We start from the raw sequence: 57,671 nt of genomic DNA, 5'->3' as shown, positions 1-57,671 counted from the left end.
CCCATGTTAAGCTTAGTAGTCTTTATTACAGGCTTATTCATTTACTTTCTAATGACCTCAAAAGGTCGGTTTTTGCTCAAATCTGTGGTGACAAAAATAAAGCGCCAAGAGTGGAGATTCGGATATAGCAAGCTTAACTACCTGAGATCGAGATTTTCAAAGACTATAACAATTGCTGCTCTTATTATGGCAGCAGTAATAGCTGGAAATACTGTATCAGCCCAGGTTACGCCGCCGCCTCTAGCCTCGCTCAAAAGCGTATCGGTTCCACAGCCTGACAATCTTGGAGACTTCGTAAAAAACAAACCAGCTGCCATACAGTTAGGAAAGGCTCTTTTCTGGGATATGCAAGTAGGTAGCGACGGAAAGACCTCCTGTGCTACTTGTCACTTCCATGCTGGAGCCGACAGTAGATCCAAAAATCAGATTAATCCTGGGCTTTTGCAGATTAACGCTAATGGTACGGCGAATCCCGACACGATTTTTGATGTCGGTGGACTAGCAAACTACCAGCTCAAACCGGAAGATTTTCCCTTCCACAAACTGTCAGACCCGAATGATGCGAAGACTGTTGTCTCTGACCGTAACGATGTCAGTTCTTCTCACGGGGTCTTCAATACTAAGTTTGTTGATGTCACACCTGGTAATGCCCAAGACCAAGTAACAAACGAACCAGATCCGGTGTTTAATGTGGGAGGCATTAATGTGCGCCGCGTCGAACCGCGTAACACAGCAACCGTGATTAATGCAGCATTCAACTTCCGCAACTTCTGGGACGGAAGGGCACAAAACATCTTTAATGGGGTGAATCCCTTTGGTTTAAGAGATCCTAACGCTGCGATCGCCAAAGCAGCAACCCTAAATCAACTAGAATTTGTCAATGTCAGCCTGAATAATTCGTCTTTGGCATCCCAAGCAGTCGGCCCGCCACTCAGTTCTTTTGAGTCGTCTGCTAATGGCAGGACTTTTCAAGAAATTGGTGATAAGTTCGGGTCAATTGACAAAAGATCCCTCAGCGTTGGTAAGGGTAAAAAGCTACCCCGAAAACTTGCTAAAAAGTTATTTCCCCTGAGACCGCTAGGTGAGCAGATAGTGCATCCGCAAGACAGCGTTTTAGGTCGAGATAGTAGATGGCCCAAACTTGGACTTAAAGATAAAACCTATGAGCAGATGATTCAAGATGCCTTCAAGCCAGAGTGGTGGAAGTCTAATCGACTCATTCAAGTTGATGCTCAAGGTCAAAGGACTTTTGTCAAAAAGCCCGATCGCTCCTTGGAGACTAATGAGTATACATTGACTGAGTACAATTTCTCGCTATTCTTTGGGCTAGCAATTCAGTTGTACGAGTCTACACTCATTGCTAATGATACGCCCTTCGATCGCTTTTTAGAAGGAAACACTACTGCCCTAACTCCTCAGCAGCAACTAGGTAAACAAATATTTGAGGGCAAAGGTCTGTGTATTGGTTGTCACGTTGGCTCGGAATTAACAGCTGCTTCAGTTAGCAGTGTGAAAAAAGACGGACGAATCAAACGTGCGCCGTTTCCTCCAAACAGCCCTGAAGACAATGGTTTCTTCAACATTGGTGTCAGACCTGTTACCGATGACCCAGGTTTGGGTGGTAATGACGGCTTGTTTGGTAACGGCCAAGGTAATCCGCTTTCAGAGGTACGATTAGCTCAGTTGGGGAAATTTCAAGTTCTCCTCGGCGAAAATCCTCCCATCCTCACTCCACCGTTGAGTTCTAGTGAAACTGTGTTTGCAGACGGAGCCTTCAAAGCACCTGGACTTCGCAATGTCGAACTCACTGCTCCCTACTTCCACAATGGAGGTCAGGCGACGTTAGAGCAAGTGGTTGATTTTTACAATCGCGGTGGTGACTTTGGAGTTCTTCCCCCCCTAAATCTCTCACCAGATGAAAAGCAGCAATTGGTCGCTTTTTTAAAGGGATTGACTGATGACCGAGTTCGGTATGAGAAAGCGCCTTTTGACCATCCGCAACTGTTCGTCCCCAATGGACATCCAGGTGGCCCCACATCTGTTATCAACGATGGTACTGGTCAAGCCACAGACGATCTACTGGAAATACCTGCTGTTGGTAAAAATGGCGGTAGTGGTACTCCAAATTTCTTGAATTAATATTAGGACTAGTATTTGATTTTTGAAATACACGTAGGGTGTGTTATAGCGTTTCCTAAGCAAGTGAGGTACACCCAAATCTTTTTTACCAAGGTTAGTAGCTTTGAAAACGTACCTCACCAGACCGGGAACTGCTATAGCAAAGCGTAACGCTCCAACAGCTTAGGATGGTGCGTTACGCTATCGCTAACACACCCTACAAGACTGCGGTCTTCATGATAAGTCCTTAAACGGACATGATATTATTCCCCATTCCCAATTCTTTAAAAAAAGTCAGCCATCCAAGGTGAAGCACCTGCAAATATTTGCGTGGCTGCTAAGATAGCCGTTTCTGTACCACTTAGTTTTCCGGCTTGTTGCAAATGGTAGGGGGTGAATAAACCTGTATACAATGGTGCCAATTCCCGAATATCTAGCTGCAACTCACCCTTTCCACCTTTGGTAACTTCACCGCGTCCGTTGGCAACCGAAAGAATGAATTTACCATTATTTCCAGTTAGCAAATTATCTTGAATTTCTAAGTGCAATTGGGTCTGGATTCCTGGTGGATAACCCCGCAATTCTAGCGCTTTGACTACATCTACTACCCGCAGCATCCAGCGAAACTGACGGTATATCTTGGCAGTTTGCTCTGGTAGTAGCAATGTCAGGGAATCAATTGCAGAACTCTTCCATCGCACGTGTTGAATTTGGGAGCGATGATTTGCTAGAAAAGACCAGAAAGTTTGGGCAGCAGCAACTGTACTCAGTACCCAATCTTTCACCCAGAGGATTTCCCCATCTTCTGTTCGCTCTTGAGTAAAGATGATGTAACCTTGGGGTCGATCTTTAGTACCAATAAAATAGGCGTAGACTGTTTCCTGTTTATCTGGTTGGATTATTCGCTCCCAGATTGCTGAATGTCGGTCTAAGTAGCCATGCGTTTGTCTCGCCTGTTGCTGATATAGCTCATGAAAGTCTTCATGATTGATGCTCGCTACTGGTTGCAGAGGTAGAGGTTGCTCCCGCACCTGGATATTCCTGGTAGCCACTTCCCAAATACACCAGCTACCCCCCTGCTCATAACCTACTTTTCGGTACAAAGTTTGAACGGCTGGATAAAGAGCGGAGATTGCTATACCTCTATCGTAAAGTTCTTTGAGGGTGTGCTGCATGAGAGCGATCGCAGCTCCCGAACCGCGATATTCTGGAGCAATGCCCACTGCGGCAATTCCTGTCATGGGTACACGTTGACCACCCCACCACTGGCCCATATCCAAAGTTGCTAATCCACCAGCTAATTGTTCCAATCCCCGAATAATGCGGAAGTTTTCTACGCCAATCAGATTGATGTAAACTTCCTCGCCACCAAGGGCGCTGATGAAACATTGCTCAAGGATATACGCCAACGGCTGGATATCCTGTGGATAGGCGAGAGTACTGTATTCAAATTGAGCCGTCATCTCTTATACCATTAGTATTACAAAACCAGAATCATACTACAAAGGATGTTTTTTGAGTGTTTCACCAACTTAATACACAACAAAAAGATTAATGCGGTTTGTATTTGCAGATATGGGATACTTAGTAAAGTTACTTAATCTTCATATTAATTTACATAATAAAGCTGTACAAATGTCACAAGCTTTGAATACCTAAAGTTTTAACTTCACTATTTACAATATCCAAGCAAAAAGCCTCGACGTTGACCTTCTGAGGCTCAATGTTGACCTTCTGAGGCTCGATGTTGACCTTCTGAGGCTCGATGTTGACCTTCTGAAGCTCGATGTTGACCTTCTGAAGCTCGATGTTGACCTTCTGAAGCTCGATGTTGACCTTCTGAGGCTCGATGTTGACTTCTGATCTGGCTGACATTCAAATTTCGATTATAATTCCAAATAATTATTTCTAACTCAATAAAATACTAATGAAAGTTGTAACCAATTTATTCCTTTTTTTGCTGCCAATTCTGAGTAGCTTTTGGATTGCCCAAACTTGTAACTCTTTATCTTCTTATCAGCCTCTTCAGTCTATAGATGGGGCGGCTTTATATAAAAAAGAACTAACTAATGGGAATGAAGCCTATTTACAAGTTATCAATGTGGGCAAAATGCACATAGACCAAATTATCGGAGAAGTAGATAATATGGGTCTAAATGAGGGTAAATATTATCAGGGAGAAGGTAAATATTACAGCCCATTTTTCCAAAGAAAGTTGTTTTCTGAAGTTGCAAATGAATATAAAGAACTTTACGCAAATAACGTTTTCTCGATGATTAATTGTTCTTTTTTTGAGCAATACGAATCTAGTACTCAATTATCCTTTCCAATCAAACTAAATGGTGTAGTCATCAGTGGTGGCACTAGTCCTTATGGCCCCATCAAGGAACCAAAAGATAAATACTATAGTAATATTCACCTCAAAGCCCTAGTCTGGGATAATAAGCAGGCATACATTACCGATTACAACCAGGTTAGCGGTGCGCCTCTCAATCAAAACGCAGTGAAAAATGCGATCGTTACTTACCGATACAGCGATCATCCCGCAAAAGTATTAGCCCAAAACCAAGCAAATAAGTATCAACTCATTGGGACTCTAGACAAAGATGGTGTTAAAGGTGACGAGTTATTGTTAATAATGACGGTGAAGCAAGCAACTCTGGATGAGGCAGCAGATTTATTACGTAAATTAGGAGTTAAAGGCGACATCATTACTGTTGACGGCGGTACGTCTACTTATTTATTCAACTCCCAGAATGGAAATATTATTGTTCCCCAACTGGCTAATCCGCAAGAAAATCCTACTTTCCGAAACCTCCCTCATTATCTGGGATTCCGTAAGAAAACCAAAAATCAGGTTACGCCAAAAATCTCGATCTCTCAGCCAGTTGCAAAAGTACTTCCAAAGAAGGATCAGCCTTATTTAATATTGTGGCGGGATAATTTTGATGGCGATGTCTCGATTAAGCTGTACGATGGAGACAAACTTATCCAAAACATTTCTTCTCGTACCGCTAGCGATGGTGTTTATGAGTGGACACCACATATTTCTGTAAAAGAAGGCTATTTTATTCGTATTTCTAGCTGGAAAGACCGGAATATTTTCGGGGAGTTGCAATTGTAATCGAGATCGACGCTGTTTTTAGCGGTGCGGAATGGAAAATTGGAATGGATAACTAGCTAAACGCAAACCTTTCAACAAGTTTGGCGGTATGGCAGCGATCGCAATTGTTATTGTTTCTCACAGTAAACAACTAGCTTTAGGTGTGCGGGAACTCGCCGCGCAAATGGTTCAAGGCCAAGTTTCTATTGCTGTTGCAGCAGGGATTGAAGATCCTGAAAATCCATTGGGTACAGATCCCATTCAGGTTTACGAAGCGATCGCTTCTGTTTTCTCTGATGATGGTGTCTTGGTATTAATGGATTTGGGTAGTGCTTTGCTAAGTGCAGAAATGGCTATCGAATTTTTGCCAGAAGCACAGCAGCAAAAGGTGTATTTGTGTGAAGCACCTCTAGTAGAAGGTGCGATCGCTGCTGTTGTTGCTGCGGCGGCTGGGAGAAACATTCACCAAGTCATGGCGGAAGCACGCGGCGCACTCCTGGCAAAAGCGACTCAATTGGGTGTAAGTCCGTTGTCAGTTGTTACTGACAACATCGAAGCAATAAATCCCGAATTTCCAACCAAAGAAATCCGGCTAATTGTCAGCAATCGCTTAGGATTACACGCCCGTCCCGCAGCCCAATTTGTGGGAACCGCAGCCCGGTTTCAATCTCAAATTCTAGTGCAGAATTTAACCAGGAATACTGGGCTAGTTCGGGGTGACAGTATTAACCAAGTCACAACTTTAGGGGTGCGCCAAGGACACGAACTGGTAATTACTGCTACCGGTTCTGATGCAGATGAAGCACTGGCAGCATTACAGGCATTATTCGCAAATAATTTTGGTGAAGATAATCTTGCCTTGAATTCTCCACCAGCATTTCACCATCAAGTTACTCCAGCAACTCACGGCGAACTTTCGGGAATTGCTGCTTCTGCGGGAGTTGCGATCGCACCTGTTGTTCATTATCAACCCACTCACATTACCATTACGGAATATCACGTAGACGATCCTGAATCAGAGTGGCAACGAGTACAAGCAGCAATTCACACCGCCAGACAAGAAATTCAAGCAGTTTTTTCCCAAGCATCTCTGCAAATTGGTGACACTGAAGCCGCTATATTTGATGCCCAATTACTATTTTTAGAAGATCCAGTATTGTTGGAAGCGGCTCATCAGCGTATTTTAGACCACCATATAAATGCTGAGGCAGCTTGGCAAGCCGTAGTAGATGAAGTGGCGACTTCTTACCGAACACTTGAAGATTCTTATCTACAAGAGCGAGTTGACGATGTTATAGATGTCGGGCAAAGAGTGCTGCGATTATTAGCTGGAAATCTCCCTGCTAACTTGCATTTTGATGAACCGGCGATTTTAGTAGCGACTGATTTAACCCCCTCAGATACCGCTAGATTAGATCCGACAAAGGTATTGGGTATTTGTACAACTTCTGGTAGCGCCACGTCCCACAGCGCAATTATCGCCCGGACATTGGGTATTCCGGCAGTTTTGGGAGTGGATGCCCAAGTGTTGCATTTGGCAGATGGTACGCTGATGGCACTTGATGGTGAAAGTGGCAAAGCTTGGGTAGAACCAGAATCACATATCCTGGATTTATTGGAGGCAAAGCGAGAAGCTTGGCAAACTGCCCAACAGGAAGCACGAGCTACGGCACACCAGCCAGCAATTACTCGTGATGGTCGGCAAATTAGCGTTTTTGCCAATATTGGTAGTATAAATGATGTCCAAGTTGCTGTAGCTAATGGTGCAGAAGGGGTGGGATTACTCCGCACAGAGTTTCTTTATTTAGATCGGACAAGCGCCCCCACAGAAGAAGAACAACTTGAAGTTTATCAGGCGATCGCCCAAGTTTTAGATAATCGTCCCCTAATTATTCGTACCTTAGATGTTGGTGGTGATAAGCCACTTCCTTATCTCAGGGTAGGGTTTCCAGAAGCTAATCCTTTCTTAGGTTGGCGGGGAATTCGTTTCTGTTTAGATCGTCCAGAACTTTTAAAAACTCAGTTACGAGCAATTTTGAGAGCTAGTGTCGGACACCAAATTAAGATTATGTTGCCAATGATTGCCACTTTAACTGAGGTGCGTGCAGCTAAGGTAATTTTGGGTGAAGTGCAGGCTGAATTAAATCAAGCTGGTATCCCCTTTGATGCAGCGATGAAAGTAGGGATTATGGTAGAGGTTCCATCAGCAGTTGCGATCGCAGATCAATTAGCTGCTGAAGTAGACTTCTTTAGTATAGGGACTAACGACCTGAGTCAATACATCATGGCTAGCGATCGCACTAACCCCCGCGTGGCAAACTTAGCTGATGCGTTACATCCAGCCGTGTTGCGAATGGTGCAGCAAACTATCCAAGCTGCTCATGCTGCCGGAATTTCGGTAGGATTATGTGGAGAATTGGCAGCAGATACTTTAGCAACACCAATTTTATTAGGTTTAGGGCTGGATGAGTTGAGCGTGAATCCTCAAAGTATACCTGGAGTCAAGCAAGCGATCGCTCGGTTGAGTATAGTTGAGAGTGAAGCGATCGTGGCATCAGCATTGCAACAAGATTCCGCAGTTCATGTCAGAGAACTAATCTCAACTTCAGTTATTCCCCCTGCATAATTCGTAATTCGTAATTCGTAATTCGTAATTCGTAATTCGTAATTCGTAATTCGTAATTCGTAATTCGTAATTCGTAATTACGAATTAGTTAAAATCTTATTCCCAGTTGCCCGTTAAAACCACGAATAGAATTGTAACCAGCACCAACAAAAACGTTATTAGTAGCACCTACCTGAACGCCACCTGAAACCGCAACACCTTTATCTTCTGAATAAAGTCCAACTCCTACATAGGGTGAAATGACAGGTAGACTGATAAATTTCAAAACATCTACTCCCGTAGCACCATCAGGGCCAACTCCTAGCTCAACCCCGAAATTCAAAGCTCTAGCGCCTACAGCATAAGTTATGTCACCATCTTTTCCACCAACTTCAACCCAAGGTTGCGGTATAAGTTGAGCCGATGCTTGACTTGGGGCAAATAAAGCTAACAAACATATAGATGTAAGTAATGTTTTAGTAATAATCGCTATTTTCACATTATTCTCCTCCACTAACTGGTGTATCTTAATTGTCTTCTTAGGGAACTCCAAAAAATAAATTATTCAATTTGTCTACTCAACTAGACTTCTTTCTTCCTTGTCTCCCTTGTCCCCCTTGTCCCTCTGCGACGGAATATTTTTTTACTTGGAAATCCCTTACAACTACCCTTGCTTCAGCACTACTGTTAACTAGGGTTTGTCTATGATGGCTAATCGTGACGGATTGAAAGTCATTTGAGTGCCCGATGAGTGCAAGTTGTTTACTAAGTGCTACAAAAGTATAATTAGCCGCAATATTATTTACGTTATTAAGTAGGAAAAGTAGGATCTTTTATAAGAACCCTTGATTAACCTGTTGATAAGCTGTAAATTAGTGCGTAGTAGATAGTCAATATAAAACTATACAAAGAATTGAGAAAACGCAAGGGTTTGGGATTGCTTCTCTGCGAGATGCGATCGCCGAAATAGCAAATGTAGTCGCCGAAATAGCAAATGTAGTCGCCGAAATAGCAAATGTAGTCGCCAATATAGCAAATGTAGTCGCCAATATAGCAAATGCGATCGCCAAAATCACAACAAAGTAATACCAATTTAGGAAAATAATGCAACAGATAAACCATTTGTAGAGACGCGATGAATCGCGTCTTCACCCAAGGATGTGTTGCAATCATTAATTGAATTGGTATGCCCAATGCCCAATGCCAGGAATAATGGCATTTGTCGAATCGTTAAACAAAGAAAAAACTTGAGGTAAAATCTATGACACTGTATCAAGTAACTCAAACCACCGACAACGGAAACGGCGACACGGTAGGCAGCCTCAGCTATGCTATCCTCCAAGCCAACCGGAATGCAGGAACTGATGCGATCGAGTTCAAATCGAACATCAGAATTACGAGCGTGATGAAGACCCTGCTCAACAGTGATATCGTGGTCATCGGCAACGGCAAAACAGTCAGTGGCGATGCCAACAACAATGGGCAAACCGACAATGGAGATTTGCGTCCCTTCTTCATCAAGTCAGGAAACGTGAGTTTCTACGACCTGACGATTACCAATAGCACTGCTAAAGGAGGGGATAGCTTCGGAAGAGGAGGAGGCGGTGCGGGAATGGGAGGAGGGATGTTCATCTACGATGGGAACGTCTCTTTGAGCAATGTGACTTTTGATAGCAACCTAGCACAAGGTGGCAATGTCTCAAAACTCAACGTTATCGGCAGCGGCGGTGGTATGTTCGGCAACGGTGGCATAGGCATCGAAAAGGGTGGCGGCGGATTATTTGCTTCTAGTACTGGTAGTGGTACTGATGGCGGCTATGGTGGCAATGGTAACTACGGTGGCTTTGGTGGCGGCTTTGGCGGCTTTGGCGGCGGCGGTGGCGGCAAGAGCGGCTTTGGCGGCTTTGGCGGTGGCGGTGGCGCTGGTGGCGGCAGGGGCGGCTTTGGCGGCGGCGGTGGCGGCGACGCCAGCGGCTTTAGCAGCCAGGCCGGCTACGGCGGCGGCGACAGCAACAATACCTACGGCAATGGCGGCGCAGGTCTAGGAGGTGCTATTTTTATGCGTACTGGCAAACTCACCCTCAATTCCATTACCTTGAATAACAACCAAGCTAGGGGCGGCAGTGGAGGCGAGAACGGTCTAGGCGTGGGAGGGGCATTGTTCATTATGCGGGAGACTGCCATTACCTATCCCGTCTTTAGCGACGACAACATCCAAGGGATGCCCGACTCTTTGCCTACTGTTGTCTCTGAGGGAACGGAGCCAACTTACTCAGGTAATTCCGCCAGCGATGATACAGGAGCCACCGATAATAACGACAACGTATTTGGCACTCTCAACACCGTGGCTGACCCCAACTCCCTCGGTCAGTTATTCACTGGCACCAGCAGCAGCGAAACCTTTGATGGTGGTGGCGGCAACGACACCATAAATGGCGGTGGCGGCAATGACATCTTGCTTGGAGGTCAGGGCAACGACAACCTCAACGGTGATGCTGGCAATGACATCCTCTACGGCGGACTTGGCAATGACAATCTTAACGGTGGTGCAGGCAATGATACCCTGATTGGCGGTGCTGGGAGCGATCGCTTTACTTTCAATTCTGGACAAGCGTTCACCTCTTCTGATGTCGGACTAGATACCATCACCGATTTCACATCAGGGACTGACAAGATCGTTCTATCCAAATCCACCTTCACCAGCGTTGGTAGTGCCGTGGGCAATGGATTCAGTCAGACTGGTGAGTTTGATGTTGTCGATAATCTGAATCTCGTCACCGATCTTTTCGAGGGACTGGGAGCCGCCAATATCATTTACAATCGCCAAGATCGAGGTTTGTACTACATACCTGACGGTCTGGTGACGGGTCTTTTTGGAAGTCTGCAACCGGTTCAATTTGCCACGCTTCAAGGCGACTTCACACCAAATGCCAGCGATTTTCAGATTATCGCCTAGCTAGGGCAAACCCATCTAATTAGTATTGACAAAACGCTGTTTTTATGAGTTTTGTTATCGGTCAGCGCGATCGCCTTTCTTGCCCTGGGGTGCTTTGTACAAACACCGTTGAGGACTACATAAACTAAGGCTGGCGATCGCTCTTGGGCTGAAGGCACGAAACAGGAGGTTGAACTGGGAAGTTGTTGAACCACTTCGATTTTCCCAGTGCAAAACTCATCTTCTCTTTAGCCAGATCAGCCCAAGGGAAAATCCGATCTGGCAGTTATTGAATCGTTAAACAAAGAACAAACTAGAGGTAAAATCTATGACACTGTATCAAGTAACTCAAAGCACTGACAACGGAAACGGCGACACGGTAGGCACCCTCAGCTATGCCATCCTCCAAGCCAACCGGAATGCAGGAACTGATGCGATCGAGTTTAAATCGAACATCAGAATTACGAGCGTGATGAAGACCCTGCTCAACAGTGATATTGTGGTCATCGGCAACGGCAAGACCGTCAGTGGCGATGCCAACAACGATGGGATAACTGACAATCAAGATTTGCGTCCCTTCTTCATCAAGTCGGGAAACGTGAAATTCTCCGACCTGACGATTACCAATAGCACCGCTAAAGGAGGGTATGGCGGCAACACTGGAGGAGGTGGTGCAGGAATGGGAGGAGGGATGTTCATCTACGATGGCAATGTCTCTTTGAGTAATGTGACTTTTAGTAACAACCGAGCAGAAGGTGGCGTGGCCACCTCGGGAAGCTCCAACTTAAATACCGGCGGTGGCGGTGGTATGTTTGGCGGCGGCCAAGCCGGCGGCGGGGGATTGTTTGGTTCTAGCTTGACTGAGAATGGTGATCCGTATAGTGTAGGTACTGACGGTGGCTATGGTGGCAATGGGAACTACGGCGGCTACCGCGGCAATAGCTTCGACGGTAGCAATGGCGGCTTCGGTGGCGGTGGCGGCAACAACGGAGGTGCCGGCGGCTTTGGCGGAGGCGGCGGCATCAGCGTCAGAGGCACTGGCGGTAACGGCGGGTTCGGCGGTGGTGGTGGCGGTGGAAAGCCCAACAGCAATGGCCCGGGCGACACCTTTAGCAACGGTGGCGACGGCGGCTACGGTGGCGGCTTCGGCAGAGGCGGGACGGAGGGTAGCAGCGGCAAGAACGGGTTCGGCGCCGGCTACGGCGACACAAACCCAAACGACGGCGCAGGTATGGGAGGTGCTATTTTTATCCGTAGTGGCACCCTCACCCTCAATTCCGTCAAACTGAATAACAACGTAGCTCATGGTGGTAATGAATTCGTTAGCGATGGAACTCTAGATGAGGCTAAAGGCTTTGGAGGGGCATTGTTCATCATGAAGTCCACTACCAATACCAACGGCAACAACCAAGGGATGCCTACCACTTTGCCGACTGTTGTCTCTGAGGGGACGGAGCCAACTTACTCAGGTAATTCCGACACCGATGATAGCAACAATAATGATAGCGATAATAGCGACTATTTGGCACTCTCAACACCGTGGCTGACCCCAACGCCAGTAATCAGCTATTCACCGGCACCAGCAGCAGCGAAACCATTGATAAAGGTGCTGGCGACGACACCATAAACGGCGGTGGCGGCAACGACATCTTACTTGGAGGTCAGGGCAACGACAGCCTCAACGGTGGTACAGGCAATGACATCCTCTACGGCGGACTCGGCAATGACTTTCTCAACGGTGGTGCTGGCAATGATACCCTGATTGGCGGTGCTGGGAGCGATCGCTTTACTTTCAATTCTGGACAACAGTTCACCCAAGCTAACGCCGAACTAGTGGGACTAGATACCATCACCGATTTCGTGCGAGGTACTGACAAAATCGTTCTATCTAAAACCACTTTCACTGGCATTGGTAGTGCGGTGGGCAATGGATTCAGTCAAACTGGTGAGTTTCGAGTTGTCCAGAATAGCAATGCCCTGAGCAACCTTCTTGGGAGTCTCGGCCCAGTCAATATTGTTTACAACTTAGAGACGGGAGGCTTGAACTACATCTCTGACAATCCTTTGTCACTGAGGTTCACTCGATTTGCCACCATTCAAGGCAGCCCCGGACTGACTGCAAGCGATTTTCAGATTATCGCCTAGCTAGGACAAACTCATCTAATTAGAGGGGAAAGGGAAAAGGTTAAAGGGAAAGGGTTTTTTCTTAGCCCTTTCGCCTTTACCCCTTACCCCACTTCTGCAAGAAGTCTATTATTTTAATGACTGATTTATGGATTGAATTTGATTGGATAGCATACGGCTCAACTCTATGGCTTGATTATAAAGTTGTGTATAAGTTGGTTGGTCTAAATAGCCCACTTCTAACGCTACTCTTAAAAGACTGCGAACTTCCCCGGCAGACCCTTTAGCAATATTTAGAAAGTTTAAGTATTCTTTGCGAGAATATCGTTCAAATCCCTCAGCAATATTTGTAGGTATTGATACGCTTGCGCGTCTTAATTGATCCCTTAAACCAAAGTCTCTACTCAGTTCGCCTTCCTTAGTCCTTAAGTATATTTCCTTAACTAAGTCAATACCTTTTTGCCATACTCTTAAATCCTCAAAACTTTCAATTCTCTTCTTTTCCATTCCTTTCCCCTTTCCCCTTTCCCCTTATCTTAAAAAATGACACAACCAAAATTACACTTTATCTCTGGATTACCCCGTTCTGGTTCCACCTTACTCGGAGCTTTGCTGCGGCAAAATCCCCGATTTCACGCCAACATGAGCAGTCCTGTTGGGGGTCTGGTCAACAGTATGCTAGAAGCCATGAGTGAGAATAATGAGTTTTCAGTCTTTATTACACCAGAACAAAAACAAGCTCTAACTTTAACGATTTTTTCAACTTTCTATCAGCCCCAAGCAGATAAAGCAGTTATCTTCGATACCAATCGCCTTTGGTGTAGCAAATTGCCTTTAATCCACCAGCTATTTCCCGACGCGAAAGTGATTTGCTGCGTGCGGAATGTCGCTTGGATAATGGATAGTGTCGAACGGTTGATTAGGAAAAATGCTTTTGATGTGTCGCGTTTATTCAATAATTCTGGCGAACGTTCTACCGTTTACACGCGCACCGAAGCTTTAAGTCAGTCGGGAAGATTAGTCGGGTTTGCTTATAACGCTCTCAAAGAAGCTTTCTATAGCGAATATAGTAAATCTTTACTCTTGGTGGACTACGACATATTAAGCCAAGCCCCCGATAAAACCTTATCGCTGATTTATCAATTTCTGGGAGAGGAACCCTTTGAGCATGATTTTAGCAACGTGGAGTACCAAGCCAACGAATTCGATCGCCGCCTGAATACAGATGGACTGCATCACGTGCGCTCAAAAGTCGAGTTTCAACCTCGGATGACTGTTTTACCCCCTGATTTATTTGCTCAATATGAGGGTTTATCTTTCTGGGAGACTCCCACCAGCAGTAGTCTAGCCAATGTGATTGTCGCCCAGCAGCCACAGATTCCCCTAGCGCCCCCGCTAGAGGTGGGAAACAAGGCAAACGGATCTAGTGTTTTTTCAAACTTGAGATGATTTTAACCCTTAGCGATCGCTAATAACTAAAGGTTCGAGACTGTTGTTAAATATTAAATAAAACATGAAACAACAAGGTATAATTCTGTGGCTGACAGGCTTAAGTGGTGCAGGAAAAACAACTATCGCCCACCGTGTAGCCCAAGAACTCCAAAGGAGAAATCATCGCTTAGAAGTGCTAGATGGTGATGTCGTTCGCACCCATCTTTCACAAGAATTGGGTTTTAGCAAAAAAGACCGAGATACAAATGTGCGTCGCATTGGCTTTGTTGCAGAATTACTTAGTCGCAATGGCATAATAGCGATCGTTGCAGCAATCAGCCCCTACCGTGATGTTCGAGATCAACTCAAACAGACAACTACTAATTTTGTCGAAGTTTATGTAAATGCTCCACTTGCAGTTTGTGAATTCCGTGACGTGAAGGGACTTTATGCCAAAGCCAAGGCAGAACAAATCAAACATTTTACTGGGATTTCTGACCCTTATGAAGAACCATTAAATCCAGAAATTATCTGTCAAACGGATAAATTCACTATCGATCAATGTGTTAACCAAGTACTTTACTATTTAGAACACCAAAATTTGATTGTTGCTGATAAAAATCTTATGCCAACTTCCTCACAATACATGAGAAAGGGATGATTTAATTATGAAAAATTGATGGTTTATAATTTAAGCTAAAACTTTAATTAATCAAGGTATAGGACTCCTATTTGATTTTTGAATAAAATTAGGTATGTAGGGTGTGTTAGAACGAAGTTCGTAACGCACCATTCTCAAGGGTTTGGTGCCGTACTCTCCGCGATAACACCCTACGGATCTTTTCAGAAATAAAACCGGATTCCTATAGATTAAAACTATGATTACCTAACTATAGGACTAGTACCGCAAGGCGGAATTCAAAATTCAAAATTCAAAATTCAAAATGAATACAGCGTAAGCCTTTCGTTGATTTGAAATGGTAGCTTTATTTACGCCGTGGTGTACTAGTAGCCTACTTTGAGACTTTGCGTCCCTTACTCACAGCAGCAACTCTACTCAAAAGTGGACACATCTCGTAGCAAACTAGGAATTTCCCCTTGAGAGAAAGAAAACTCCAGCAAAGTTTCTCTAAGACCTAAATATCCAGATTCAGCAAAAGACAAAAGCATTCGTGAAAGTGCTAGCCACACCTCCGGCTCATATTCCCAATCACGATAACGCGAAGCTTTCCCAGCAATTGAACGTAGCGCCCAGAAATAAGAGTTCCGCACCACCGAACCACCCTTTTTAAACTCTGGCAAATCTTCGTGGTTGATAAAAAGTATTTGATTTTCAATTTTGGCTCTCATCGCAATTTTAGATTTTAGATTAAAAGTAAATTTTAAGTAGTGGGTTACGGCTTTAGCCTAACGCACCATATTTATCCTAATAATGTAGAGATTTGGTTATTGCAAAATCTCTACATTTAACACCTAAAAATTGGCACTTAAACCCACGCGAAAAGTAAATCCAGGGCTATAAATGCGATTAACTCGCTCATATTGCTCGCCGAGTAAATTTTCTAGGTAAACTCTCAATCCTAAATTACTAAGTAGGTGGGTGAGAAAATTTATAACTATGTCATTGCGAACGCAACGAAGTGGAGTGAAGCAATCACAAGGTTTTCACCGCTTTTACTTTTCGTTACATAGTTATATTTATTTGTGCCTGCCTACTTAGATAAATATCTGCATCATCGCTTGGAGTTTGCTCTGTTTCTGGATTAACTTCACTCGGTACAGATTGTTGAGTTAATAATTCGGCATTTATGACGGGTAGCCCAATTTCACTCAAACTTGGAATATCTGAAATGGCTTCGGTTGATTTATCAGTATTTATTTCCTTAATTTCACTATCAGCAGCCAAGCCAGGAAACGCTATGAGCAAACTTGGTAAAGTCACTGTTAGCCACAAAAAATCCTTTTTCACGTTCTCTTTCACACCAACGAAAACAGTCACCACGTAGTATTGTTGCTGTAATATTGACACTCTCAGGTCTAAAGACACTGAGATTCTTTAATCAAAGACATGACTTGCTCATCCAAGATTACTCCAGCATGAGTAGTGGTCGCATCTCCTAAAGCGTTGCTTGCGTCTAGCGCAAAGGTTCCGGTATGCCCTACCGTACCCAATCCTCGACTAAGGATAATTCTAGCTGCGTTCTCATCCCTGTCCATCACACATCCGCATGAACATACGTGCGTTCTAGTGGATAGTGTTTTTTTGACAATTTCACCACAGCTAGAGCATTCTTGACTCGTGTATTGCGGATTAACCGCAAGAGTCGCTTATATCTCAGGGCTGAAGCCACTGAGCTTTACGCTTACCGGCTAATTTGTAAAATTGTGTCAAAAGACACGCCGTCATATTTCCCCAGTTCAGATGAGACTGTTAGTCAATTCACTGACTATGGGTTTAACTCCAAAGCAGCCGCATTTAAATAAGCTAGGAGCCATGTAAAGAGCCATTTAGGGGGGGATATTTAACCCCTTGCTCCCTCCAGCTATTTGTTGCCGTGTGCTTAAATTTTTACTACTTAAGGAATAGAGATTTTTATTACTAATGATAGAGTAATAAATTTGATATATGGAGTTAAAGTGAAATGTTAGTGCATTTAAGAGAGTTATTAGTAACTATAAAATTCAACTAATTATTCAAAATAATCGAAGTTGATTAATTGCCAAAAAAGTAATTATTGAAAATTAACTTATGTATGTAGCAGTATGGCCAGGGAATGTATATCCTTTAGGTGCAACTTGGGATGGTAAGGGGACAAACTTCGCTTTATTTTCAGAAAATGCAACTGGGGTAGAGCTTTGTTTATTTGATAACGATGACGAAGAGATTCGCGTGCCTTTGACAGAAAAAAACAATTTTGTTTGGCATGGTTACTTACCAGGAATCGGGCCCGGTCAAAAATATGGGTTTAGAGTGCATGGGATGTGGGCACCAGAAGCAGGTCATCGATTTAATGCAAACAAACTATTAATTGACCCCTACGCTAAAGCAATTGATGGTCAGTTTAGTAACGATCCATCTGTCTTTGCCTATTCTCTAGATGCTGAGGAAAAAGACTTAGTTTTTTCTGAACTAGATGATGCCAAAATAATGCCTAAATGTGTTGTCGTCGATCAATCTTTTGATTGGGAAGATGACAAACTGCTTGGTACACCTTGGCATACAACTGTTATTTATGAAACTCATGTCAAAGGTTTTACAAAGCTACATCCAGCTATTCCAGAAGAGTTGCGTGGTACTTATGCAGGGTTGGCACACCCAGCTGCAATTCAACATTTACTGCAATTAGGAATTACAGCAGTTGAATTGATGCCAGTGCATCACTTTCTATCCCATCCGGGACATTTAGAAGATAAAGGATTAAACAATTACTGGGGCTACGATTCCATCAACTATTTTGCCCCCTATTCTAGTTACAGTGCTAGTGGAACTGCGGGTCAACAAGTCACCGAATTCAAGCAAATGGTTAAGGCACTACATTTTGCCGGAATTGAAGTGATTTTAGATGTCGTCTACAACCATACTGGTGAAGGAAATCATTTCGGTCCAACGCTATCTTTGCGAGGTATTGATAATTCTGTATATTATCGCTTGGTAAAAGACGATCCTCGCTACTACATGGATTTTACAGGCTGTGGTAACTCTCTGAATGTGCGTCATGCTCAAGTTCTGAAGTTAATTATGGATAGCCTGCGCTATTGGGTAATAGAAATGCATGTAGATGGCTTCCGATTTGATTTAGCCTCGGCACTAGCACGAGAATTATATGAAGTAGATAATCTATCAGCTTTCTTTGACATTATTCATCAAGACCCAATCCTAGCAGATGTGAAGCTAATTGCTGAACCTTGGGACTTAGGAGAAGGAGGCTATCAAGTCGGGAACTTTCCACTGCGTTGGTCTGAGTGGAATGGGAGATATAGGGATACAGTCAGAGATTTTTGGCGTGGTGTAGATGATAGTTTAGGACAATTTGCTTACTGTTTTACGGGTAGCCCTGACCTGTATCAAACAAACGGGCGCAATCCAAATGCAAGTATTAATTTCATAACTGCTCATGATGGTTTCACGTTAAATGATTTAGTCAGTTACAACGAAAAACATAACCACGCAAACGGGGAAGATAATAGAGATGGTGAAAGCCATAATAGATCCTGGAATTGTGGTGCTGAAGGCGAAACCGATGATGCAGAAGTGATGCGTTTGCGCGAACGGCAACGACGAAACTTTTTAGCAACTCTAATGCTATCTCAAGGTGTGCCAATGCTATTAGAGGGAGATGAAATTGGCTGTAGTCAAAAAGGTAATAATAATGTCTACTGCCAAGATAATGAGATTTCCTGGCGGCATTGGGATTTGCATAAAGCGAACTCAGATTTACTTGACTTCACACGCGAACTAATTGATTTTCGCCATCAGCATCCAGTATTTCGCCGGCGTAAGTGGTTTCAAGGTCGCCCCATCCACGGTTTAGGGATTAATGATATTGCTTGGTTTAATGCTGATGGTAGTGGAATGACTGAGAAGCAATGGCTAATTAGTTATGCCAAAGTAATGGAGATTTTCTTGAATGGGCAAGGAATTCTTACTCCAGGAGATCGTGGTGAGCGAATTATTGATGAAAGTTTTCTACTATTTTTTAATGCTCACTATGAGTTACTTGAGTTTGCTTTACCCAATGACTTTAAAGACAAGGTATGGGAGATAGTAATTGACACTAATGAACCTCGCTTTTTACATCGAGGAAAATTAGTTTCAGGTTCTCAAAGTGTACCAGTTACAGATCGCTCTCTGATGCTGTTACGTCTTATTAGTTAGAAGATGTTTGAAAAATCCTAGAGTATAAGCTGTTCCACATTTGAATTGCATAATTAGGGCGGGCAAGATGCCCACCCTACAAGAGTTATAAAAATTGAGGGAGAATATCAAGTCAGTCAGTTTCAAGGTAGCGATGCCTGCGGCAACCCCTTTGGGGAACGCATTATCTCACCTACTTTCCCCGAATTAAATTTAACCGCCGAACAAGTTTTTCAAGCTGGTGGATACCCTGTATAGCTTTTACAGTCTTATAAAAAAGCGATTTCAGTTACAGAAGAAATTTTTTGTCGCAAATTCTTCAGCAAATCGAGAGTTTTTTCGTAGGCGACTCTCTTTCCTTGATTGTCAAAGTACTCAGATGCTTTTTGTAAATCAGACATTGCATCTAAATGATATCCTAAGCGATAACGAGCTATTCCCCGATTAATGTAAGCCTGAGCATTACTGGGGTTGAGTCTGATGACTTGAGAAAAATCACGCACTGCACCAAAGTCATCTCTATTTCGTCCGCAAGCGCAACCCCGGTTAAAATAAGCTCGATAATCGTTAGCGTTGAGACGAATTGCTAGATTAAAGTCGAGCATAGCTGCTTGGGTATCTTGCAAGATAAAATGCGCCAAACCTCGGTCATTGTAGATATCTGCAAGCAGTAAACTAGTGATTTGGGGAATTTGAGTTAGGGCTAAATTAAAGTCAAGAATTGCCTCCGAGTCTTTCCCATCCCCAGCACGGGCTAATGCTCGGTTGTAGTAAGCTCGAAAATCGTAGGGTTTAAGTGCGATCGCTCGATTATGATCGACAATGGCAGCAAGATAATCTCCTTGTCTGTAGTGTGCTACTCCCCGGTTCAGATAAGCCTCAGAGTCATCAGGTGCAAAATTTATGGCTTGGGTACAATCTGCGATCGCTTGATGGTAATCTTGTAATTGGAGATAAGCAAGACAGCGATCGCTATAAGCAAAAGCCAAATCTTTCTCAAGTTCAATCGCCTGATTAAAATTCTCTATTGCTTCCTGGTAATTACTTCGCCGCATCTTATCTACACCCAACTGCAAGAAATCACTCGCTGTAATTTGGGTAATTAAAACGGGTGCTGAATTTGCGGATAAAGTCAAAAAAGTCAGAGTTAAAGCAATAATTACACTGATAAATAATCGCCAGAAATTATCCATAGTACCAACTTAGGATAGGTAGTATTGTTTGATGTTCTTGCAACAGTCTTTTTATCAAGACTCTTAGGGGTTGAATGAACAAGTATTTGACTGTGATTTTAGGCAGTTGTTGATCCCCCCTAACCCCCCGATAAATTGGGGGATTTAGGGGGATCTAGAACGTTTTGATACCTATAATAAGACTTTTCAAACAGCCTCTTAATCCAAAATTGGTATAAGCATCCTAATTTGAAAATTTCGGCAACCCTAAAATTCGCGGGACAAAAGCCCCGCAAATTGTTAATTTTTGAAGTTAGATGTTAGTTTACTTCCAGTCCTTATCTGCTTGTGAAAGCACATAAGCCGCTACATCTTCAATCTGGCTATCTTTTAAACGTTTGCCGAAGGCGGGCATGGCATTTTTACCTTTTGTAACCTGGGAAATAATCGCCTCTGCTGAGTACATATCATACTTTTCCAAAGCGTCTTTCTTCAGACTTTTGGCAGCTTGAACCAGATTCTTACCACCAGCATGACAAGAAGCACAATTAGCACTAAATACTTTAGCTCCACCAACAGCATCCCCTGCCAAAGCTGGACTGCTGAAGGCAAAGGTGAAGATTGCTATGCCTAACAGCATGACTGTAATCAATTTTTTCATTTCGTGTTCTCTCTGCAATAACGGCTTATTGGGTGCAATATCCTCCATAATTGTCAGTTGAGCCGCTCCTATAGTCAAACGACAAGCTGTCAAACTTCCCTTTAAAATTTTTGAATTTTTTGGTTTTTAGATACAGAGTCATATCTAGCGACAAACTGCTTTTCATTTACGCTGATAATGAAAATGCAAATTTATATAAATATTTAATATTTTATAACCGAAAAATGATAGGCGTTTAAGGATGAAATATTCAAAATATTCATCTTTTATACTTCATCCTTTGTTTTTTATTTAACAGTTCCTAACTGAGTAAGCGCATCTTCTGTAACACGGCAAATTCGCCAATCATCTAATATAGATGCTCCCATACTGCGGTAGAATGCTTTAGCTGGTTCGTTCCAATCCAACACACTCCACTCTAAACGCCCATAGTCACGTTCTACAGTTATCTGGGCTAATTTAGTAATGAGAGCCTTACCAATACCTTGCCTACGATATTCTGGTAAAACAAATAAGTCTTCCAGATAAATTCCTGGCTTGGTCAAAAATGTTGAATAATTATGAAAAAATAGGGCAAAACCAACAGTTTGACCGGCAGATTCTGCTAAAATCGCTTCTATATATCTGTGCGAGCCAAATAAATGCTCTTTCAATGCCAGAGCATTGCCAGTGACAGCGTGAGATAATTTTTCATACTCAGCAAGCCCCTGAATTAATTGAAATAGTACGCTGTAATCAGTTGGTTCAGCAAAACGCAAAATCAAATTGCTACACGAAGTCATTAGTCTATAGTCCATAGTTCATAGTCCATAGTCTATAGGCAACTGGGCAATTTTTTTTGAGTAATGACTAAATAAAAGCCGAAAAAAGGTACAGAATGCCTGGTTTTTGTAGATGTTGATAGATGAAGCTCAAGGAATATACAGATACAAGCTCGCCTTCATTCGTTAGGAATGTGGATTTAATAAAGAGCAAGTTTTGTAGGGTGTGTTATGAACATTTATCCTAACGCACCTAAAATTGATGATGGTGCGTTACGCTACGCGATAACACATCCTACGAAATTGAAAGTTTTGCACTTTATTCGATCCATATTCGTTAGTTAAGCTAATTAGGTCAGGTATTACATCTGTATCTTTGTAAATGTAACTAAATCAACCAACCTTTTAAGCGTTTAGCTATATGGGGACGGCGCAATTTCCGCATGGCTTTGCTTTGAATTTGACGCACTCGCTCACGAGAAAGATTGAACATATTGCCAACTTCTTCTAAGGTACAGGGTTCGCTGGTTGTCAAACCATAGCGCAGAGAAATTACATCTTTCTCCCGTGGAGTTAACACGTCACCCAATACTTCCCAAATCTCCTGACGCATCATGTTTTCATTCATTTTTGCTTCTGGAGACAGATTATCTTCATCTTCTAGCAAATCCATCAATTCCGTGTCTTCTTCTTTACCAACGCGGTGGTTAAGAGAAAGTGCTTGACGGCGTAATTGTTGTAGTTGGCGTAGTTGTTGGACACTAATTTCCAAAGTTTCTGCCATTTCACCTTCGGTAGGATTACGACAGAGTTTTTGTTTGAGTTCTCGTTGAGCTTTTTTCAGCTTGTTAAGCTTTTCAACAATATGAATAGGTAGCCGAATTGTCCGCGCATCGTTAGCTATAGCCCTAGTAATCGCTTGTCTAATCCACCAATAGGCGTAAGTAGAAAACTTGTATCCCTTGTCTGGATCGAACTTTTCTGTAGCGCGATTTAAACCCATTGCTCCTTCCTGAATTAAATCCAGAAAAGGCACTCCCCGATTTAGATATCGCTTGGCAATAGAAACTACTAATCTCAAGTTAGAGCGAATCATTTTGCGTTTCGCTACTCTACCTTGATACAAGCGACTTTCGAGTTGCTTTTCCGTCATTTCTAGCTCGGAAGCTACTTCTAGTTTGCTCGGTTCGTGTCCCAGTTTTAAGTTTAAAGCAGCTTGTAATTCCCTAATTTCCTCTAGAAACCTAACTCGCCGCGCTAACTCCACCTCTTCATCAGCTTTTAGAAGCGGATAACGCGCCATCTCTTTAAAAAACGCGCCGACAGCATCATCATGCTCGGTTTTATTGTATCCCGAAGGACGGGCCGCGGCCATATCATCCCCGTCGCGTTCATCTGATTCCAGATTTTCTACTACAATTGGAGTCTCTTCATCTGCTACTACATCTAAACTATCGAGTGATGGTTCTTCAATATCAGCAACATTCTCCAGTATTTCCATTTTTCCCAATTCAACAATATTCATAGTTTCCTTTAGGGATTGTTGTTTTGTTTGGTACATAATTTAGTTTCAGCTACTCCTTTGAGGCTTGGTAGTTTTCCCTAATGGACGAATGCACCTGTTTATATGGCAAATAGAAGCTTCTGCTAATTTCTATTCAGGAATAAAAATATGTATCTACCTACAACCTACGGGTTACAGTTAGATACAACCTATAACGAAACTAACCTTAGCACCCAACAAAACTTTCTTCTCAGGCTTCCAACAGATTATATTCTTCATTTTTTTCTTAATTATCAAATATGTCAAACCCCCTCAAACTTTCTCAACTTAAACAAACATAAAATTTTCAGCTAACTATCCAAATTTCTTAAACTTTCATATATTTTTCTAAATAAATATTTTTATGTTTATGTATTGGAAGTCACTAGATAAACTCAAAACCTGGTGATGGGGTTATGAATTACCAATTTCAAGTAACCAAGATGATACAAATTACAATAATGGCAGCTTAATTTGGGACGATCTTACTTGTATAAAAGCATCTCATATACAGAAAGGGTTGAATATCTATCGATAGGCGGAAAAAGGCTACTCCCTATTTAGTAGATAGAGCAACTGTTGCAGCAAGTGCCGACATGCTTTTATTTGTATAGTGGGTACCAAATATTTATTGCATGTATAGTTGATACGAATTTGTCTAGTAGATTACATAAGAGGAAACTTATCAAGTATTATGAATGATAACAGTATTGAGAAATACTATTTAAATTTAAGAAAGCAAAAAATTAGAGTTTATCTAGCTAGGTTAATTTTGACCAGCTATGTGAGGAAAACATCTAACTATAAAGTCAGCAACTATGTATATTAATGATGTAATTTTATCTCCTTTAGTGGTGGCTCAAGCTAGTGAATCGTACCATTCAGGTACAACTCTTAATAGGTGGGTTGAAGTATTGGTAGACTGTCCAGGAAGTACAGGATTATTTACTTATCGATTGCCAGCCCAGTTAGAAATAAAACCAGGAGATATTTTGAGCGTGCCATTTGGGGCACAACAATTAGGAGCGATCGCAATTCGGTTACTGGCACAACCAAATATCGATTTAGCACCAGAAAAAATCCGGGAGGTAGAAGATATAGTCAGCGTTGGATTTTTCCCAAGTGCTTATTGGGAATTACTCAATCGAGTTGCTGCATATTACTATACGCCCCTGATTCAAGTAATCCGGGTTGCTCTACCACCAGGGTTGCTGGGGCGATCGCAACGTCGCCTCCGTCTGGTTAGAGGAGGGCGGGCAGGGGGGAGTAGTTATTTACTGGCATCTCCTAATCCTTCAGCTTTTTTGACTCCAACCGCGCGGCAAGTTTGGGAACTTTTGCAAGGGCAGCCGGCGGGGGATTATAGTTTCGCTTACCTTCAACAAAAAGTCAAATCTGCCTATCGGGGAATTCGGGAGTTGCTGCGATTCGGTTTAGTAGAAAGCTACTTAGAACCGCCACGGCTGACTCGACCAAAGCTGCAAAAAGCAGTTACGCTTACAGGTGCAATCGATAGCGACTTAACTAGCCGCCAACGAGAGATTTTGGAAGTGCTGCGGCGGCATAATGGGGAGTTGTGGCAAAATGAATTACTGCAAATTTGCAATGCTAGTTCTTCTATCCTCAAAACGTTGACACAAAAGGGTTACATCGTTATTGAAGAACGGGAAGTATTGCGAACCGAACAGGGGCCAGCATTGGCAGGTGATGGCGCTAAATCTTTAACTACCGCCCAAGCTAGCGCTTTAGAGACAATCCAGACATTAGATGGATTTGCTGAAGTTTTATTGCATGGGGTGACAGGTTCAGGAAAAACCGAAGTATATTTGCAAGCGATCGCACCTCTCATCAACCAAGGCAAATCCGCCCTCGTTTTAGTCCCAGAAATTGGACTTACACCCCAGCTAACCGATCGTTTTCGCGCCCGTTTTGGCAATAAAGTTAGCGTGTATCACAGCGCCCTCTCCGATGGCGAACGTTATGACACTTGGCGGCTTATGCTCACAGGAGAACCGCAAGTTGTCATTGGTACGCGCAGCGCCGTTTTCGCCCCTTTGCCCAATTTGGGTTTAATTATTTTAGATGAAGAACACGACAGCAGCTTTAAGCAAGACTCACCCATACCCACCTACCACGCCCGCACCGTTGCCCAATGGCGAGCCGAATTAGAAAATTGTCCCTTGATGTTGGGTTCCGCTACGCCTTCATTAGAGAGTTGGATAAGCGTTAGGAGGCAGGAGTTATTACTTAAGTTTGCCCGAACGTGTCAACTCCCGCCCTTTACCACCCGTGGAAATCGTTGATATGCGGCAAGAGTTGCAGCAGGGAAATCGTTCTATATTTAGTAGATCCCTACAAGAAGCTTTGCAACAGTTGCAAGAGAGAAAACAACAGGGAATTTTATTTATTCATCGTCGGGGACACAGTACCTTTGTATCTTGCCGCAGTTGTGGATATGTGTTGGAATGTCCGCACTGTGATGTTTCGCTGGCGTACCACCACACCGAAGAAAAAGCGCCGGAATTATTGCGGTGTCATTATTGTAATTATGCGCGATCGCATCCCAAATTCTGCCCCGATTGTAGTTCCCCTTACCTGAAATTTTTCGGTAGCGGTACTCAGCGAGTCACGCAAGAATTAGCGCGACAGTTCCCAGAGTTGCGCTTGATTCGTTTTGATAGCGATACCACCCGCAACAAAGGCTCACACCGAACTCTACTCACCCAGTTTGCTAACGGCGAAGCAGATTTATTAGTGGGTACGCAAATGCTTACCAAAGGTTTGGATTTACCACAGGTGACACTTGTGGGCGTTGTCGCCGCCGATGGATTGCTAAATTTATCAGATTATCGCGCCAGTGAACGGGCATTTCAAACCTTGACTCAAGTCGCTGGACGGGCTGGTAGAGGCGACGATCCAGGGAGGGTGATTGTACAAACTTACACTACAGAGCATCAGGTAATTGCAGCAGTGCGATCGCACGATTATCACTCTTTCTCCCAAGCTGAGTTAGAACAACGGCAAGCCCTCAATTATCCCCCTTATGGGCGGTTAATTTTGTTGCGCTTAAGTAGTCTCGATCCCATTCAAGTGCAAAATACCGCGCAAATCATCGCCACAGCCTTGAGTACAGAAGAAGAATTCGAGATATTAGGCCCAGCACCAGCGAGTATTTTACGGGTAGCTAATCGTTATCGCTGGCAAATCTTGATAAAATTTGCCCCCGATGCCTTGCCACAATTGCCAGATTGGGAAGAAGTGCGATCGCTTTGTCCGCCCTCTGTTAGCCTAACTATTGATGTAGACCCATTAAATATTATGTGAATTAAAAGAAAGAATCCCGGTCATCATTGATGATAGTACCGACTCCTTGGTTATTAGCAAACCTAGCATTTGCCGCACCAGAGAGATTGACAAAAAATGTTTCGTTGCTTTCAACTTTATTATCACCTGTGACACCAATACTAATAGTTTTGCTGGTTTCCCCAGGATTAAAAACGACCGTCCCTAAAGCCGAATTGTAATCATAGTCAGAAGTTTTAGCAGTACCATCGCTCGTGCTGTAACTTACAACTATTGGTTGATAGAATTCACTGGAAAGAGTGACGACAAATTTAGCATTAGTTGTCATCCCTGTGGTGCCTTCATTCAGTGAGACATCTCCAATGCTAATGGCCGGAGGTTCGTCATCATTTATGATAGTAGCCACTCCCAAGCTATCAGTAATTGTGGCATTTGTCGCACCAAAGAGATTGACAGAAAATGTCTCATTGGCTTCAAATTTGTTATCGCCGATGACACCAATACCAAGAGTTTTGCTGGTTTCGCCAGGAGCAAAAATAATCGTCCCGGAAGCAGAGTTGTAATCAGAGTCAGCAACTTGAGCAGTGCCATCACTCGTGTTGTAATTTACAGTAACCTGCTGCAAACTGGGTGCAGAGAGAGTGACAGTAAATTTAGCATTATTTGTTGTTCCTGCGTTACCTTCAAGAAGGGAGATATCCGAGATGCTGATAGTTGATTGGTTGTCATCATCAATGATAGTACCAACTCCTAAACTATCAGTAAATGTGGCATTTGTTGCACCAGAAAGATTCACACAAAATGTCTCGTTGGCTTCAGTTTTATTATCGCCAGTGATACCAACACCAAGAGTTTTACTGGTTTCGCCAGGAGCAAAAATAATCGTCCCGGAAGCAGAGTTGTAATCAGAGTCAGCAACTTGAGCAGTACCATCACTCGTGTTGTAATTTACAGTAACTTGCTCAGAACTGGCATTAGAGAGACTAATCGTAAAGTTAGCATTAGTTGTTGTTCCTGTGTTGCCTTCTGTAACAGAGACATCCGAGATACTGATAGTTGGTCGGCTGTCATCGTTGATAATGTTAGCAACTCCTAAACTGTCAGTAATTGTGGCATTTGTCGCACCCAAAAGATTGACAGCAAATGCCTCATTTGTTTCAAATTTGTTATCGCCAATGACACCAATACTAAGAGTTTTACTAGTTTCCCCTGGATTAAAAGTAATTGTCCCTAAAGCAGAGTTGTAATCAGAGTCAGCAGCTTGAGCAGTACCATCACTCGTGTTGTAATTTACAGTAATCTGCTGATAACTGGTATTAGAGAGACTAATCGTAAAGTTAGCATTAGTTGTTGTGCCTGTATTGCCTTCGGTAACAGAGACATCCGAAATACTGATAAGTGGTTGGTTATCATCATTGATGATAGTACCAACTCCTAAATTATCTGCGATCGCGGCATTTGTCGCACCTAAAAGATTGACAGCAAATGTCTCGTCAGTTTCAGTTTGATTATCACCGATGACACCAATGCTAAGAGTTTTACTGGTTTCCCCAGGAGCGAAAGTAATTGTTCCTAAAGCAGAATTGTAATCAGAATCAGCAATTTGGGCACTACCATCACTCGTGTTGTAATTTACAGTAACTTGCTGATAACTAGGATTAGAGAGACTAATAGTAAAGTTAGCATTAGTTGTTGCCCCTGTGTTGCCTTCAGTAACAGAGACATCCGAGATGCTGATAGTTGGTTGGCTGTCATCGTTGATAATGCTAGCAATTCCTAAACTATCAGTAATTGTGGCATTTGTCGCACCCAAAAGGTTAACAGAAAACGCCTCGTTAGTTTCAAACTTGTTATCACCGATGACACCAATACTAAGAGTTTTGCTAGTTTCCCCAGGAGCGAAATTAATCGTTCCTAAAGCAGAATTGTAATCAGAATCAGCAATTTGGGCACTACCATCACTCGTGTTGTAATTTACAGTAACTTGCTGATAACTAGGATTAGAGAGACTGATAGTAAAGTTAGCATTAGTTGTTGTGCCTGTATTGCCTTCAGTAACAGAGAGATCCGAAATGCTGATAGTTGGTTGGCTGTCATCATTGATAATGCTAGCCACTCCTAAACTATCAGTAATGGTCGCATTTGTCGCACTCGAAAGGTTAACAGAAAACGCCTCGTTGGTTTCAAACTTGTTATCGCCGATGACACCAATGCTAAGAGTTTTACTGGTTTCCCCAGGAGCGAAAGTAATTGTTCCTAAAGCAGAGTTGTAATCAGAGTCAGTAGCTTCGGCTGTACCATCACTCGTGTTGTAATTTACGGTAATCTGCTGATAACTAGGATTAGAGAGACTAATAGTAAAGTTAGCATTAGTTGTTGTCCCTGTATTGCCTTCAGTAACAGAGACATCCGAGATACTGATAGTTGGTTGGCTGTCATCATTGATGATATTAACTGTAGCTGAACTGTTAGTAATTGTGGAATTTGCTGGTGCAGCTGTGAGGTTGGGGTTACTTAGGTTAACAGTCATATCTTCATTGAGTTCAAAGATGTTGTCACCCAAAACATCGGCTGTAATTGTCTTTGTCTTTTCCCCAACAGCAAAGCTTAAAGTCCCAGATGCAGCAGTTCCTCCACCTGTAACTTGAATATTGTTATAGTCACTACCAAAAGTTGCCGTACCGATAAAAGCATAATCTACAGTGCTAGCCACGCCAATACCACCACTGCGAGTAACCGTGAAGGTAACAGCTTGAGTACCGCTATTACCTTCAGTTAAATTTGAAGTGGCGCTGGAAATTGCATATTGAATCGAATCATTAGCAGCAATACTCAGAGTAGTTTCAGTTATTGTCCCTAAATCAGCCCCTATTAGCGTGCCGAAGTTGAGTACAACTGTTTCTGCATTCTCAGGTAAGTCGTCTGGGTTAATAGTAAAAGTAATTAGCTTTGTTAAATTTGAACCTGTCGCCCCAGCAGCAAAGGAAATAGTCGTAGGAGAAAAAGTATAATCGTTGCCATTAGTAGCCGTACTACTATTTTTGACGATAATAGGAACTGTGACCGCCGTTTCTGGAGAGGCATTTAAGGTAACAGGAATAGTTACTATAGTGGCGGTACTATCTTCCGTTGTATTGTACGTAGCAGCACCAAAGCTAACTTTTGGAAGTAGGGATTCAAATGCCCCAATGTCAATTCTGCCGCTTTCAATCCGGTTAAAACCTGTGCCGCGTTGGTCGGTAGTTAAGCCACCATTGTAAGCCGGATCGCCAGCATTCCTGGCAGGACTGGAAGAGCTTAGGGCGTGAGTTTGTGTAGAACCACCATAATCTCCCAAAGGTTTGAGTCCGGGGTTGGGGTTAATAATATCTGTACCCGTGCCCAGAGTCCCGGATGATTTACCAGCAAGACTGCCAATCAGGTTGTAAGCATTACCATTGAAGTTGATACCAGAGATATCTGGCGCTTGATTACCTGTGTCAATATTGCCCGCAATGATGCTATTGCTAATGCTTACCGTGCCACCAGACCTAAAAATGCCGCCACCATTACCTGTGCCATTGTTATCACTATCAGCGCTATTCCCAAAAATAGTGCTATTACTCACTGTGGCATTGTTGGTGTAGATGCCACCACCAGAAGATTTAGATGTATTGCTAGAAATAGTGCTATTGCTGATGCTAAGACTAGTACTGCTGTAAATGCCGCCGCCGTTGTTGTTCGCGGTGTTGCCAAAAATAGTACTATTGCTGAGTGTAACACTACTGCTGTAGATGCCCCCGCCGCTAATGTTCGTGGTGTTGCTGGAAATGATGCTATTGCTGAGTGTGACACTACTGGTGCTGTAGATGCCGCCCCCATTGTTATTTCCTGCATTTCCCCCAGTTATGTTCAACCCATCAATTGAGAGGGAGGCACTAGCATTAAAAACACGGGAAGCATTGTTACCACTGATGGTGAGTTTATTAGCTCCAGTTCCTTGAATTATCACTCCTTCAGTAACATTCAATTCCCCAGAAGTCAGGGTAATAGTATCAGGGGTAGCATCACCAAATATCCCAGTCGGATCAAAGATAATTGTCTCAATCCCCGGATCGTTATTGGCATTGATAATAGCTTGTCTCAACGAGCCAGCACCGCTGTCATTAGTGTTAGTTACTATATAGGTGGTGTTATCGACTTTGACAGATACATCGTCGATCGCTAAACCGTGATCGTTGCCTCCATCATCTATATCTTCCCAACGCAATATAATCTCTTCACCGTTAGCTATTGGGGTAGCTAGGGTAATTGTTACAGGTGTGATAACAACTTTATTGGCAAGTTGATTGCCATTTAAGGCTGCTGCGGTTCCAGTTGCAATTGGGCTGGTGAAATCTAACGATGTGGCAGAATTCCATGTTCCTGTTGTCAAATTTGTCAGAGTTGACCCAGTTTGATAACTAAATTTCAGCTGTTGCAGCGATGTATTACCACCATTACGCCATTGTTCGCCCGTATAACCTACTTGCAACTGAGTAATTGATGAACCTGTATTGTTTTGGAGGCGCAACCCATAATAAATAGTTCCCGTACTACCAGAAGCGACAGAACCAAGTGCCCGATCTCCGGTCGTACCAAAACTATACAATCCACCTGTATTATTACTGCCACTACCAACGTTGTAATTTGTTCTCGTGGCATACCACCCGGAAATGGTTGAATCATCAACCCAAGAAATAGATGTTCCAGAATTAGCTAATGTGTTGAAGTTTTGAGAGTATGTGCCAGTAAAACTAGCTGGCAAAATAGACTGGTAAGCCTGCATTACTTCAGGTTTAAATGCCAGGGATGCCTCAATTTTTCCAGTCTTTACCTCTAAATCCCAGTCGCCACCTAAAGCTGCACTTCCTGTTTTGTCAGTGGAAGCAGCAACATCTGCCCCAGTAATTCGGCTCAGAAACTGCACAAATTTTGTGCCTTGACCACTGGCTACATCACAGCCATAAAGTAGAATGTCAGCTTTATCAGTTAAAACATTTGCCCACTTTTGTAACTGATTGGCATAGCTATTAAGGTTGGTGAGGTTAAGATAAGTTGACCCCAATTGCAAACTCCCCTCACCACCGTGGGAGACAATGTGAACTGATTCAACTGAGTCAGGTTTACACCCTGCTAAAAACTCGCTGATTTGCGTTAAACCGTCTCGATTATGGTCAAGGATAACGACTTCACTACCCAGTGTTATCCCAGCTACCAAGCTTTGGTAATCGAGAACTGCTGTATCTATAAAAACAATATTTCTGCCTGCTTCTAATAACTTTTTGGTGGAATTACTTTGGGCTTCAGAGTGATTATTTTCTGTCATCATAGTTATTGTCCTCTAATAAAAATTTTGATTGAATAAAAGACTTGTTAGTTCTAAAGATTTACGTTAATAGCATTTATCACACAACATCAAATAGGAAGCGAATGACTCAACATCCGCTTCCATGCTCAACTGGAATTGGTAACAAAATCTCTTGTTTTTTTGAAAGAAAACCGCAATATTTCTAATCGTTATACGAACCCTAGAAAAACTAAGTTATGTTCTATCTATATTTCTTCTAGTACAATAAAATTTATACTGTATAAAAAATACAAGCAACTGTAATTATACTTAAATAGAGCGGAGCTACCCCAATACGATTTAGAAATTTCGCGTCTTTACGATTTATTTTGAGGATTTTGCGATCGCTCTTATCTAGAAAAAGCTATACTCTGTAACTAAAAAACCACTGTATTTACACTTAAATCTGGTCTAGCACCTAGCTCGATGTGAATGAATCTAGTTAATCAACAATTCTGGTGCTACCAATCCTTTTTGGATCGCTAAGACTGCGGCTTGAGTGCGATCGCGTACTTCTAGTTTCTGTAAAATAGCATGGACATGAACCCGCACTGTACCAGGGGCAATGTAGAGAATTTCAGCAATTTCTTGATTGCTTTTACCTGCTGCTACCAGTGCCAAAATTTCTTGCTCTCGCTTCGTTAGGGGATTTTCTAGGGTTCCCTCAGTTTTTGCAGGCAGCACCACAGTAGAATTACCCTCAAAAGCTGCTCTAATCTCTGTTGTTGCCGTTTGATCCCACCAAGAAGCCCCGGCTGCAACCGATCGCACTGCCAATATTAGAGACTCAGCAGGAATACCTTTCAGGCAGTAACCTTGTGCCCCGGCAGCAATTAACCGTGAAATCAGGGGTTTTTCAGAACGAGACGTTAACACAAGAATTGGTAAATTTGGGTGCTTCTGCTTAATTTGCCGACAAGCCTCAATTCCACCAATGCCCGGTAAACCTATATCCATCAATACCAAATCCAGAGGATAGCGATTTGCTAATTCTAAAGCTTGTTCTCCATCTTCTGCCTCTGCGACAATCTCCAAAGTAGTTTCTTGTTGCAAACGCATCCGCAGACCAAGCCGAAACAATTCATCGTCTTCAACAAGTAAGATTTTTGTCATTGGTCATTTGTCATTGGTCATTTGTCATTGGTCATTTGTCATTTGTCATTTGTCATTGGTCATTTGTCATTTGTCATTTGTCATTGGGGACTGGTTATTAATTCATCTCCCCGGTGGTGGACAAGCTGGGAGTCGAAAACCAAAGAGTGCGCCTTTTGGTGAGCGATTCTCTGCCCAAATTGTACCCCCATGAGCAGCGATAATTTGCCTTGTTAAATAAAGCCCTAGTCCAGAGCCTGAGACGTGGCGATCGCTATGTCCTTGATAAAACCTCTCAAATAAGTGCGGTAACTCTTCTTCGGTAAAGCCGGAACCAGTATCGAGTATTTTTACTACTTGATCGCTAGAATAACCTTCAAGTACTACTTCCACTTTACCGCCACGCGGGGTATGGTTAATGCCATTACTCAGGAGATTGGTGAAGACTCGCCCCAGTTGCAAAGGATCGCCATCTACCCAGAGAAAGCTCCGAAAATCTGATTCACCATAGTGCAGAGAAATATAAACCTGACGTGTTCTCGCTAATTCAGTCAGGGTAGCTATTACCTCCTCTGCTACAGTTGCCAAGTTAACGGGTGATATCTGTAATTTCAACCCTTCGGCATCATTGCGGTATACATCTAAAAGAGTTTGGACTAATTGCAGTGTACTCCGATGACTACGAGCCATTGTTTGAAGGACTTTTGCTTGCATTGGCGTGATTTCACCAAATTGCTCGTTTTGAAAATATTTCAGTGTTTCAATTGCTCCTAATAGGGGTGTTTTCAAATCATGCGTTAGGGTAGAAACAAAATCTTCACGCATGATCGCTAGTTGTTCTTGGGAGCGTAATTGTGCTTGGGTATAAGCGATCGCTTCTTCATTGCGGTGGTTGCGATCGCTTAACCAACCCGTCACCACCAACGCCAATACTGCAATCAACCTATTTGCCAACGTTGGGGCATTAATTATTTCTCCTCCTGGGACAAACAAATTTAACAATGTTAATCCTGTAGCTGCCAGAGTGATCCCCAATACTGCTCTCCGATTCAATCGAGAATCTGCTACCAAAATCGTCCCTGTGTAAAGGTAGCCAAATACGTACTCAGGTGGTGTTAAATATTCCAAACCGATTACGATCGCAAAGGCGATCGCAATTAGCCCATAAGTCTCCCGACGCTCATTGATAGCTTCTTTTATAGCCACTAATCGACTTAACATTGTCATTTATGATTTACTAAAAATTTTTATCTTACAATCTTTACAACTATTTAATTCAACGATTATGATTTATCTGCAATCTATATCTGCAAATATTCACTTGAGCATTAACTCGGAAATTACGATTTTGTCCAGATGTAAAAATGGGTGCTGGATACTGAGGATTGGGGACTGGGTAGTTGCCCACAAGGGTCAGAGTATCTAACACAACCTTCTCAAACCGTAATCCCTTTTAGAAAACCCTCTGAAATATTTATATTCTTTGAAAGTAGCAAACTTCGATAATGTATTGTATAAACAAATAATCCTAACTAATAATATAGATGAATTAAGAGTAAAAATTAAATATTCTTAACAAGAACTTTAACAAAAATCTGGAAAATAGTAATAACTGAAAATAGTAAATCCAGATTAAAAAATGGCGTTGATATCTCAAGATCGCCAAATCCATCCAAATCAAATACCTAAACAGCTAATCTGTTATTTCTAAGAATTGGCTTGCTAGCACTTAAATTTAATTGAGCGGGAAATATATGGGACAAGGTTTTTTGCAAATTGGCTTAACGCTATGTATTGTCATAGCAATCACTCCGCTACTCGGTAGATACATAGCCCGTGTCTTCTTGGGAGAAAGAACACTGCTTGATTTTTTAATGAACCCCATAGAGCGAAGTATGTTCGTACTAGCAGGTGTCCGCAGAAAAGATGATATGACGGGTTTGCAGTATATCCGGGCTGTCTTGTACAGCAATCTTATTATGGGTATTTCAGTGTATTTGCTGATATATTTCCAGAGACACTTGCCCTGGAACCCTAACGGCTTTGGTGCGCCCAGTTGGGATGTATTATTGCACACAACCATTTCCTTTGTAACCAATACCGACCAGCAACACTATGCTGGCGAGATAACCTTAAGCTATTTTAGCCAGGTAGCTGCTTTAGGCTTTTTGATGTTCACCTCCGCAGCCACCGGCTTATCTGTGGGAATTGCCTTTATTCGCGGGTTGACGGGGAGAAAAATGGGAAACTTTTATGTCGATCTCGTCCGTGGAATTACGCGAATATTGCTGCCGATTTCAATTATTGGAGCGATCGCTTTACTTGTCGCAGGTGTACCACAAACATTAGCTAAGACTCTGGATTTGAGAACCTTAGAAGGTGGGACGCAATATCTTGCCAGAGGCCCAGTGGCATCCTTTGAAACGATCAAACTTTTGGGCGAAAACGGCGGTGGCTTTTTTGGCGTAAACTCAGCGCATCCTTTTGAAAATCCCAATGGCGCTTCTAACTTGATAGAAATGATCGCCATGATTTCTATCCCAGCCGCCTTGATTTACACCTACGGTATATTTGCCAACAACATCAAACAAGCTTGGCTACTTTTTTGGATGGTGTTTGTGATTTTTGTTGTTCTGGTGGGAGTGACAGCCGTGGGAGAATTGCAAGGCAATCCCCTGGTTAATAACGCCTTTGGATTAGAACAGCCCAATTTAGAGGGTAAAGAAGTTCGATTTGGCTGGTTACAAACGGCATTTTGGGCAGTTATGACTACTGCTACTATGTCTGGCGCTGTGAATGGGATGCACGATTCTTTGATGCCGCAAGGAATATTCTCGACACTCTTCAACTTGTTTATCCAGGTTATCTGGGGTGGGCAGGGAACTGGAACAGCTTACTTATTTATTTACTTAATTCTCACAGTGTTCCTCACTGGACTAATGGCGGGACGCACCCCAGAGTTTTTAGGACGCAAAATTGAAAAGCGGGAAATCGTCCTCGCCAGCGTGGTGTTGTTGATTCACCCAATTCTAGTTTTGATTCCCAGTGCGATCGCCCTAGCTTATCCCATCTCCCTGTCTGGAATTAGCAACCCTGGCTATCACGGTATTTCTCAAGTAGTTTATGAATACGCCTCAGCCGCAGCAAATAATGGCTCCGGCTTAGAAGGGTTGAAGGATAACACCCTGTGGTGGAACTTGAGTAGTTTAGTTAGCTTAATAGGAGGACGCTACATTCCGATAATTGCCATCCTGCTGTTAGCTGAGGGGATGTCTCGCAAACAACCAGTGCCTGAAACCCCTGGTACCCTAAGAACCGATTCTCTAGTATTTACTAGTATTACAGCTGGAGTAACACTGGTTTTGGGAGTGTTGACTTTCTTTCCCGTTTTAGCTTTAGGCCCCATAGCTGAGGGTTTGAAACTAGCATCTGGCAATTAGAAAATTTATGAGTTATAAGTCTGGAATTAAGAGAATACCAAAAAATAAATAAATTATCCGGTTTCGTAGGAGAGCCATTGCGTTGCGGTGAATCCAGCGCTGTAGGCGACTGGTGTTAGCGAGTCAGACGCTAACGCTACGCTATCCGTTGTAGCAACTGGCGTTGCGTTAGCGTTAGCGTAACGCACCCTACAGGTTGGATCTGTTTTTTATGGGAAACTCCTAATTCCTAACTCCTAACTCTTGTACAGACGCGATTAATCGCGTCTCTCCTAGCTTCTAATACCATTTCTTTATGAGGTTGCGCCAAACCCTTTTAACTTCTTTCTTTGCGTCCTTTGCGTCCTTTGCGGTTCGTTTTTCTTTCTTGTAATCATGGTTTAGCGCATCCTCATACAGAATTGGTATAACTTTTAACTCCTAACTTTATTAATTAATCAAGTGGCAACTAACTTCAAAGCTAGACGGCCAAATCCTCGTTCTGGCGATCGTCGCCAAGGACGTAAGAAGGCGAAAAGAATTACTAAGTGGCTGTACTTAAGAGCAATTAGAGATGCTTTTGTCAAGCTCAATCCTAAGTATGCAATCAAAAATCCCGTGATATTTGTGGTTTGGGTGGGGACAATCATCATCCTATTGCTAACGATTGATCCCAACCTATTTGGCCCGTCCCTGCAAAAGAACCCGCAAATTTTCAACGCCTTGCTGTCGGGAATTTTATTCTTTACAGTTTGGTTTGCCAATTTTGCCGAAGCAGTGGCAGAAGGGCGGGGTAAAGCTCAAGCTGATGCCTTGCGATTAACGAAATCAGAGGCGATCGCTAAAAAACTCGCTCCCGACGGCATAATTAGTGAAGTTTCATCCACCAGCCTGAAACAGGGCGATAACATCTACGTCGTTGCTGGCGATATCATCCCCGCCGATGGCGAAGTAATTATGGGTGTCGCCTCTGTAGATGAATCGGCAATTACTGGAGAATCTGCACCAGTATTAAAAGAATCAGGCTCCGATGTTTCTAGTTCTGTCACTGGTGGGACGAGGATTATCTCCGATGAACTAATTATCCGCATTACTACTGACCCAGGCAAAGGCTTTATTGACCGGATGATTGCCTTGGTGGAAGGGGCAGAACGCAGCAAAACACCCAATGAAATTGCCCTGACAGTATTGCTGGCAGTTCTCAGCTTAGTATTTTTGTTAGTCGTAGTAACTTTGCCGGCACTTGCTTACTATGTCAACAGTCCAGTCAGCGTGCCAATTTTAATTGCTCTATTAGTGGCATTAATTCCTACAACCATTGGCGGCTTACTCAGTACCATCGGCATTGCTGGTATGGATCGAGTTGCCCAATTTAACGTCATTGCCACTTCAGGACGAGCAGTCGAAGCCTGTGGTGATGTCAACACTTTAGTTCTCGATAAGACAGGTACAATTACCCTCGGCAACCGTTTGGCGGAAGAGTTTATCCCTATCGACGGTCATTCAATGTCAGAAATTGCTAATGTTGCCTGGGCGGCTAGTGTCTTTGACAATACACCAGAAGGTAAATCCATTGTGCGACTGGCGGAGAAATTGGGCGCACGGTTTGATTTCGACTCCAACCAAGCAGAAGGAGTCGATTTTTCCGCCAAAACCCGCATGAGTGGGACTAACTTGCCTGGTGGATATGAGGCTAGGAAGGGAGCAGTCGAAGCCATTAAAGGATTTGTCCGTTCTCGCCACGGACGCGATACACCAGAATTGGATACCGCCTACGAACGAGTTTCTCGCCTGGGAGGTACACCCCTAGCAGTCAGTCTAGATAACGAAATCTATGGGGTTATTTATCTCAAAGATATAGTTAAACCTGGTATCCGCGATCGCTTTGAGCAACTGCGACGGATGGGAGTGCATACCATCATGCTAACTGGAGACAACGGAATTACAGCTTCTGTCATTGCCAAAGAAGCAGGCGTTGATGACTTCATTGCCGAAGCCACACCAGAAGACAAAATCAGCGTCATTAAAAAGGAACAAGCAGCAGGTAAACTAGTTGCCATGACGGGAGATGGAACTAACGATGCTCCTGCATTAGCCCAAGCTAACGTCGGCGTTGCCATGAATACAGGGACGCAAGCTGCAAAAGAAGCCGCCAACATGGTCGATTTAGACTCCGATCCCACAAAGCTAATCGATATCATTAGCATTGGCAAACAATTGTTGATTACTCGCGGGGCATTAATGACATTTTCTATCGCTAATGATATTGCCAAATACTTTGCAATTATCCCAGTGATATTTGTCGCTGCTAACCTCCAAAGCCTGAATATTATGAATTTAACTAGCCCTAAGTCTGCTGTACTATCAGCGTTGATTTATAATGCTTTGATTATTCCCGCTTTGATTCCCTTGGCATTGAAGGGTGTGCGATTTAGACCCCTGACAGCTAATCAGCTACTCCAACGCAATATCTTAATTTATGGCTTAGGTGGGGTAATTGCGCCATTTATCGCCATTAAGTTGATAGATATACTGATTACACTTGTAGGCTTGGCTTAAGGATAGCAAAAGTACAGATACTGCGAAATAAACGCATCTTTACCAAAGTAAAATAATAAACATTTTTACTTTTACCTGTTGAGAGAGGGAACCAAAAGAATATGAATAAACAGGTCGATGGTGGGGAAAAGTTTTTGCCGATAGATGCGATCCAGGCGATATCCTTTGTTTGGTCGCAATGGCGTAAACATCACCCACCACTCGCTATTTTTATCCTCCTGTGCTTGAATGTGGTAATTGCCCCAGCTATTTATGCTGTTGCTAACAGCATCTTTGAATATCGTTCTAATTGGGTAAAAGAATTAAAATTAAAAATTAAAAATTAAATTTGAGTAGAAATTGGAAATCTTTTTATGGCTATTATTCGAGAAACTATCAGAGCAATTTTTATAACTCTAATGCTTTGGTTGTTAACTGCAATCATCTATCCTCTAATAATCCTTGTAGTAGGTCAAGTTTTTTTACCCTATCAAGCTAATGGCAGCATTATGCTGAATCTAAATAATGAAGTAATTGGTTCGGCTTTGATTGGGCAGGTGTTCACATCTGAGCGATATTTCCATTCTCGTCCCAGTACTGTTAGATATAGCCAAGGGAAAAAAGCCAAGCCAACTGGCATATCTGGAGCCAGCAATCTCGCTGCTAGTAATCCAGAGCTATTAAAGCGGATTCTAGAAGAGGCAAATCAATTGCGAGACGAAAATCTTCAACCGATCGCTGATATGATTTATACTTCTGGTTCTGGTTTAGATCCGCATATTTCCTTCAAAGCAGCACGGCAGCAATTGACGCGGGTTGCTGGTGCGCGGGGAGTCAAAGAAGAAGAGATCCTACGTTTAATTAACAAGTATACTGATGGCAGATTTTTATGGATTTTTGGCGAACCGGGAGTCAATGTTCTCCGACTGAATTATGCTCTTGACTTACAAGATATTAATCGTCAGCAAAATTAATAAATGGGGATTGGGGATTGGGCTAAACGCCCCGCTAGCGCTAACAGCACCCAGCACTCATAAGAGGCATGGATAAAGCACCGTTTTCCGATGTCATAGGATTGCCATTATAGCTACCAACAAGGAAATGTCAGATAGTAATACTGGTTCGACTGGCAATGCACCTTTAAATTCTGGAATTTACTCGCTTTATGCGGCACGACGGCGGGGTAAGCATAAAATATTTATTGGCATGGCTCCTGGAGTAGGCAAAACCTACCGGATGTTAGAAGAGGGACACGCGCTTAAACACGAAGGAATTCATGTCATCGTTGGGCTTTTAGAAACCCACGGACGCAAGGACACAACGGAGAAGGCAGAGGGACTGGAGATTTTGCCGCGTAAGCAATATCCTCGCGGTGAGTTGACGCTAACGGATATGGATACAGATGCTATTTTACAGCGATCGCCACAATTAGTTTTAATCGATGAACTTGCCCATACCAATGTCCCTGGTTCCCCACGCGAAAAACGCTACGAAGATGTAGAAGTAGTTTTGGCAGCAGGTATTGATGTCTACTCCACAATGAATGTACAACATTTGGAAAGTCTCAACGACCTTGTAGCAAGAATTACTGGGGTTGTAGTCCGTGAGCGTGTTCCTGACAGGATTCTGGATGAAGCAGATGAAGTAGTGTTAGTAGATGTCACGCCAGAAACCCTGCAAGAAAGGTTATTAGAAGGGAAAATTTACGCACCGCAAAAAATCCAACAATCCCTAGAAAACTTTTTCCAACGCCGTAACCTGATTGCTTTGCGGGAGTTGGCTTTGCGGGAAGTCGCAGACAATGTAGAAGAAAATGCGATCGCTACTATCCCCAATGGGCAATCCTGTAATATTCACGAGCGGGTTTTGGTGTGTATATCCACTTATCCCAACTCAGTGCAACTGTTACGCCGGGGTGCAAGGTTGGCTAACTACATGAATGCCCCACTTTATACTTTATTCGTTGCCAATCCAGAGCGCTTCCTCACCAAAGAGGAAAGCTTACACATCTACACTTGTGAGAAACTCTGTAAAGAATTTGAAGGTACTTTTCTTCATGTTACCAACAATAACGTCGCCAATGCGATCGCCCAAGTCGCCGAAAAATATCGGATTACCCAAATTGTAATTGGAGAGAGTCAGCGATCGCGCTGGCAAATGCTTCTCAAAGGATCTTTGACGCAAAAATTGGTGCGCTTGCTCAAAAATATCGATTTGCATATCATTGCCAGCGAAAAAATGGTTTCATCCAAATAGGGGATTAAATTTCCCCAAAAACCTCAGGAGTAAAGCTCCCATGCAAACCATAAGGGATATGATGCTTGAGATGTAGTCGTGCCATTGTTCCTTTAGAAAAATCACTAGCATCCAAAATTACCAAATCTGAGCGGTGATGGCCAGCATCATAAACCAAAGCTAATACCCAACCATCATCCTCCTTTTCAGAACCTGGGCGCGGGACAAAAATCGGTTCACCGACAAAACCACGGGGTGCAGCACTCCAAAGTTGTCTTTTTCCAGACTCTAAATCAATTTTCAGCAAAGCTTGTAAGGGAGCATTACCACTCTCTGCATCAGCCGCACCTATATATAGATATCGATAAGGATTTCCCACATTCGCCGGATGGATGCTGGGAAATTCACAACAGCGACTATCGATTAATTCCCGTCGGACTGTCCCATCTTTTAGATTCAGACAAAATCGCCAGAGTTGTCCAGGTGAAGATGCTTCAAAATCAACTTGTCGAAAATCGCTTTCGGGTTCCACTTCTGGTAAAGATTGGTAGCAAATGGAGTCAATCAAAACTTCCTCTCCTACCTCAAAAGCATTGACGTGGTGGAAGACGAAACCCGACTGAGTTTCCAAAATTTTTATCTCCTCTTGCCCTTTTTTGGGGAAGCGGGGAATAATTAAAATTTGAGTTGGCTGATTTGGCTGAAATTTGATACATTCTCCTGCCGCACGTATTCCCAAGGCGAAAGGTATGGGGTTAAAGGTGACAGGATTTTGAAAGAAGATACAGTAATTGGGAGTAATGACAAAATCGTGAATGAAGCAGAAACCAGGAACCTGATGAGCGTGCTGTCTGACAATTTCACCTGCTGGGTTTAACTCAAAAATAGTAATTGTGGTAGATAATCCCGGCTTAATCGAGAAATTTACCAGGCAAGGTTTACCCCCATCTTGTTCACAATTATTTTCCAAGCGGGGATGAGCAGCGAAAGCTTTACCTGCTGAAAAAGCACCATTAAAATACTCATTGCCCAAGGTTTCAAGAGTGTATGGATCGAGGCGATATGCTTCAGAAGCTTCCCATAGCGCTAGCAGTTTACCACCCCAATAGATAACATTTGTATTGGCGATATTTTTGAGTTTGAAGTCAAAGATATTAGCTAGCCAACCGCCAGGTTTTTGAGTACCAAAAGTACCGCGATAGAGAATTTTTCCCGCCTTTTGCTCTTCCAAATAGCCACTTGTGTGGACAAAGCGGTTGCGAAAATGGGCACGACCATTAGTAAAGGTAATTTTGCTAATCATCCCATCCCCATCAAACGGATGATGAAGATATTGACCATTCACATCCAGCAAACCGGGGCCATTTCTAAACAGCGTACCTTGTAACTCTGTAGGAATTTGCCCTTCTATATCATCAATCCAATAATCAAATTCTTGGGTGAGAGATTGATATCCTCCTTGCCAATCTGCACCAGTGTAGGATTTTTCTGCAACTAGGCTTTCTTGATTTTTCAAATGCATGTATTTTGTTTTTTATTGTTACCTTGTACAAAAATATGTAGCCGCTAAAAAGAATTCCTTTGCAACTTTGCTGCAACGGGGAGGCAGCACACTGACTCGACTTTGCATGAGATTTATGACACTATTCCACTATTTTCGACTCTGGTTCTCTCAGTACCAACTCAGACATCAAATCAGGCAAAAACGCTTCTTCCCCATCTTTGGGTGTCTCAGCTTGCTCTTCAGCAGCAGGTAGCCAGTTGATAAATGGTAAGGGTAACAGCGTACTAAGGTTAGTAATTAGCACCAATAGCCAAAGTGACTCAAAGTTCGTTGCAGTAATCCCCAGCCAATAGGTGAGTAATGCCCCCAATGCTTGGGAAACTGTTCCTGCTGAATTAAATACCGACATCAACAAGGCAAATAACGTTGCTTCCACACCAGAGGGACAAAGCCTTGCTGCTAGCACCATCACTGGCATAAAGGTAATTTTACCCATCACAGTGAGAATAAGACTATCACCCAAACTAAACCAGTGGTCATCTATACCTAAGAGTCTGTTTGTGTGAGTCACTAACAACAGCGTCGTCATCCCTAAAAGTGACGAAAGGACAGTACTCCAAGCAAAAATCACGCGAAAAGGGATGCTTTTGAGGAAACGTTGAAAAATCCAAACACCTGCTAAAGAAGCGAAACTTGTCACCAAGTTTACCCGCCCCAAAAATTCTGGTTCAAAGTGGAGTTCGTTGGTAGAGAAGTAGAAAAAGGCTGATTCAGCATTTGGGGTAGCTTGCCAGATGAAGACAAAGGCTGTTGGTAGCCAAATTGTTTTTTGGGTAATGGCTTGGCGTAGCTGCCCCAGTTGATGTTTGATTGGTAAAGGGTTGGTGTGATTACTATCTTGAGCATCTTTGCTAACGGGGGACTCAGCAATTAACCAAGCTACCCCTGAAACTATGAGAGGGAATAAGGCGGTAATTCCAAAGACAGTACGGGTAGTAAAGTATTGGAGCAGCAGACCGCTAAAGTATGCTGTTATTAAACCTCCGATCGCAGAAGCACCCCAGCAGAGAGATTGTAATGAACCGGCTTTTGCTTGAGATTCGCCTCTAGCACGTTCCACAACCAGCGAGTCAACTATGACATCACTCATGGCGACGGAGAGAGAACTAAGAGCGATCGCTAATGTAGCTGTCCAGCTAGTATGAACTATCGTGGCCAGACTCATCCAGGAAGCAGTTCCCAATATCCCGGATAAAATCAAGTAAGGACGACGACGATAACCAAATATAGGCAAGCCATCAGAGATAAAACCAAACACCGGCTTGATCGTCCAAGGTAGGAAAACAATTCCCAATAACGCCGATACCTGGACTGGACTCAGCAGCAGTTCATCTTTGAGGAAAAAGCTCACGGCTAGACGCGATAGCCCTAAAATTCCTTGGACAAAGTAAACGGTGAGAATTGCAATTAATTCCGCATTGGGTTCATTACCCAAGAAGATTTTTTGTGTTAATGAGTCTTTGACCTTGGACAAGCCAGATGATTGAAGCACCATTCGATAAATATTTTTTAAATTTTATCTACTTTCCTATCATATCGATTCTTAAAACCTGGGCTTTAGGATCGGCGCTATCCCAAGTTAAGCCTGTAAGCTGAAGCAGAAGTCAATTCGGGCATTGTCTAAGTGGTGTAAAGTGGCTGCTCATAAAATAAATCGCAAAACAATTGGGCGAGTTTACTTAAGTAAACTCGCCCGAAGTTGTATTAAATATTGACTTTTCGATGTAACTTCTGAAATCCTGCCTATGGCAGGCTACGCGAAGTGGAGCCTGGGAGTAAGGCATAGAGAAAATCAGGCAAATCTTACTGAGCTACAATTAGTATCTTTAATAAGATTGCTTTAAAGCACTGCTATTAAAGTGGCGATCGCTTGAGAGTGACATTCCCTTAATTATCATCAGAAGTGCAGAAGGCTCTTAATGTGAGCCATAAATTGTCTTATTTGCAAGCCCCTACACTTATGACAATTGCAAAACTGATTTTTTCTTAACTCGACGAGTCATAACTGAAGTAGCACCCACAAAACCAATTACAAAAACTCCTAATACAGAAGAAGACTCAGGAACTGCTGCTGTAACTACATCACCAGTGATACTCTTGTAGCCAGCAGCCACTGTGTGATTATCTGATTCAAAACCAGTTCCGCCAATATTGGTGAATTGAACTTGATCGAAAGTTCCGCCAACATCGTAGAAGTTGATGAACGCAAAGGGTTCTCCAGAATCCTGATTTTTGAATGCCGAATTAGGATTACCGTAGTAGCTGGCTTTATTTGATAACCCTGCAATATAATTGACCACATCAGCAGTGGTCATAGAAAAAACAGTCTGACCTTGTGAAAGAAATGTAAGTACGTTGTTAGCATCTCCAGCAGACCACCAAAGTCCAAAGTAACTTTGTGGGCTTGTCAAATTCAGGGTGGAAACCTTTTGATCGTTACCCGATCTATTCGTGTCTACATCAAAATACTTGCCTGTTCCACCAGCAGCACCATACTGGTCTGGATTCATGATCAGAGTATCTTTATAGCTACCAATATTTTTTGTTCCATCCTTCCATTGAAAGCCTGTTGCACTGTAACCTTGTGCTTGTGCATCAAAAGTTTGTATATGAGCATCAACAAGATTTGATAAATTTGCATTTTGTACGCCTGCGTTTTCTATTGATATCGCAAAAGATGCAGCCATTGCAGGACGGCTAAGAGTAGCTAAGGACAAAACAACACCAGAAGCGATCGCGGACTTAATTAAAAGACTTTTCATTTTACAATCCTTTTTGTTTTTTATCTTTCGTGTTCTTAGCCTCATTTTGCGATGTGTTTCTAGATTCCAACATCAGAGGGATTACTAATTTTTAAATTTGATTATACGCAGATAAAAATGTAAGTCGTCGCATTTTATTTAGAGGATAATCACTGATACTATTTTCTGTGATGTCTATCGCTTTATGTAGAGAGTGCGAAGTTATCAGTGCTAAGTTGTAAACAAGCTTTATTTATAAAAAGTGCCATTTGATGATTTGCAGGTAGTTTACATTTTTATGGTTATAGGTCAAGAAGAGATGAGGCATTGTGCTATCCAATCTCTTTAAAACCTGTGCTTATCCCTTGGCTGAATACTTTTTAAAGCTCACGCTCAAGATTATCTTGGTTCTTCTTTAAGGTAATTAAATAACCTGCATTTTGCTGTATGACTAGCTTCACAATCTTTTTACATTAGCTTGCAATAAAATGAGGTATAAAATGCTGGGTTAACTCATCAGAGATAAAGAGTTTCTATCTCCTGCCTCCAAACCTGTAGCTTTGTACTTTATGCACAATAAAACTGCTGTATAACAACCGTCCACATCAATTTTGACAATACATCAAAATAGTTCTAATACATTTCATCACACTGGAATTACTGTGATTTCAAATGTAATTCTTCTTTCTAATTCAAGGGAATACTACGTTCTTTGACAGGTAGCTGTCGCTTGCCTCTCACCCCTTCCCTAACAATTCGTCTTTCTCCAGTCAACTATGTCACCTTAGTTTTTTTTGACATCGGTAGTAGCATGAATTAAACTACCTCTTGCAATCAACAAAAGAATCTTGAGCAATGCATCCGACTGAAGAAGTTGCTGTCCCTACTCGCGTTATCGGTTTAATTAGTGGCACATCTGTAGATGGCATAGACGCGGCGTTGGTAGAGATTTCCGGTACAGAATTGGATCTTAAACTTGAGTTGCTAGCTGGGTTCACATATCCTTATCCAGCCGAACTCAGAGAAAGAATATTGGCAGTTGGTGCAGGCGCTGCCATCTCAATGGCAGAATTGGCAGAAATAGATGATGCGATCGCCCAAGTTTTCGCCCAAGCCTCCCAAAAGATTCAAATTGGTCATCAGCCAGCCACTCTCATTGGCTCCCACGGTCAGACGGTTTATCATCGACCACCTGGGGAGAAAGGGAGAAAAATGACTCCTGACTCCTCATCGGCTAAAGGCCCCGCTACCGCTAACAGCACTCCCTTGGGTTATAGTCTGCAACTAGGGCGGGGCGAATTAATTGCCTATCTTACGGGCATTACAACTGTGAGTAACTTCCGCGTTGCTGATATCGCTATTGGTGGTCATGGTGCGCCTCTCGTGCCCAGAGTAGATGCCTATTTGCTCAGTCATCCTGAAGAAGGGCGTTGCATTCAAAATATTGGTGGCATTGGTAATGTAGCTTATATTCCACCTCAGCATGGCGACTGGCTCTCAAAAATTCGTGCTTGGGATACTGGCCCAGGAAATAGTCTGTTGGATCTGGCGGTGGAGCATTTAAGCACTGGTGCTAAAACTTATGATGAAAATGGCAATTGGGCAGCAAGTGGTACTCCTTGTCATCCTTTAGTAGAACAATGGCTCAACCAAGACTATTTTCATCTACCGCCGCCCAAATCTACTGGTCGAGAGTTATTTGGTGTGGCTTACCTGCATCAGTGTTTAAAAGATGCCCAAGCATACCAACTCAATGCTGCTGACATACTGGCAACTCTGACGGAACTGACAGCTGCTTCAATTGTTCATAGTTACCGTACTTTTTTGCCGGAAATGCCACAACGCGTACTATTATGTGGCGGTGGTAGTCGCAATCTCTATTTGAAACGTCGATTAGAGTTGTTGTTGGCATCAATCCCAGTATTGACTACAGATGAAGTTGGTTTGAGTGCAGATTTTAAAGAAGCGATCGCCTTTGCAGTTTTAGCCTACTGGCGGCATTTGGGCATTCCCGGCAACTTACCTACTGCTACTGGCGCACCGAAAGAAGTGCTTTTGGGGGAAATTCACCAAAGTCAGTCCTGAGTTATGCGACAGGAACAATAAAAAATTTCTTTATTCTTCACTCAGTACGGTCTAAACGCCTCGCTACCGCTAACAGCACTGCTATAACTATAGTCTTGGCGGCACTCGATCGAGACAGGGAATATATAAGTGGCTCATACTTTTTTATTGGAACCAGGACGCTGGGCAATGCAAGGAAATTGGCTGGAACGTAATGGTATGCCAATCAGCGTCAAGGGTATGACCTTGGTAGCTTGGAATCGAGATAACTGGTTCACTATGGCCACTAAGCTGATATTTCCTGGTAGCGATCGCTCGGAAATCTCTCTACAATACAAAGGACGACTGCATGAGGGAGAACGCCAGTATACTTTTTTACTACAACATAATATTTGGGGACAAGTTGAAGGTGAAGGCTGGATTGGTTTAGATACTATTGTGCAGCGTTACTGGGTACTAGGCGATCGTCAGCGTCGTAGTGGCTTTGAAACCCTACACCGGATTTCAGAAGATAGGTATTATCTCAGTAGTGGTATCTTAGCTGGTCATTTTTTAACTAACACAATGGAAGTTAGCTTAGAGCGTCAGTCAACCTAAGAACAGTGTAGGCTCACTGTTGTGAGTCTCGGTTGGCAGCCTTTCGATAAAATACAGAAGTTTCCTTTTGTATGAAGTACAAAGCTATGGATTTTGAGGCAGTTATTGCTGGAGGCAGATCGCTTTTAGCATCTCCCCTTGGGAGAAGATAGGAATTCTTTATATCTGAATTTTGAGTCATACATTTTGTACCTCACTTATTTGCAAACTGCTGTAACTTTTAACGCACTGCTTTTCCCAACCTTCAATGTCTCATGCCTGACCTTAAAGAGTCATCGTTTATTCTCACTGACCTCCTGAGTTGTATAGTATGAAAGAGAAGTTTTTAAATTATCGTCAGAATTCTAGTATTTTTACGTAACTGTGTAGTCTGGAGTTCAGTTTTATGAATCCTAAAGTCTCTGTCATTATCCCTGCTTACAATACTGAAGCATATATTGCGAAGGCAATAGAGTCAGCCTTAGAGCAAACGCTCAATGATATTGAACTGATCGTGGTCGATGATGGTTCAAGCGATCAAACTGTAAAAGTCGCTAAAAGTTTTTCTGACCAACGTCTCAAGGTAATAGTTAATCAAGAAAACCTGGGGGTTTCTGCTGCGCGTAATCGTGCCCTCACAGCAGCTCAAGGAAAATGGATTGCTATTCTTGATTCAGATGACTGGTATGAGCCGGAAAGATTAGAAAAGCTTGTGTTGCTGGCAGAGGAAACAAATGCAGACATGATTGCTGACGATCTTTATTTAATCCAAGATGGTGCAACATCTCCTTGGAGTACATTGATTCAAGAAAGTGGAGAACATATAGATAAAATTCTCCAAATCGATCCCGTTTATTTTGTAGAAACTAATGTCTATGGACAAGCAGGGTCGAGTCTTGGTTTAACCAAGCCTATATTCAAACGAGAATTTTTAGTTAAGCACGGCATTATGTACGATGAAACTGTCAGCATAGCTGAGGACTATTGGTTCGATATGAAATGCCTAATCAATGGCGCTCGTTTTTTTATTGTGCCAAAACCTTATTATTTCTACCGTTCACGCTCTATTTCTCTTGTCCGTCAAAGCATATTATCACGTCTAAATCAATACTGTGTAGCGAGTAATTCTTTCATGCAACAAGAAGCTGTGAAAAAAAATCCAGCTTTAATACGTGCTTTGTCTTATAATCTTGCAGTTGTTAAGAAAAATTTAGCTTACTTTCAAGTTGTAGTGCCTATCAAGCAAGGAAAATGGTTAACGGCATTAACAGAAATGATGAAAAATCCTTACTTTTTTTCTGATTTCATCTCTCGATTTAACAAGATTATCAAACGTCGAATTGAATACTATGTAATGGGCAATAAATCAGTTTTTGATATTTCTTACAATCTCCAGAGAAAACGAAAAAATTCCAATTACTAGTATCAACCTTGGATCGCAACAGTATATCTTTACGTAAAAGAATGAAACTCAAAGTTAAAAATCAGATCGTGCAATAAGTATTTGTAATTATTTCTACCAACAAAACAAGTTCTCAGAACTCTGTAGTGAGTGTGACACTCCCTTAAGACTAGTACACCACGGCGTAAATAAAGCTACCATTTCAAATCAACGAAAGGCTTACGCTGTATTCATTTTGAATTTTGAATTTTGAATTTTGAATTCCGCCTTGCGGTACTAGCCCTTTCAAGATGACTCCAAAAATACCTTTTTTTCCTTGTGTTCTCTGCGTCTGAAGCAGTTTACAAGTAATTATTTAACCACCCCAGACGCTGAGAACATAGAGGTAAGAGTTTAAAAAGAGATTTGTTGAGCAACATTATTACCAACATTGAAAGGGCTACACCCAGCATTTACCAACCCTCTCCACTTTACTGGTTGCGATCGCATAGCTTTATTATCCGGCTATTTGTCACCATAACAGGGCTACCCTCGTCCCTAATGAAGGTTTTTGGCAGATCCTAGAGTTATCTATCTACTTAAAATTGGGCAAACTAAGACTACACCACAATTAAAGTGCAAAATGGTACAAGCGTCATTATAAATTTACCCTTTCTGTTTGTTCGATCTAGCGCTCTTTTATGACTCTCGTCGGATAAAAATCATCCACCCTTATTTTTAAGGACTTTGATGAATTTAGGCGTAGGTTGGGTTGAGGAACGAAACCCAACACCAACAATCTCTGGTTTTGTTGGGTTTCACTTCGTTCAACCCAACCTACGAATATTTTATTTTTTCGGAGTAATAAAAGAGCGCTAGTATGTTGCACCAGTTGTAATAACCGTCTCGCTTGCAAACTGTCAGAGCATGGTTTCAGTCCTCCTTTAGAGGATTGAAAAAAGCTAGCACAGCACCGAGTAAATAGAGCAACGATTTTAAATAGCCAGCCAGAAAGCTTACTTATATGATAAACTTCTTGGCTTTTTAACTCCGATTTATAGCTTGCGGTACTCATCTAGAAAGTCATTTCTGGGCGTAATAATTCAGATATCAGTTTGAATACACTTTTCCTCGCAAACACTTACAACCTGCTTTTGGATTCAAATTCTCTATGTCAGACCCCAACATTGGTCGCTTACTCAGCAAACGCTACCAACTCCAGGAGTTAATCGGTACTGGAGCAATGGGTCGGGTTTATCGTGCTAAAGATACTTTGTTGGGAGGTGTACCTGTTGCGGTTAAGTTTCTCGCTCTATCAATCCAAAATGAAAAGATGCGATTGCAAGACCGCTTTGAGCGAGAAGCAAAAACCTGTGCCTTACTAGGGCAAAAAAGCATCCATATTGTCCGAGTTATGGACTATGGCGTAGATGACAATAACACCCCGTTCTACGTTATGGAATTCCTGCAAGGACAAAGCCTGAACAATATTATTCGCAAGCAACGACTGCCTTTACCAAGATTCCTGAGTATGGCGCGTCAACTCAGCTTGGGGTTACAGTGCGCTCATGATGGCATCCCAGTTGATGGCGCAATTTGCCCAATTATCCATCGGGATGTCAAGCCAAGCAATATGCTGGTGATTCAAGATCCCAGTTTCGGAGAATTGGTCAAGGTTCTAGATTTTGGTATTGCTAAGTTATTACAGTCAGATGGTGACCATACAAAATTCTATTTGGGGACATTGGCTTATTCTTCTCCCGAACAGATGGAGGGTAAAGAATTAGACAACCGTGCTGATATTTATAGTTTGGGCGTGATGATGTTTGAGATGCTCACAGGCAAAATGCCACTGGTGGCACCAACTCACTCTTTTGGAGCATGGTATAAAACACATCACTATCAAAAACCCCGTTCTTTTGCTGAGGCTGTACCCGGATTAGAATTACCAAAAGAAATCGAAAATTTGGTGATGAGTTGTCTAGCTAAGGTAGCACGCGATCGCCCCCAAAGTATCACCGAAATCCTCAAAGTTCTAGCATCTCTAGAAAAGCCTGAGTATGCCCGCAAAATTAAGCAAGATAGCCACGCCCTAATTCCTGCTACGACGACGGCTAGTCCTGAGCTTGAACAGAAGACTAAAGCCGATTTGCGGGTATCGTTGTCAAACGATGAAATCGCTCGTGCCATTTCCTGGCCCCAAAATAAACCAATTGCCGATATTGTGTTTCCTCAGTCCATTCACACCAATGGCGAGGTTTTACCTGCGCTGTGGGTGATGTTACCACAAGAAGAAATTCAAAAGCGCTTACTCTGTACCCGCTATAACCAATTTCTTTTCATCTCTATTCCTCATCCCATGCTGTTATGGATTACTGTTATCTACAACCACAAGTATGGTGCTAAATGGTTGCCCTACTACCTCGATCTCAAAACCAGTCTTGGTCAAGAAATTGCCCGCTTACTACAGCACACAGGTTACTACCGTCTGTTGTTCTTTGCACGAGAAACACCAAATCGCTGTACCCATATCTTACTTTCCAGCGTTGCTTCTGCCCAGCGCCAACGACTGCAAGAGTGGGTTGCAATGAGCAATACGTTGATGTCGTCTGCCGACCCGCAAATGAGTAAAAGCTTATTGAAAAACGAGTACGAAAAAATTAAGCCTCAAATTCTGGCAAAACTACAAAGCATTGATACAGATTCTCCATACGATCTTTCCAGCTAAGAATAATTTCTTAATGTTACATGTCTTATATGTAACCAAAGGGTGGTAACTCAAAGAATGTAAACTTTTATAAACAAAATATATATAAAGATGTAAGTTCTAGTTATATGTATAAAGAGTGAAATAACGAGGCTGCTAAATCAGGGCTGATTAAAATTCTCTCTAAAATATTCTTGTGTACTACATTCCAGGAAATTGTAATTTACGCAGGTGCAATTCTCACACTAGACGAAAGAGACAATATAGGAATTTGGCTAGGTAGAACAGCAAGTTTAGCCTGCAAAGCTAAAGTTAGGTCTAGACTCCAGCAGATTTACCATCGAAAACTTTACTAGTTGTTAGTTGATTTTGTGAATTAAAATTTTGTGCCGCTCTTGTAGAATTGTTTATCGAAGTTGACGCCCCGACATCCCCAGCTATTTTCCTCCTTGGAACCAAGCAAGAGAAGGAGGTCGCCCACTGCGACAGTAGAACGACTCTATGCCATAGTGGAACCGGAATCTAAGCCCCACTGGTGCTTAAGAAGCTCCTGATAAGTGGCCTCGCGCACTACCATTTGCTCGTAGAGCTTTACCAAAAAGTCTTTGGCTTGGTCGTGGCTCATATTCTGTACTTGAGTGGCAAATGAGCAGATACTGAATTGCTGTTCCAAGGATAGTTTCATGGGTTGGTTCATAGTTAACTCCGAAAAAACAACGTGAAAAGTTGATATCGCTTGCAGAAGTCCAAATGGGATAATAATTGGACTTGTATTTGTCTAACATTTGTTCCTCTGTATTAAGGAAGATAACAATTGTTTGACAATATTGCCCACATCCTAAAGTGGGGATTTTTTTGATATGATATCTTGCACCTAATCCTACTGATATACCACCCAAGTCAGCCGAGCCAGATTCCGTAAAATAGGCTCTATTTGGACGAAGGTAGATATAATTACCTCTCTTACTCCTTTCTGCTTTGCACAGGTCTCTTTTGAGGAGATAAGCAGATTTTGTCCCGAATCCGATAGTTTCGCTGTTTGAGAAAAACTAAGATGCTGTCTCCCCCAATATGGAGGAAGCTTTGGAAGCTAGGAATTTTTAGGAGGTTGGGGAATGAATGGTAATAAGCGTGAATTATAGTCGCTCTACCTTATTACGTGCAAGATGTCAATTTAGCAATTTTATGCAAATTTAGCCTCATTAGGTCACTTTGGAGGCTAAAAATATTTGTATCAAATTGTAAAAACTAAAAATGCTCGCACTGAACAAATTACTGAGTATATCTACCAGATTTGTCATTTGTCATTTGTCAGTTGGACTTTGTTTAAGGTTAGTAAGTATCGACTAATGACTATTTATTCGAGTGAGACGATGACAACTGTGATGTTATCGTGCCCTCCATGCTCCTTAGCAGCCTCAATTAGAGAGATGGCGGCTTTATCAAGCCAAGGTGCCTCTTGGAGGCAGCTAGCAATCTTCTGTTCAACGAGTTCTTCTGTGAGACCATCACTACATAACAGCAAGCGATCGCCAAGTTTTACATCTAGTGGTTGCACATCAATCTGATGCAAATCTTCACGCCCTAAACAGCGTGATAATACATGACGAAAAGGATGCGATCGGGCTTCATCAAAGGTGATGTCACCGATTTTGATTGCTCGTGCTACCCAAGTATGGTCTTCTGTTACCTGTTCTAATTGCGACTCTCGGAAGCGATACAGCCGCGAATCGCCAACATGAGCGCACCAAGGCGATTCTGGGGCGCGGAAAATCACTGCTACAACTGTTGTACCCATGTCGGCGCGTTCGGGATGATTTTGCTGATCCCGCAAAATAGCTTCATTTGCACCCCACAAAGCTTGCTCTAGCAATTCTTGAGAAGATTTAGAAGATTCCCAATTTGCTACCAAATACGCCTGAATTTCTTCGGTGGCTATGCGACTTGCTTCCTCACCTCCCGCATGACCACCCATTCCATCGGCGACAATGAAAAATCGCCCTTCTGGATCGACATAGTAAGCATCTTGATTATTAGAACGAATAAGTCCCGGATCGCTAAAACCCGTGAAATTAAGTTTCATAAATTTTTTTTGCAACAATTAATGCATACGATCGTAACGGTCAAGGCGTAAAATTAGTCTGATCAGGATCGCTGAAATCCCTAGTGCAATTAACCCAGGCAGTAGTGCCCACCATACATGATTGCCAACCACTAAGATCGTAGCTGAAAGTGTGAAACCACTAATTAACAGAGCATAGCTCATTGAGAGCTGAATACTGCTCTGCCGCCGCAATAGCCGTTCAGTTTCTATAGACCGAACGCGGAGGCGCATGTCTCCCCGTTCTAGCTTTTCTAGCGTATCCTCTAACCTACGTGGTAGCCCAAAGGCAGTACTACTTACCTGAGCTGCTTGACGACTTAATTCATTAATAAAGGTATTCCCCTCAGAACCATTCATATCGGTCATAAGCTGCATTGCATAAGGTTTGGCAACTTCCATAAAGTTAAACTCTGGATCTAAACCTTTGCCTACTCCTTCGAGAGTAGAAAAGGCTCGCATCACAAAGGTGAAGGTTGCTGGAAATCTAAATGGCTGATTATAAGCTATTTCATAAAGGTCGTCACTGATTGCCGCCACTGACTGATTTTCAAAGGGCTTATCCATGAAATGATCCAGCATGTACTGGACGGAACGCCGGACTGGGCCTATGTCATCTGTTGGGGCGATCGCGCCTAAATCGATCAGAGATTGGACAACGCGATCGCCATCTTTTTGAGCGATACCAAACAGTGTTTGCATCAGTCCTTCGCGGACGTTAGATTTAATCCGCCCCATCATGCCGAAATCGTAGAATATTAAAGCCCCACTTGCACTAATGGCAATATTGCCTGGGTGAGGATCGGCATGGAAAAAGCCACTATTGAGTAATTGAAGTAAGTATGCTTGAGCGCCTTGACGAGCGATCAACTTTCGATCCAAACCGGCTGCTTCTAAAGCTTCGTATTGGCTAATTTTAATTCCAGGGAGATATTCTAAAGTCAGCACTCTGGAACTAGCATAACGCCAGTATACTCTTGGGACATTCACCCAATCGTAGCCGCGAAAGTTCCGGCGAAAAGTATCGGCGTTACGGCCTTCGTTAAGATAATCAATTTCTTCCCAAAGAATGCGACAACATTCTTCGTAAATACCTAACCAATCTCTTCCCCGTCCCCATTTGGGATGGTTTTGAAAGTAGCGGGTAATTCCCTTGAGAATTTGTAAATCTATTTCAAATAATTTCTTTAATCCAGGGCGTTGCACTTTCACAACAACCGATTCTCCAGTATGTAGCACAGCTTTGTGTACTTGCCCCAAGCTAGCAGCAGCTAAGGGAATCGGTTCAAAATTATGGAAAAGTTCAGGAATTTTTTTGCCTAATTCTTTCTCAATGGTCGCTTCTACTTGCTCATAGCTAAATGCCGGTACTTTGTCTTGTAATTTGGCTAGTTCTTCTACATATTCACCAGGGAATATATCAGCACGGGTAGAAAATAGTTGCCCAACTTTGATGAAGGTTGGGCCTAAATCCAGCAGGGTATTGCGAATCCAGACCGCTTGGGTTTTGCGTCTTGCAGCTTGCTTTACCTCAGTCACGCCACCCGGATAACTCCAAGATTTGTTGTATAGCCAAAGTTTGAACAATAAGGTCAAGACAAAAGACCAAATGTCCACAAAACGCCGTCTGCTAGAGTATTTTTCCCGATTCCAACGGTATGCCTTCTCTGAATAACCTTGTTCCATATACTTTGTGTACCGTTGGTTTGCAACCGAATCACTTGAAAGAAAAGACACTCTGATTCCTAAACTGTTTTTTCTTAAGTGTCATTTGTCATTTGTCATTTGTAAATAATTTTTGACCAATGACCAATGACTAATAACTAAATTTATGCAGAAGTTCGGCGATAATGTTGCAATTCTGTTCGTAACAGAGCAATTTCTGCTCGTAATTCATCAATATCTGCTTGCAAGTCACCTGAATCAGAACTAGTTTGTCCACTACCTGTAGTAGCTTGACCAGAATTAGCTGCTTCTGCTGACCGATTTGCCCGCTCTAGGACTTCTTCTGTAAACTGGCGTAACTGCTCTCTAGCTTCTGCATCAAATTTGCCCAGATCGCTCAAAGCATCGGTCAAGGCGACCTCTAAACGCTCATTAACTACTTCGGCTACTGCTCTGCCTACGAAAAAGGCTTGTACTAGTGGGTTACTCATAAATTTTTGTTACGTTGATCCGCAAGAGAATTATAACTTGCCTGTATGCTTTACGGCTTCTGTTGTAGAGGTTGAGATTTGGCGTTAGAGATGGCTAAACTAGTTCACTAGAAAAGATCCTTAATTAAATTCTATGAAATACGACAATCTTTGGGCAGGTAGTCGTTATTGGTTGCCAGCATTTTCTCTTCCCTTACTCCACTGGGTAAAACCTTTTCTACCTTTTTTGGGATTACCAGATTTTATACTGAAGCAGCCGCTAATTTGGGAGCAAATTTATACTCAAGCAGCACTTGAGTATCAAACCTCAATAGGAACACAGCATTTATCAGGGAAAGCCTATGACCAAGTTATCAAGGAAGTAGTAACAAAAGCTTTGCAAAATCTTGGATCACAAGCGGGGCGAGATGTGGCAATGGATTTTGAACGGTGGGTAATTGCTCATTTTTGCTGCCATGAACTGGATATTGTCCTGCACAAATGGCGATCGCTTTTGGCTATTGCTTGTAAACCCCCAGGTTCTCGCCGAGATCGGGTTCCCCCACCTGCGGTACTAGTTCCAATTTTGCCAGAAATTGCTGATTTTATTGGCTTTGATCGCCCCTTTGATATTTATTCCGAGGTGAGGACAGTCGCCCCGCTTCCTGAATATGAACAAATTCCCTATGAAAGACTAGGAATTTGTTATGAAGCAACGATGCTGACTGGGGCGATTCAGATCGCTTTGACTATTAAAGCGTTAAAAGCGATCGCCTCTCAACTCAATACAAAGGAACGCCAAGAGGTAGCGCTGTGGGCAGAACTACAACATCAAGTTTTACGTCCTTATACATACACTCCAAATGAGCTAGGTGGAGACAAGTATTTACGAGTTGAACTGCCTTGTCAAGATGCGCCATCTGTAATTGACGATCGACTTCCCGCCCAAATATATGCACCAAAAAAGAATATAGATTTGGCATCTCACTGGCAAGCTTATGGTGATACTTGGCTGAAGGTTTTATCTTTACCCACTCTTCCTTGGGTGCAACCGTTTATACCCGCATTTCTCACAAGCTTCAGGCGTTTGATAGAGCAGAGGAGCAGAGGGGCAGAGGGGCAGAGGGGCAGAGGGGCAG

43 protein-coding genes and 3 pseudogenes (1 of these 46 running past the window's edge) are annotated in these 57,671 nt (G+C 42.7%); 21 read left to right on the top strand and 25 right to left on the bottom strand.

Annotated elements, in window-relative coordinates; genetic code table 11:
• A protein-coding gene (locus CDG79_RS11910) for a cytochrome-c peroxidase (protein WP_094342336.1) crosses the window boundary here: on the top strand, nt 1-2,139 show its 3' portion. 12 nt of this gene lie to the left of the window's left edge; 2,139 of the gene's 2,151 nt are visible here — the last part of the coding sequence; its start codon lies beyond the left edge, outside the window; its stop codon occupies nt 2,137-2,139.
• Nucleotides 2,140-2,402: 263 nt separating this feature from the next.
• Here CDG79_RS11910 and CDG79_RS11905 read toward each other — a convergent pair whose 3' ends face one another.
• Nucleotides 2,403-3,581, bottom strand: coding sequence for a GNAT family N-acetyltransferase (locus CDG79_RS11905; RefSeq protein WP_094342321.1), 1,179 nt, complete (start codon nt 3,579-3,581; stop codon nt 2,403-2,405).
• A 175-nt stretch (nt 3,582-3,756) separates the two neighbouring features.
• The gene (locus CDG79_RS11900; protein WP_094342320.1) at nt 3,757-3,993 is read right to left on the bottom strand and encodes a hypothetical protein; all 237 of its coding nucleotides are present in this window, start codon (nt 3,991-3,993) and stop codon (nt 3,757-3,759) included.
• Between the two features lie 52 nt (nt 3,994-4,045).
• On the opposite strand from CDG79_RS11900, the gene CDG79_RS11895 reads away from it, so the two are divergent.
• Both CDG79_RS11895 and ptsP read left to right on the top strand, forming a co-directional pair.
• Nucleotides 4,046-5,242 (top strand): phosphodiester glycosidase family protein, encoded by a 1,197-nt coding sequence (locus CDG79_RS11895; protein ID WP_094342319.1) that lies wholly within the window; start codon nt 4,046-4,048, stop codon nt 5,240-5,242.
• A gap of 88 nt (nt 5,243-5,330) precedes the next feature.
• Nucleotides 5,331-7,847: a phosphoenolpyruvate--protein phosphotransferase gene (gene ptsP, locus CDG79_RS11890; protein ID WP_094342318.1), complete on the top strand. Its 2,517-nt coding sequence runs from the start codon at nt 5,331-5,333 to the stop codon at nt 7,845-7,847.
• Between the two features lie 88 nt (nt 7,848-7,935).
• Here the strand turns inward: ptsP and CDG79_RS11885 are convergent, their stop codons facing one another.
• The gene (locus tag CDG79_RS11885; protein WP_094342317.1) at nt 7,936-8,325 is read right to left on the bottom strand and encodes a hypothetical protein; all 390 of its coding nucleotides are present in this window, start codon (nt 8,323-8,325) and stop codon (nt 7,936-7,938) included.
• 350 nt (nt 8,326-8,675) lie between these two features.
• Entirely contained in the window at nt 8,676-8,999 is a 324-nt protein-coding gene (locus CDG79_RS42290) for a hypothetical protein (RefSeq protein WP_189524971.1), read from the bottom strand.
• Between the two features lie 88 nt (nt 9,000-9,087).
• On the opposite strand from CDG79_RS42290, the gene CDG79_RS44805 reads away from it, so the two are divergent.
• Nucleotides 9,088-10,782 (top strand): calcium-binding protein, encoded by a 1,695-nt coding sequence (locus CDG79_RS44805; protein ID WP_189524970.1) that lies wholly within the window; start codon nt 9,088-9,090, stop codon nt 10,780-10,782.
• 54 nt (nt 10,783-10,836) lie between these two features.
• On the opposite strand, the gene CDG79_RS42280 is transcribed toward CDG79_RS44805, so the two are convergent.
• Nucleotides 10,837-10,995, bottom strand: a complete 159-nt coding sequence (locus CDG79_RS42280) for a hypothetical protein (protein WP_189524969.1) — start codon at nt 10,993-10,995, stop codon at nt 10,837-10,839.
• A gap of 94 nt (nt 10,996-11,089) precedes the next feature.
• Between CDG79_RS42280 and CDG79_RS44800 the strand changes: the two genes are divergently transcribed.
• Nucleotides 11,090-12,388 (top strand): hypothetical protein, encoded by a 1,299-nt coding sequence (locus tag CDG79_RS44800; protein ID WP_189524968.1) that lies wholly within the window; start codon nt 11,090-11,092, stop codon nt 12,386-12,388.
• Nucleotides 12,301-12,906 carry a M10 family metallopeptidase C-terminal domain-containing protein gene (locus CDG79_RS11850; RefSeq protein ID WP_094342312.1) on the top strand — a complete coding sequence of 202 codons (606 nt, stop codon included), beginning with the start codon at nt 12,301-12,303 and terminating at the stop codon, nt 12,904-12,906. The genes CDG79_RS44800 and CDG79_RS11850 overlap by 88 nt, the downstream gene beginning before the upstream one ends.
• 108 nt (nt 12,907-13,014) lie before the next feature.
• On the opposite strand, the gene CDG79_RS11845 is transcribed toward CDG79_RS11850, so the two are convergent.
• Nucleotides 13,015-13,392 (bottom strand): four helix bundle protein, encoded by a 378-nt coding sequence (locus CDG79_RS11845; RefSeq protein WP_094342311.1) that lies wholly within the window; start codon nt 13,390-13,392, stop codon nt 13,015-13,017.
• 36 nt (nt 13,393-13,428) lie between these two features.
• Here CDG79_RS11845 and CDG79_RS11840 point away from each other — a divergent pair, with 36 nt between their 5' ends.
• Entirely contained in the window at nt 13,429-14,334 is a 906-nt protein-coding gene (locus CDG79_RS11840) for a sulfotransferase family protein (RefSeq protein ID WP_094342310.1), read from the top strand.
• 64 nt (nt 14,335-14,398) lie between these two features.
• Nucleotides 14,399-14,977 (top strand): adenylyl-sulfate kinase, encoded by a 579-nt coding sequence (cysC, locus tag CDG79_RS11835; RefSeq protein WP_094342309.1) that lies wholly within the window; start codon nt 14,399-14,401, stop codon nt 14,975-14,977.
• Nucleotides 14,978-15,369: 392 nt separating this feature from the next.
• Here the strand turns inward: cysC and CDG79_RS11830 are convergent, their stop codons facing one another.
• From CDG79_RS11830 to CDG79_RS11820, 3 genes and pseudogenes are all read right to left on the bottom strand, one after another.
• Nucleotides 15,370-15,666 carry a hypothetical protein gene (locus tag CDG79_RS11830; RefSeq protein ID WP_094342308.1) on the bottom strand — a complete coding sequence of 99 codons (297 nt, stop codon included), beginning with the start codon at nt 15,664-15,666 and terminating at the stop codon, nt 15,370-15,372.
• A 334-nt stretch (nt 15,667-16,000) separates the two neighbouring features.
• The gene (locus tag CDG79_RS11825; protein ID WP_189524967.1) at nt 16,001-16,363 is read right to left on the bottom strand and encodes a hypothetical protein; all 363 of its coding nucleotides are present in this window, start codon (nt 16,361-16,363) and stop codon (nt 16,001-16,003) included.
• Nucleotides 16,354-16,641, bottom strand: a pseudogene (locus CDG79_RS11820) (zinc ribbon domain-containing protein); the annotation flags it as partial. The pseudogene CDG79_RS11820 and the gene CDG79_RS11825, both read right to left, overlap by 10 nt.
• 424 nt (nt 16,642-17,065) lie before the next feature.
• Here CDG79_RS11820 and glgX point away from each other — a divergent pair.
• Nucleotides 17,066-19,192, top strand: coding sequence for a glycogen debranching protein GlgX (gene glgX, locus CDG79_RS11815; protein WP_094342307.1), 2,127 nt, complete (start codon nt 17,066-17,068; stop codon nt 19,190-19,192).
• A 93-nt stretch (nt 19,193-19,285) separates the two neighbouring features.
• Nucleotides 19,286-19,429, top strand: a pseudogene (locus tag CDG79_RS43610) (Uma2 family endonuclease); the annotation flags it as partial.
• Between the two features lie 11 nt (nt 19,430-19,440).
• Here CDG79_RS43610 and CDG79_RS11810 read toward each other — a convergent pair.
• The 4 genes from CDG79_RS11810 to CDG79_RS11795 form a co-directional block, all read right to left on the bottom strand.
• A complete protein-coding gene (locus CDG79_RS11810; RefSeq protein WP_094342306.1) occupies nt 19,441-20,364 on the bottom strand; it encodes a tetratricopeptide repeat protein in 924 nt (307 codons plus the stop codon).
• A gap of 304 nt (nt 20,365-20,668) precedes the next feature.
• Nucleotides 20,669-21,004: a cytochrome c6 PetJ gene (gene petJ / locus CDG79_RS11805; protein WP_094342335.1), complete on the bottom strand. Its 336-nt coding sequence runs from the start codon at nt 21,002-21,004 to the stop codon at nt 20,669-20,671.
• Nucleotides 21,005-21,291: 287 nt separating this feature from the next.
• Nucleotides 21,292-21,786 (bottom strand): GNAT family N-acetyltransferase, encoded by a 495-nt coding sequence (locus CDG79_RS11800; RefSeq protein WP_189524966.1) that lies wholly within the window; start codon nt 21,784-21,786, stop codon nt 21,292-21,294.
• A gap of 367 nt (nt 21,787-22,153) precedes the next feature.
• The gene (locus CDG79_RS11795) at nt 22,154-23,326 is read right to left on the bottom strand and encodes an RpoD/SigA family RNA polymerase sigma factor (protein ID WP_094342304.1); all 1,173 of its coding nucleotides are present in this window, start codon (nt 23,324-23,326) and stop codon (nt 22,154-22,156) included.
• Nucleotides 23,327-24,126: 800 nt separating this feature from the next.
• On the opposite strand from CDG79_RS11795, the pseudogene priA reads away from it, so the two are divergent.
• Nucleotides 24,127-26,632 (top strand): annotated as a pseudogene (gene priA, locus CDG79_RS11790) (primosomal protein N').
• A 1-nt stretch (nt 26,633) separates the two neighbouring features.
• On the opposite strand, the gene CDG79_RS11785 reads toward priA, so the two are convergent.
• The 3 genes from CDG79_RS11785 to CDG79_RS11775 form a co-directional block, all read right to left on the bottom strand.
• A complete protein-coding gene (locus CDG79_RS11785; protein ID WP_094342303.1) occupies nt 26,634-31,961 on the bottom strand; it encodes a Calx-beta domain-containing protein in 5,328 nt (1,775 codons plus the stop codon).
• A gap of 456 nt (nt 31,962-32,417) precedes the next feature.
• The gene (locus CDG79_RS11780; protein ID WP_094329133.1) at nt 32,418-33,092 is read right to left on the bottom strand and encodes a response regulator transcription factor; all 675 of its coding nucleotides are present in this window, start codon (nt 33,090-33,092) and stop codon (nt 32,418-32,420) included.
• Between the two features lie 102 nt (nt 33,093-33,194).
• The gene (locus tag CDG79_RS11775; RefSeq protein ID WP_094342334.1) at nt 33,195-34,292 is read right to left on the bottom strand and encodes a sensor histidine kinase; all 1,098 of its coding nucleotides are present in this window, start codon (nt 34,290-34,292) and stop codon (nt 33,195-33,197) included.
• Between the two features lie 533 nt (nt 34,293-34,825).
• Between CDG79_RS11775 and kdpA the strand changes: the two genes are divergently transcribed.
• Nucleotides 34,826-36,511, top strand: coding sequence for a potassium-transporting ATPase subunit KdpA (kdpA, locus tag CDG79_RS11770; protein ID WP_094342302.1), 1,686 nt, complete (start codon nt 34,826-34,828; stop codon nt 36,509-36,511).
• 53 nt (nt 36,512-36,564) lie between these two features.
• Here the strand turns inward: kdpA and CDG79_RS44795 are convergent, their stop codons facing one another.
• On the bottom strand, nt 36,565-36,699 hold the full coding sequence (locus CDG79_RS44795) for a hypothetical protein (RefSeq protein WP_262985794.1): 135 nt from the start codon (nt 36,697-36,699) through the stop codon (nt 36,565-36,567).
• 244 nt (nt 36,700-36,943) lie between these two features.
• On the opposite strand from CDG79_RS44795, the gene kdpB reads away from it, so the two are divergent.
• From kdpB to CDG79_RS11750, 4 genes are all read left to right on the top strand, one after another.
• Nucleotides 36,944-39,049: a potassium-transporting ATPase subunit KdpB gene (kdpB, locus tag CDG79_RS11765; RefSeq protein ID WP_094342301.1), complete on the top strand. Its 2,106-nt coding sequence runs from the start codon at nt 36,944-36,946 to the stop codon at nt 39,047-39,049.
• 101 nt (nt 39,050-39,150) lie between these two features.
• Nucleotides 39,151-39,375 carry a hypothetical protein gene (locus tag CDG79_RS11760; protein WP_094342300.1) on the top strand — a complete coding sequence of 75 codons (225 nt, stop codon included), beginning with the start codon at nt 39,151-39,153 and terminating at the stop codon, nt 39,373-39,375.
• Between the two features lie 27 nt (nt 39,376-39,402).
• Nucleotides 39,403-40,002, top strand: a complete 600-nt coding sequence (gene kdpC, locus CDG79_RS11755) for a K(+)-transporting ATPase subunit C (RefSeq protein ID WP_094329138.1) — start codon at nt 39,403-39,405, stop codon at nt 40,000-40,002.
• A 127-nt stretch (nt 40,003-40,129) separates the two neighbouring features.
• Nucleotides 40,130-41,284 (top strand): universal stress protein, encoded by a 1,155-nt coding sequence (locus tag CDG79_RS11750; RefSeq protein WP_094342299.1) that lies wholly within the window; start codon nt 40,130-40,132, stop codon nt 41,282-41,284.
• A 4-nt stretch (nt 41,285-41,288) separates the two neighbouring features.
• On the opposite strand, the gene CDG79_RS11745 is transcribed toward CDG79_RS11750, so the two are convergent.
• The 3 genes from CDG79_RS11745 to CDG79_RS11735 all read right to left on the bottom strand — a co-directional run bounded on the left by CDG79_RS11745 (nt 41,289) and on the right by CDG79_RS11735 (nt 45,589).
• The gene (locus CDG79_RS11745; RefSeq protein ID WP_094342298.1) at nt 41,289-42,785 is read right to left on the bottom strand and encodes a carotenoid oxygenase family protein; all 1,497 of its coding nucleotides are present in this window, start codon (nt 42,783-42,785) and stop codon (nt 41,289-41,291) included.
• A gap of 121 nt (nt 42,786-42,906) precedes the next feature.
• Nucleotides 42,907-44,322, bottom strand: a complete 1,416-nt coding sequence (locus tag CDG79_RS11740; protein WP_094342297.1) for a folate/biopterin family MFS transporter — start codon at nt 44,320-44,322, stop codon at nt 42,907-42,909.
• A gap of 463 nt (nt 44,323-44,785) precedes the next feature.
• Complete coding sequence (locus CDG79_RS11735) at nt 44,786-45,589, bottom strand: Npun_F0296 family exosortase-dependent surface protein (protein ID WP_094342296.1); 804 nt, start codon at nt 45,587-45,589, stop codon at nt 44,786-44,788.
• A gap of 834 nt (nt 45,590-46,423) precedes the next feature.
• On the opposite strand from CDG79_RS11735, the gene CDG79_RS11730 reads away from it, so the two are divergent.
• The 3 genes from CDG79_RS11730 to CDG79_RS11720 all read left to right on the top strand — a co-directional run bounded on the left by CDG79_RS11730 (nt 46,424) and on the right by CDG79_RS11720 (nt 49,631).
• Complete coding sequence (locus tag CDG79_RS11730; RefSeq protein ID WP_094342295.1) at nt 46,424-47,653, top strand: anhydro-N-acetylmuramic acid kinase; 1,230 nt, start codon at nt 46,424-46,426, stop codon at nt 47,651-47,653.
• 129 nt (nt 47,654-47,782) lie between these two features.
• Nucleotides 47,783-48,229: a hypothetical protein gene (locus CDG79_RS11725; RefSeq protein WP_094342294.1), complete on the top strand. Its 447-nt coding sequence runs from the start codon at nt 47,783-47,785 to the stop codon at nt 48,227-48,229.
• A 385-nt stretch (nt 48,230-48,614) separates the two neighbouring features.
• Nucleotides 48,615-49,631 carry a glycosyltransferase family 2 protein gene (locus CDG79_RS11720; RefSeq protein WP_094342293.1) on the top strand — a complete coding sequence of 339 codons (1,017 nt, stop codon included), beginning with the start codon at nt 48,615-48,617 and terminating at the stop codon, nt 49,629-49,631.
• 646 nt (nt 49,632-50,277) lie between these two features.
• Here CDG79_RS11720 and CDG79_RS11715 read toward each other — a convergent pair.
• Nucleotides 50,278-50,664, bottom strand: a complete 387-nt coding sequence (locus tag CDG79_RS11715) for a hypothetical protein (RefSeq protein WP_094342292.1) — start codon at nt 50,662-50,664, stop codon at nt 50,278-50,280.
• A 96-nt stretch (nt 50,665-50,760) separates the two neighbouring features.
• On the opposite strand from CDG79_RS11715, the gene CDG79_RS11710 reads away from it, so the two are divergent.
• Nucleotides 50,761-52,317: a serine/threonine-protein kinase gene (locus CDG79_RS11710; protein WP_094342291.1), complete on the top strand. Its 1,557-nt coding sequence runs from the start codon at nt 50,761-50,763 to the stop codon at nt 52,315-52,317.
• A 478-nt stretch (nt 52,318-52,795) separates the two neighbouring features.
• On the opposite strand, the gene CDG79_RS11705 is transcribed toward CDG79_RS11710, so the two are convergent.
• The 4 genes from CDG79_RS11705 to CDG79_RS11690 all read right to left on the bottom strand — a co-directional run bounded on the left by CDG79_RS11705 (nt 52,796) and on the right by CDG79_RS11690 (nt 56,553).
• Nucleotides 52,796-52,993 carry an NblA/ycf18 family protein gene (locus tag CDG79_RS11705; RefSeq protein WP_041565841.1) on the bottom strand — a complete coding sequence of 66 codons (198 nt, stop codon included), beginning with the start codon at nt 52,991-52,993 and terminating at the stop codon, nt 52,796-52,798.
• 660 nt (nt 52,994-53,653) lie between these two features.
• Nucleotides 53,654-54,379 carry a Stp1/IreP family PP2C-type Ser/Thr phosphatase gene (locus CDG79_RS11700; protein ID WP_094342290.1) on the bottom strand — a complete coding sequence of 242 codons (726 nt, stop codon included), beginning with the start codon at nt 54,377-54,379 and terminating at the stop codon, nt 53,654-53,656.
• An 18-nt stretch (nt 54,380-54,397) separates the two neighbouring features.
• Nucleotides 54,398-56,083, bottom strand: a complete 1,686-nt coding sequence (locus tag CDG79_RS11695; protein ID WP_094329148.1) for an ABC1 kinase family protein — start codon at nt 56,081-56,083, stop codon at nt 54,398-54,400.
• 143 nt (nt 56,084-56,226) lie between these two features.
• Entirely contained in the window at nt 56,227-56,553 is a 327-nt protein-coding gene (locus CDG79_RS11690) for a DUF6825 family protein (protein WP_094342289.1), read from the bottom strand.
• Nucleotides 56,554-56,686: 133 nt separating this feature from the next.
• On the opposite strand from CDG79_RS11690, the gene CDG79_RS11685 reads away from it, so the two are divergent.
• On the top strand, nt 56,687-57,671 hold a 985-nt coding region (locus tag CDG79_RS11685), incomplete at its 3' end, for a hypothetical protein (RefSeq protein WP_143855464.1).

Origin of the sequence: Nostoc sp. 'Peltigera membranacea cyanobiont' 232 (assembly GCF_002245985.1) — a bacterium.
Classification (GTDB): Bacteria; Cyanobacteriota; Cyanobacteriia; order Cyanobacteriales; family Nostocaceae; genus Nostoc.
The sequence above is the reverse complement of the archived record's forward strand: the minus strand, read 5'-3'. Positions and strand labels throughout refer to the sequence as shown.

What these genes read in the sequence shown, in the direction of transcription:
- glgX (WP_094342307.1), top strand. Translation starts at nt 17,066, where the DNA reads ATGTATGTAGCAGTATGGCCAGGGAATGTATATCCTTTAGGTGCAACT.
- CDG79_RS11750 (WP_094342299.1), top strand. Translation starts at nt 40,130, where the DNA reads ATGTCAGATAGTAATACTGGTTCGACTGGCAATGCACCTTTAAATTCT.
- ptsP (WP_094342318.1), top strand. Translation starts at nt 5,331, where the DNA reads ATGGCAGCGATCGCAATTGTTATTGTTTCTCACAGTAAACAACTAGCT.
- CDG79_RS11810 (WP_094342306.1), bottom strand. Translation starts at nt 20,364, where the DNA reads ATGGATAATTTCTGGCGATTATTTATCAGTGTAATTATTGCTTTAACT.
- CDG79_RS11780 (WP_094329133.1), bottom strand. Translation starts at nt 33,092, where the DNA reads ATGACAAAAATCTTACTTGTTGAAGACGATGAATTGTTTCGGCTTGGT.
- CDG79_RS11695 (WP_094329148.1), bottom strand. Translation starts at nt 56,083, where the DNA reads ATGGAACAAGGTTATTCAGAGAAGGCATACCGTTGGAATCGGGAAAAA.
- CDG79_RS11895 (WP_094342319.1), top strand. Translation starts at nt 4,046, where the DNA reads ATGAAAGTTGTAACCAATTTATTCCTTTTTTTGCTGCCAATTCTGAGT.
- kdpA (WP_094342302.1), top strand. Translation starts at nt 34,826, where the DNA reads ATGGGACAAGGTTTTTTGCAAATTGGCTTAACGCTATGTATTGTCATA.
- CDG79_RS11830 (WP_094342308.1), bottom strand. Translation starts at nt 15,666, where the DNA reads ATGAGAGCCAAAATTGAAAATCAAATACTTTTTATCAACCACGAAGAT.
- CDG79_RS11840 (WP_094342310.1), top strand. Translation starts at nt 13,429, where the DNA reads ATGACACAACCAAAATTACACTTTATCTCTGGATTACCCCGTTCTGGT.
- cysC (WP_094342309.1), top strand. Translation starts at nt 14,399, where the DNA reads ATGAAACAACAAGGTATAATTCTGTGGCTGACAGGCTTAAGTGGTGCA.
- CDG79_RS11800 (WP_189524966.1), bottom strand. Translation starts at nt 21,786, where the DNA reads ATGACTTCGTGTAGCAATTTGATTTTGCGTTTTGCTGAACCAACTGAT.
- kdpC (WP_094329138.1), top strand. Translation starts at nt 39,403, where the DNA reads ATGGCTATTATTCGAGAAACTATCAGAGCAATTTTTATAACTCTAATG.
- CDG79_RS11690 (WP_094342289.1), bottom strand. Translation starts at nt 56,553, where the DNA reads ATGAGTAACCCACTAGTACAAGCCTTTTTCGTAGGCAGAGCAGTAGCC.
- CDG79_RS11700 (WP_094342290.1), bottom strand. Translation starts at nt 54,379, where the DNA reads ATGAAACTTAATTTCACGGGTTTTAGCGATCCGGGACTTATTCGTTCT.
- CDG79_RS11705 (WP_041565841.1), bottom strand. Translation starts at nt 52,993, where the DNA reads ATGAACCAACCCATGAAACTATCCTTGGAACAGCAATTCAGTATCTGC.
- CDG79_RS11900 (WP_094342320.1), bottom strand. Translation starts at nt 3,993, where the DNA reads ATGTCAGCCAGATCAGAAGTCAACATCGAGCCTCAGAAGGTCAACATC.
- CDG79_RS44800 (WP_189524968.1), top strand. Translation starts at nt 11,090, where the DNA reads ATGACACTGTATCAAGTAACTCAAAGCACTGACAACGGAAACGGCGAC.
- CDG79_RS42290 (WP_189524971.1), bottom strand. Translation starts at nt 8,999, where the DNA reads ATGATTGCAACACATCCTTGGGTGAAGACGCGATTCATCGCGTCTCTA.
- CDG79_RS11715 (WP_094342292.1), bottom strand. Translation starts at nt 50,664, where the DNA reads ATGAGTACCGCAAGCTATAAATCGGAGTTAAAAAGCCAAGAAGTTTAT.
- petJ (WP_094342335.1), bottom strand. Translation starts at nt 21,004, where the DNA reads ATGAAAAAATTGATTACAGTCATGCTGTTAGGCATAGCAATCTTCACC.
- CDG79_RS11720 (WP_094342293.1), top strand. Translation starts at nt 48,615, where the DNA reads ATGAATCCTAAAGTCTCTGTCATTATCCCTGCTTACAATACTGAAGCA.
- CDG79_RS11745 (WP_094342298.1), bottom strand. Translation starts at nt 42,785, where the DNA reads ATGCATTTGAAAAATCAAGAAAGCCTAGTTGCAGAAAAATCCTACACT.
- CDG79_RS11775 (WP_094342334.1), bottom strand. Translation starts at nt 34,292, where the DNA reads ATGTTAAGTCGATTAGTGGCTATAAAAGAAGCTATCAATGAGCGTCGG.
- CDG79_RS11795 (WP_094342304.1), bottom strand. Translation starts at nt 23,326, where the DNA reads ATGTACCAAACAAAACAACAATCCCTAAAGGAAACTATGAATATTGTT.
- CDG79_RS11785 (WP_094342303.1), bottom strand. Translation starts at nt 31,961, where the DNA reads ATGATGACAGAAAATAATCACTCTGAAGCCCAAAGTAATTCCACCAAA.
- CDG79_RS11735 (WP_094342296.1), bottom strand. Translation starts at nt 45,589, where the DNA reads ATGAAAAGTCTTTTAATTAAGTCCGCGATCGCTTCTGGTGTTGTTTTG.
- CDG79_RS11740 (WP_094342297.1), bottom strand. Translation starts at nt 44,322, where the DNA reads ATGGTGCTTCAATCATCTGGCTTGTCCAAGGTCAAAGACTCATTAACA.
- CDG79_RS11845 (WP_094342311.1), bottom strand. Translation starts at nt 13,392, where the DNA reads ATGGAAAAGAAGAGAATTGAAAGTTTTGAGGATTTAAGAGTATGGCAA.
- CDG79_RS11760 (WP_094342300.1), top strand. Translation starts at nt 39,151, where the DNA reads ATGAATAAACAGGTCGATGGTGGGGAAAAGTTTTTGCCGATAGATGCG.
- CDG79_RS11710 (WP_094342291.1), top strand. Translation starts at nt 50,761, where the DNA reads ATGTCAGACCCCAACATTGGTCGCTTACTCAGCAAACGCTACCAACTC.
- CDG79_RS11730 (WP_094342295.1), top strand. Translation starts at nt 46,424, where the DNA reads ATGCATCCGACTGAAGAAGTTGCTGTCCCTACTCGCGTTATCGGTTTA.
- CDG79_RS11905 (WP_094342321.1), bottom strand. Translation starts at nt 3,581, where the DNA reads ATGACGGCTCAATTTGAATACAGTACTCTCGCCTATCCACAGGATATC.
- CDG79_RS44805 (WP_189524970.1), top strand. Translation starts at nt 9,088, where the DNA reads ATGACACTGTATCAAGTAACTCAAACCACCGACAACGGAAACGGCGAC.